Source organism: Paenibacillus ferrarius (assembly GCF_002027705.1).
In the GTDB taxonomy this organism is placed as follows: domain Bacteria; phylum Bacillota; class Bacilli; order Paenibacillales; family NBRC-103111; genus Paenibacillus_E; species Paenibacillus_E ferrarius.
In genome coordinates this window covers 1-57671 of record NZ_MBTG01000032.1, presented here as the reverse complement: position 1 = coordinate 57671, position 57671 = coordinate 1, and the positions used below count along the sequence as shown (strand labels likewise).

General features: G+C 46.2%; 49 protein-coding genes and 6 pseudogenes (1 of these 55 running past the window's edge). 47 read left to right on the top strand and 8 right to left on the bottom strand.

What is annotated here, in order from left to right:
* The 3 genes from BC351_RS28160 to BC351_RS28150 all read left to right on the top strand — a co-directional run.
* A protein-coding gene (locus BC351_RS28160) for a hypothetical protein (protein ID WP_079417266.1) crosses the window boundary here: on the top strand, positions 1-582 show its 3' portion. 3 nt of this gene lie to the left of the window's left edge; the window shows 582 of its 585 coding nt (coding positions 4-585); its start codon lies beyond the left edge, outside the window; the stop codon is at positions 580-582.
* 88 nt (positions 583-670) lie between these two features.
* A complete protein-coding gene (locus BC351_RS28155; RefSeq protein ID WP_079417264.1) occupies positions 671-1027 on the top strand; it encodes a DUF6463 family protein in 357 nt (118 codons plus the stop codon).
* 173 nt (positions 1028-1200) lie between these two features.
* Positions 1201-1446 carry a hypothetical protein gene (locus BC351_RS28150; protein ID WP_079417262.1) on the top strand — a complete coding sequence of 82 codons (246 nt, stop codon included), beginning with the start codon at positions 1201-1203 and terminating at the stop codon, positions 1444-1446.
* 440 nt (positions 1447-1886) lie between these two features.
* Here the strand turns inward: BC351_RS28150 and BC351_RS28145 are convergent, their stop codons facing one another.
* The gene (locus BC351_RS28145; RefSeq protein ID WP_079417260.1) at positions 1887-2597 is read right to left on the bottom strand and encodes a MerR family transcriptional regulator; all 711 of its coding nucleotides are present in this window, start codon (positions 2595-2597) and stop codon (positions 1887-1889) included.
* Positions 2598-2649: 52 nt separating this feature from the next.
* Here BC351_RS28145 and BC351_RS28140 point away from each other — a divergent pair.
* The 5 genes and pseudogenes from BC351_RS28140 to BC351_RS28120 all read left to right on the top strand — a co-directional run.
* Positions 2650-3456, top strand: a pseudogene (locus BC351_RS28140) (alpha/beta fold hydrolase); the annotation flags it as partial.
* A gap of 100 nt (positions 3457-3556) precedes the next feature.
* Positions 3557-3937, top strand: coding sequence for a hypothetical protein (locus BC351_RS28135; protein ID WP_079417258.1), 381 nt, complete (start codon positions 3557-3559; stop codon positions 3935-3937).
* Positions 3938-4184: 247 nt separating this feature from the next.
* Positions 4185-4787 (top strand): hypothetical protein, encoded by a 603-nt coding sequence (locus BC351_RS28130; protein WP_079417256.1) that lies wholly within the window; start codon positions 4185-4187, stop codon positions 4785-4787.
* Between the two features lie 159 nt (positions 4788-4946).
* Entirely contained in the window at positions 4947-5612 is a 666-nt protein-coding gene (locus BC351_RS28125; RefSeq protein ID WP_079417307.1) for a carboxylesterase family protein, read from the top strand.
* 20 nt (positions 5613-5632) lie between these two features.
* Positions 5633-5914 (top strand): annotated as a pseudogene (locus BC351_RS28120) (class I SAM-dependent methyltransferase); the annotation flags it as partial.
* Between the two features lie 321 nt (positions 5915-6235).
* On the opposite strand, the gene BC351_RS28115 reads toward BC351_RS28120, so the two are convergent.
* Complete coding sequence (locus BC351_RS28115) at positions 6236-7300, bottom strand: LLM class flavin-dependent oxidoreductase (protein WP_079417254.1); 1065 nt, start codon at positions 7298-7300, stop codon at positions 6236-6238.
* 253 nt (positions 7301-7553) lie between these two features.
* Here BC351_RS28115 and BC351_RS28110 point away from each other — a divergent pair, with 253 nt between their 5' ends.
* Entirely contained in the window at positions 7554-7763 is a 210-nt protein-coding gene (locus BC351_RS28110) for a hypothetical protein (RefSeq protein WP_208629859.1), read from the top strand.
* A 408-nt stretch (positions 7764-8171) separates the two neighbouring features.
* On the top strand, positions 8172-8531 hold the full coding sequence (locus BC351_RS28105; protein ID WP_079417252.1) for a winged helix-turn-helix transcriptional regulator: 360 nt from the start codon (positions 8172-8174) through the stop codon (positions 8529-8531).
* Positions 8532-8615: 84 nt separating this feature from the next.
* Here the strand turns inward: BC351_RS28105 and BC351_RS28100 are convergent, their stop codons facing one another.
* Entirely contained in the window at positions 8616-9179 is a 564-nt protein-coding gene (locus BC351_RS28100; RefSeq protein ID WP_079417250.1) for an NAD(P)H-dependent oxidoreductase, read from the bottom strand.
* Positions 9180-9438: 259 nt separating this feature from the next.
* On the opposite strand from BC351_RS28100, the gene BC351_RS28095 reads away from it, so the two are divergent.
* The 5 genes and pseudogenes from BC351_RS28095 to BC351_RS28070 all read left to right on the top strand — a co-directional run bounded on the left by BC351_RS28095 (position 9439) and on the right by BC351_RS28070 (position 16002).
* Positions 9439-9882, top strand: a complete 444-nt coding sequence (locus BC351_RS28095; RefSeq protein ID WP_079417248.1) for a DUF5071 domain-containing protein — start codon at positions 9439-9441, stop codon at positions 9880-9882.
* Between the two features lie 908 nt (positions 9883-10790).
* Entirely contained in the window at positions 10791-11060 is a 270-nt protein-coding gene (locus tag BC351_RS28085) for a hypothetical protein (RefSeq protein WP_208629858.1), read from the top strand.
* A gap of 55 nt (positions 11061-11115) precedes the next feature.
* Positions 11116-11853, top strand: a pseudogene (locus BC351_RS28080) (MFS transporter); the annotation flags it as partial.
* A 620-nt stretch (positions 11854-12473) separates the two neighbouring features.
* Positions 12474-14816, top strand: coding sequence for an FAD-dependent oxidoreductase (locus tag BC351_RS28075; protein WP_079417246.1), 2343 nt, complete (start codon positions 12474-12476; stop codon positions 14814-14816).
* Between the two features lie 88 nt (positions 14817-14904).
* Positions 14905-16002, top strand: coding sequence for a M14 family zinc carboxypeptidase (locus BC351_RS28070; RefSeq protein WP_079417244.1), 1098 nt, complete (start codon positions 14905-14907; stop codon positions 16000-16002).
* Positions 16003-16054: 52 nt separating this feature from the next.
* Here BC351_RS28070 and BC351_RS28065 read toward each other — a convergent pair whose 3' ends face one another.
* Both BC351_RS28065 and BC351_RS28060 read right to left on the bottom strand, forming a co-directional pair.
* Positions 16055-17662: a helix-turn-helix domain-containing protein gene (locus BC351_RS28065; RefSeq protein ID WP_158082250.1), complete on the bottom strand. Its 1608-nt coding sequence runs from the start codon at positions 17660-17662 to the stop codon at positions 16055-16057.
* A complete protein-coding gene (locus tag BC351_RS28060) occupies positions 17655-19397 on the bottom strand; it encodes a cache domain-containing sensor histidine kinase (RefSeq protein ID WP_079417240.1) in 1743 nt (580 codons plus the stop codon). Before BC351_RS28060 ends, BC351_RS28065 begins: the two co-directional genes overlap by 8 nt.
* A gap of 270 nt (positions 19398-19667) precedes the next feature.
* Between BC351_RS28060 and BC351_RS28055 the strand changes: the two genes are divergently transcribed.
* The 11 genes and pseudogenes from BC351_RS28055 (at position 19668) to BC351_RS44440 (ending at position 35994) form a co-directional block, all read left to right on the top strand.
* Entirely contained in the window at positions 19668-20630 is a 963-nt protein-coding gene (locus BC351_RS28055; protein WP_244209203.1) for an ABC transporter permease, read from the top strand.
* 22 nt (positions 20631-20652) lie between these two features.
* On the top strand, positions 20653-21543 hold the full coding sequence (locus tag BC351_RS28050) for a carbohydrate ABC transporter permease (RefSeq protein ID WP_079417238.1): 891 nt from the start codon (positions 20653-20655) through the stop codon (positions 21541-21543).
* An 85-nt stretch (positions 21544-21628) separates the two neighbouring features.
* Positions 21629-23272 carry a type 2 periplasmic-binding domain-containing protein gene (locus tag BC351_RS28045; protein WP_079417236.1) on the top strand — a complete coding sequence of 548 codons (1644 nt, stop codon included), beginning with the start codon at positions 21629-21631 and terminating at the stop codon, positions 23270-23272.
* Positions 23273-23407: 135 nt separating this feature from the next.
* Positions 23408-25678: a glycoside hydrolase family 2 TIM barrel-domain containing protein gene (locus BC351_RS28040; RefSeq protein WP_079417234.1), complete on the top strand. Its 2271-nt coding sequence runs from the start codon at positions 23408-23410 to the stop codon at positions 25676-25678.
* A gap of 80 nt (positions 25679-25758) precedes the next feature.
* Positions 25759-26409, top strand: coding sequence for a hypothetical protein (locus tag BC351_RS28035; RefSeq protein ID WP_079417232.1), 651 nt, complete (start codon positions 25759-25761; stop codon positions 26407-26409).
* Between the two features lie 128 nt (positions 26410-26537).
* The gene (locus tag BC351_RS28030; protein ID WP_079417230.1) at positions 26538-26873 is read left to right on the top strand and encodes a hypothetical protein; all 336 of its coding nucleotides are present in this window, start codon (positions 26538-26540) and stop codon (positions 26871-26873) included.
* Between the two features lie 25 nt (positions 26874-26898).
* A complete protein-coding gene (locus BC351_RS43580; RefSeq protein ID WP_079417228.1) occupies positions 26899-31494 on the top strand; it encodes a fibronectin type III domain-containing protein in 4596 nt (1531 codons plus the stop codon).
* A gap of 71 nt (positions 31495-31565) precedes the next feature.
* A complete protein-coding gene (locus BC351_RS28020) occupies positions 31566-32663 on the top strand; it encodes a Gfo/Idh/MocA family protein (RefSeq protein WP_208629857.1) in 1098 nt (365 codons plus the stop codon).
* A gap of 44 nt (positions 32664-32707) precedes the next feature.
* Positions 32708-34609, top strand: coding sequence for a golvesin C-terminal-like domain-containing protein (locus BC351_RS28015; RefSeq protein WP_079417224.1), 1902 nt, complete (start codon positions 32708-32710; stop codon positions 34607-34609).
* Positions 34610-35184: 575 nt separating this feature from the next.
* Positions 35185-35400 (top strand): hypothetical protein, encoded by a 216-nt coding sequence (locus BC351_RS28010; protein ID WP_079417222.1) that lies wholly within the window; start codon positions 35185-35187, stop codon positions 35398-35400.
* 73 nt (positions 35401-35473) lie between these two features.
* A pseudogene (locus BC351_RS44440) lies at positions 35474-35994 on the top strand (nuclease-related domain-containing protein).
* Positions 35995-36755: 761 nt separating this feature from the next.
* Here BC351_RS44440 and BC351_RS27995 read toward each other — a convergent pair.
* Positions 36756-37094: pseudogene (locus tag BC351_RS27995) on the bottom strand (IS110 family transposase); the annotation flags it as partial.
* A gap of 424 nt (positions 37095-37518) precedes the next feature.
* On the opposite strand from BC351_RS27995, the gene BC351_RS27990 reads away from it, so the two are divergent.
* The 17 genes from BC351_RS27990 (at position 37519) to BC351_RS42465 (ending at position 53526) form a co-directional block, all read left to right on the top strand.
* Positions 37519-38433 (top strand): phosphotransferase, encoded by a 915-nt coding sequence (locus BC351_RS27990; protein ID WP_079417303.1) that lies wholly within the window; start codon positions 37519-37521, stop codon positions 38431-38433.
* Positions 38434-38913: 480 nt separating this feature from the next.
* Complete coding sequence (locus BC351_RS43575) at positions 38914-39285, top strand: hypothetical protein (protein ID WP_244209202.1); 372 nt, start codon at positions 38914-38916, stop codon at positions 39283-39285.
* 18 nt (positions 39286-39303) lie between these two features.
* Positions 39304-40650, top strand: a complete 1347-nt coding sequence (locus BC351_RS27985; protein WP_244209201.1) for a sensor histidine kinase — start codon at positions 39304-39306, stop codon at positions 40648-40650.
* Between the two features lie 10 nt (positions 40651-40660).
* Positions 40661-42235 carry a response regulator gene (locus BC351_RS27980; RefSeq protein WP_079417216.1) on the top strand — a complete coding sequence of 525 codons (1575 nt, stop codon included), beginning with the start codon at positions 40661-40663 and terminating at the stop codon, positions 42233-42235.
* A gap of 157 nt (positions 42236-42392) precedes the next feature.
* Positions 42393-43931, top strand: a complete 1539-nt coding sequence (locus BC351_RS27975) for an ABC transporter substrate-binding protein (protein ID WP_079417214.1) — start codon at positions 42393-42395, stop codon at positions 43929-43931.
* A 188-nt stretch (positions 43932-44119) separates the two neighbouring features.
* Entirely contained in the window at positions 44120-45061 is a 942-nt protein-coding gene (locus BC351_RS27970) for an ABC transporter permease (RefSeq protein ID WP_079417212.1), read from the top strand.
* Positions 45062-45075: 14 nt separating this feature from the next.
* On the top strand, positions 45076-45951 hold the full coding sequence (locus BC351_RS27965) for a carbohydrate ABC transporter permease (protein WP_056620337.1): 876 nt from the start codon (positions 45076-45078) through the stop codon (positions 45949-45951).
* Positions 45952-45977: 26 nt separating this feature from the next.
* Complete coding sequence (locus BC351_RS27960) at positions 45978-46625, top strand: SGNH/GDSL hydrolase family protein (RefSeq protein WP_079417210.1); 648 nt, start codon at positions 45978-45980, stop codon at positions 46623-46625.
* Positions 46626-46627: 2 nt separating this feature from the next.
* A complete protein-coding gene (locus BC351_RS27955) occupies positions 46628-47641 on the top strand; it encodes an alpha/beta hydrolase (protein ID WP_079417208.1) in 1014 nt (337 codons plus the stop codon).
* Between the two features lie 91 nt (positions 47642-47732).
* On the top strand, positions 47733-48509 hold the full coding sequence (locus BC351_RS27950) for an MgtC/SapB family protein (protein WP_079417206.1): 777 nt from the start codon (positions 47733-47735) through the stop codon (positions 48507-48509).
* Between the two features lie 58 nt (positions 48510-48567).
* Entirely contained in the window at positions 48568-51045 is a 2478-nt protein-coding gene (locus tag BC351_RS27945; protein ID WP_079417204.1) for a glycoside hydrolase family 2 TIM barrel-domain containing protein, read from the top strand.
* Positions 51046-51064: 19 nt separating this feature from the next.
* Positions 51065-51901 carry a tyrosine-protein phosphatase gene (locus BC351_RS27940; RefSeq protein WP_079417202.1) on the top strand — a complete coding sequence of 279 codons (837 nt, stop codon included), beginning with the start codon at positions 51065-51067 and terminating at the stop codon, positions 51899-51901.
* A 137-nt stretch (positions 51902-52038) separates the two neighbouring features.
* Positions 52039-52170, top strand: a complete 132-nt coding sequence (locus BC351_RS44160) for a hypothetical protein (protein WP_341866029.1) — start codon at positions 52039-52041, stop codon at positions 52168-52170.
* A gap of 11 nt (positions 52171-52181) precedes the next feature.
* The gene (locus tag BC351_RS44155) at positions 52182-52499 is read left to right on the top strand and encodes an alpha/beta hydrolase (RefSeq protein ID WP_341866028.1); all 318 of its coding nucleotides are present in this window, start codon (positions 52182-52184) and stop codon (positions 52497-52499) included.
* A 14-nt stretch (positions 52500-52513) separates the two neighbouring features.
* Positions 52514-52753: an alpha/beta hydrolase family protein gene (locus BC351_RS44150; RefSeq protein ID WP_341866027.1), complete on the top strand. Its 240-nt coding sequence runs from the start codon at positions 52514-52516 to the stop codon at positions 52751-52753.
* Positions 52754-52807: 54 nt separating this feature from the next.
* Entirely contained in the window at positions 52808-52996 is a 189-nt protein-coding gene (locus BC351_RS44145) for an alpha/beta hydrolase (protein WP_341866030.1), read from the top strand.
* Between the two features lie 332 nt (positions 52997-53328).
* Positions 53329-53526, top strand: a complete 198-nt coding sequence (locus BC351_RS42465; protein ID WP_158082249.1) for a hypothetical protein — start codon at positions 53329-53331, stop codon at positions 53524-53526.
* Between the two features lie 374 nt (positions 53527-53900).
* Here the strand turns inward: BC351_RS42465 and BC351_RS27930 are convergent, their stop codons facing one another.
* Positions 53901-54284, bottom strand: a complete 384-nt coding sequence (locus BC351_RS27930; RefSeq protein ID WP_079417200.1) for a DoxX family protein — start codon at positions 54282-54284, stop codon at positions 53901-53903.
* A 134-nt stretch (positions 54285-54418) separates the two neighbouring features.
* The gene (locus BC351_RS27925) at positions 54419-54748 is read right to left on the bottom strand and encodes an ArsR/SmtB family transcription factor (RefSeq protein WP_079417198.1); all 330 of its coding nucleotides are present in this window, start codon (positions 54746-54748) and stop codon (positions 54419-54421) included.
* Between the two features lie 294 nt (positions 54749-55042).
* On the opposite strand from BC351_RS27925, the gene BC351_RS27920 reads away from it, so the two are divergent.
* The 4 genes and pseudogenes from BC351_RS27920 to BC351_RS27905 all read left to right on the top strand — a co-directional run bounded on the left by BC351_RS27920 (position 55043) and on the right by BC351_RS27905 (position 57465).
* A complete protein-coding gene (locus BC351_RS27920) occupies positions 55043-55390 on the top strand; it encodes an ArsR/SmtB family transcription factor (protein ID WP_079417196.1) in 348 nt (115 codons plus the stop codon).
* Positions 55391-55417: 27 nt separating this feature from the next.
* Positions 55418-55762 (top strand): annotated as a pseudogene (locus BC351_RS27915) (SRPBCC domain-containing protein); the annotation flags it as partial.
* A 54-nt stretch (positions 55763-55816) separates the two neighbouring features.
* Entirely contained in the window at positions 55817-56191 is a 375-nt protein-coding gene (locus BC351_RS27910) for a VOC family protein (protein ID WP_079417192.1), read from the top strand.
* A 608-nt stretch (positions 56192-56799) separates the two neighbouring features.
* Positions 56800-57465 (top strand): DUF899 domain-containing protein, encoded by a 666-nt coding sequence (locus BC351_RS27905; protein WP_079417190.1) that lies wholly within the window; start codon positions 56800-56802, stop codon positions 57463-57465.
* Positions 57466-57671: the final 206 nt, after the last annotated feature.

Below are 57671 nucleotides of genomic sequence, written 5' to 3'. Positions count from 1 at the left end.
AAGATGAACATGATGATCGACCGTTACATGCCCGATTACCAGTTTGGAGAGCGCCATGAGATTGTCATACACGCGGAGCAGGAAATCGTATATCGAGCGATTCGTGAGGTGACAGCGACTGAAATTCCGCTATTGCGTCTGTTGTTTGCGATCCGTACGCTTCCATCCTTGCTAATGGGTAAAAGAGGAAAGGTGTTGGCAGATACACTTCCATATGTTGAAGAGATGGAGCGATATGGGTTTCTATTGCTGGAGGAAGAACAGAACCTTGAATTTGTCGTCGGTGTCGTCGGTAAGTTTTGGAGACCTGTCGGTAACTTGCCAATCAAGCTGAAGTCAGTAGTCGACTTTACCAAGTTTATCGATTCGCGATATGCCAGATCTGTTATGAACTTCAGTGTGCAGCACGGAGAACTGAACGGGAACACTGTTCTCCGTACAGAAACGAGGGTTCAAACAATAGGCAGTGCCGCTAAGGTGAAGTTTGCTCTGTACTGGGCGATCATTTATCCTGGCAGTGCTTACATTCGTAGAATGATGCTGAAAGCGATCAAGAAACGGGCAGAAAGCAACCACGGATGATCCCAGATGATGATTCAGTCGTTCGTCCCGATTATTCTTTTGGAATTGCGTAAATAATCAGCAAATCGACAGAGGAGAAATGATTAAGATGAAATTAAAAAAACATAGTGGTGTGATGCTCACTTGGACAGCTGTGATACACACGGTAGTCGGAATTATCGTTTACTGGGAGCAGATCATTGATATCGCGAATGGCGGTTTTATAAACGCGATTGAACCCCAACTGCATGCTAACAGAGCTGCCGCTTTCTGGTTCTTGTTGTTTGGTCTCCTTTTGTTTATGCTTGCCCGCTTGATGAGCTGGCTTATTCAGGTCATGGGAGTGGACTTACCGAAATTCGTTGGTGTCCACCTGTTGGTGCTTAGCTTGATTGGTGTATTATTATTGCCGGTATCCGGCTTTTGGCTCGTCATCCCGCAGGCAGTCATTGTCATGCGCAAGTAAGCGTCAATCTTTATCGCTCCGCATGCTTGTACCAGCATCGCTTCCAGTAAAGATGTGAAAAAATCCCCATACAAAAGTTGGAGAGAAGCGAGGTAGATAGTATAAGGAAACCTATGTCCATCTACATCGGCGAATGAGGAGTAACTACTAAATTAAGAAGGAGGAAATGGATCATGAGCATTCGAACAACCATACAAGACCTAGAAAGCATCGCGCACTGTTTCGAGGATATGAAGAACATCGTAGTGGCAAGATTAGTGCCTGAGGATGTAAGAGCTCATTTTCGTCAAGTGGAAAAAGAAGCGTTATCTGGATTCAGATCTCTGCTTGATGCGGCTATCATCCGGTTGGAAGAAGATAATTCTGAGAAACGTGGGAACGACAGATACAATTTGAAGCAGATCCCTGTTGAAGATTAATTGTATGCTTACGAAGGGGAGGTACAGCTAACGTATAAAACCAACGCCTGTTGATTAACCATTATTTAGGTGATCAAATTTGAAAAGAAGTTGTACTTTTTGTAGAATCCATGTTCTCATACAACGATTTGTCAAGAAGAAGTGTCGGGTGACAAGAACATTATCTCATTAATTACCGCGTAAATCGCGGTTTTTTTATTTTATGGGATCAAGTTCTTGTCACGAGCCAATGACAAGAACTTGATCCCATTCCCGATTTTGACAAGAACTTGATCTCATTCCCGACAGATGGGTTCGGGAGTGAATGAGGTGGATATAGAAATACCTGGAAAGGATACCTATGATTGAAGTAACGGGAGGTTAGTGCAAGAAGGATAACAATTTATAAATATTGTTGAATAGTGTAAAAAAGAAAGAGATAAACAGTTGTTTATCTCTTTTTATATGATTTCTTTTTTTATTAATTCTATATATTTCATCAGTTCTTCGATGCCTTTAAATTGAAGAAAATGTTGTTCATTTAGATTTTCCAAAGCAAGTTGAAGAGAGCGTTCGATTTGACCATAGCTGTGTGTATCTAAATCATGTAAAAGCTTCTTCATATTTTCAATATAAAAAACGGTTTTTCTCAAACTGCTAATGACTAGAATTTTACGTAGTTCAGGCATTGTGAACATCCTATAACCGTTGTTTTTGTTTCTTTCTGAATGAACTAACCCTTCGTGTTCCCAATGCCGTATAGCTGAAGTATTTACGACTGCTATCTCTGCGACCTCTCCAATACTCATAAATTCTTTTAATTTTATTTTTTTAAATTGGTTAAAATCAGTAGTCTGAATCATAATAAGTATTTCTTCCACTCTTTGTTTCTCTACTTGTATATGGAATAGTTGTTCATTTACTAACCAAAGAGCTGTATCAAAAATTTTTTTCTTAATCATTCTCATTACATCATAAACCATGGGGATTTCATACCCTTTTAACAAAGTTCTAATAGCATTAAATGCTTGGAAATGAACCGATGTATAGATGCGGTGATTACTTTTCGTTCTTGGTACCTCTGGGATGAGATTTTGTTCTTCATATCTTCTCAAGGTTGTTGTGCTGATATTAAAAATTTCCGCAATGTGTTTTGGGGTGTATTTATCCATTTTTAATACTCCTGGTTTAAAGTAAAAGCTTCAAGTGCTACAATAACATAATTTTAAAACAATCATGCTGCCTGTAGCTAAAGAATCTGTTTTTGGCCAAGAAGCCGAAAACTTAAAGTTGTGGGGAGTTGATCCTGAGCTAGGAAAACACTTTATTGAGGGACTGTTAGACGAGTTTCAAGTTTTATATTTTGACTATGAAGGACATCGATTCAAAAACCCGAATCCAGAGAATCTTACACCTAATAACATTGTAAATGATTTGATATTAATTGCTGATGAAATGAACGTTAATAAGTTCAGCTATTATGGTTACTCTTGGTTGGCTTTAGTTGGCTTACAATTAGCCATTAGGACAAATCGATTAGAAAGTTTAATTATGGGTGGTTTTCCACCATTGGATGGCCCATATAAAGAAATGATGGTAGTTACCAATAAAACGTACCAACAGGCTTTGGATAATCAAAATTCTCCTGTTTTCGATGAACAAGAAAACATTGAAAGTCCAGAAGAGATCGATTGGGATAACATAAAGGTGAAGATTGACACGAATCAAACCAAACAATTTGTAACAATGTACAAAAATTTAATGGATTTTGATGATCGAAAAATTCAACATCAATTATCTATTCCAAAACTGACGTTTGCAGGTGAGAAAGATACAATTGTTTATGGAGAAAACTTTGGGAGCGTTACAGTTGATATTGTAGGTATCTTACAGAAAAATAAAGAAGAATTAGAACACTGGGGATGGAATGTAGAAATAATAAAGGGAAATGAGATGGATCACACCAAAGCAATGCAACCATTAACAGTTCTGCCATTGTTAAAGGCTTGGTTGATTGAAAAATTAAAATAAACTCATTAAACTATATTTTTCTTATTGAACTAACGGGCAGGATAACGTGGCGGCTACCTTGAATTAATGAAGGAAAAAAACAAAAGTAGGTCGAGATAACATGGACGAAAAACGGATATATAAACCACTTGATGTTCTTTCCAATGATGAAATAAAAGAAATGTTGAATAGAAATCAATTAGACGAGCTTTTGACACTTCCCCTTTCTGTAAGTGAGAACCACACCAATTGGAAGTTTGCTCAAGACATATGTGCTCAGCTCTCAAATCATGAATCTCCTGCCGTTAGAGCAAATGCTGTTTTGGGGTTTGCTTACATAGCTAGAACAAAAGGAAAGTTAGAAAAACATATCGTTAAACCGATTGTTCTTAGAGAACTCCGTGAGAATCATCAATATAACTGGAGAATCCTCGATTCAATTGATGATATCAATATGTTCTTGAAGTGGAAATTGGGAAAAAGTGCAACTGAGGGTAACTAAAGTAACGCAGAACAATAGTTCAATATCATAAGGGATGCCACGTGGCATCCCTTTGCTCAGTTTTCGGGCAGGATAGTTGAATTGCAACAAATTTTATAAAGAAACTTTTTCCAATTTATGTGCGTCTAACTAGTTATGCTGACATATAATATGCCGTAAATGAGGTTAGATCATCAGCGTCGTTTGCACAAATATTTGTAATAAACGTGGATTATGCATCCAATCATACGAGAGGAGGCTAATAAACATGAAAGCTAGAAAGATGCTCTACATCACCTTACTTTTTATAACAGTAACGGTTGCAATTCTATGGTCATCGGGGTTATTCAGCTTATGGTTTGGTGGGATGGCTTTTCTTGCAAACAATACAGTAGAATTTACAGATAAAAATGGTCACCAGATAGATGGAAGGTATTCACTTGAAGTCGATTTGTCAGATTTAGAAAGTAACATTGGAAAAGTGATCTATAATGATGGAGAGCATAGGATTTACATATCATGGCTCAAGGTGACACAGAATGGAGGATTTGATATCGGATTTAGATCAAGTGGACAATATTCTTTATCAGGTGCAACGCTAATCTCTGCTCTCCACCATGAGACGATCAACATTCATTCCTTCACTACATCTTCAACTACAATATTGACAGCCGAATATAATGGAGAAACATACAACGCTCAGCTAACAGGTCAATGTGGTTTAAATTATAAGGATGGAGATTGTTTTTCTTTCACATTCTTTTTGAGTGAATTACCAAATGAAGATAACATTAAAGATGTTGGTATAGTTAATCTTACAATTGCCGACCTATATAAAAATATTTGGATAAAAAATAAGGTGCTGAACTAACGTAACAAGAGCTCAATATTATTAACAAGAATAGACTGTAAAGACTTATTGGCAGTCTGTTCAGTTAAAGGGTAAAATGCAACTGAAGGAATTTCGGCAAATATGGTGAATTCTATCTTTATCCCATATGGGAGATATCGCAAAAGTGAGGGAGATACAATGAGTCAAACCGCAAATAAATTGGAAATAGAAATAACAAAAAAAGTGCGGATAAAATACCTCTTACATTTGCCAGATCGTTATGAAAAAGAATCCTCAATTAAGTGGCCTTTAATCTTATTTCTTCACGGGTCAGGTGAGCGTGGTGATGATCTGGAGTTGGTAAAAGCACATGGAATTCCTATGATAGCAGAACGGGATCCTTATTTTCCATTCATTACGATTTCCCCTCAATGCCCGGAGGATTCTTTTTGGAATGCTGAACAAGACGGATTGATGGCCTTAGTGGATGAGATCGTCGCAAACTACAACGTAGATCCAGATCGGTTATACTTGACGGGGCTAAGCATGGGTGGTTATGGTACGTGGCACTTAGCAGCAGAGTATCCAGGAAGATTCGCGGCTATCGCCCCAATATGTGGTGGAGGTAACCCCAACCGGATAAATGAACTAACAGGAACGCCCACCTGGGCATTCCATGGCGCGAAGGATGATGTAGTTCCTATTGCTGAATCGGAAAAAATGGTAGATGTACTTCGCGCAAATGGTGGGAATGTCACTTTCACAATTTATCCTGAGATGAATCATAACTCCTGGACAGAAACATACGATAATCCGGAATTATATGCCTGGTTTCTAGGTCATTCTTTAACGTTAAGGAAATAAAGTTGTTTCTACGCTCTAACGAGAGACACAAATGTGTTGTTGATGAAAATAATACGCTTGTTTTTAAAAAATGTTATTTCGATGAATCTTGGTATTCGTCATCTCTTGACGAAAGTACGCTAACATTATCGGACCGTACACTATCAACCTATGTGAATGCGTTGGCTAAAGCGGGCTTTTTCATTGAGCAAATGATTGAGCAGTCTGATGATGAAATTATTCAATCACGGGGTAACAGCAAATTTGCAAAAAAAGCAAAGATGCTTCCTGTAACTTTTGTAATCAAAGCAAGAAAACGATAAGAGAACAGTATAAGCATTCGATATCCAAACCATTAAAATCAAGCATAAATGAGGGACGATTGTTGAAGTAACGGATAACAAGAGTTCAATATTAAGATGAAGGCAGCCGGTCAAAGTTGATCGGCTGCCTTTGCAATTAAATCCAGTTTTAGAAAAAAGTGAATCAATATTATGGGGATATCTGGTAATATGGATAAATAATTAACTCAGGGGTTTACACCTTGGTTCGGACCCATTGCTGAGTGATGGACCGCAATGCTTGCCTCCACGTGCTGCGAACGCTTCGTGAATGCCGATAAAAATCGGCATTCACAGCCAAGCTCACCCCTGCGAGGCCCCGCGAGCAAGCTCCTTGTGGACGATCGGCGCGACCTTCGTGCCGAGCAGTTCGATGGTGCGCAGCAATTCGTGGTGCGGCATCGTGCTGACGTCCACGTGCAGGAGGAAGCGCGTTAGGCCCAGGTTCTTGCGAAGCAGCACGATCTTCTCCGCAACATACTCGGGATCGCCGACGTAGAGCGCTCCACGAAGGCTGCGGGCGGCGTCGAACGAATCGCGGGTGTATGGCGGCCAGCCGCGCTCGCGCCCAATAGTGTTCATCTGGGCTGCCGTCGACGGGTAGAACAAGTCGGCAGCCTTCTCGGTCGTATCCGAGATGAAGCCGTGTGAATGCGTCGCGATCTGCAGCTTGCTTACGTCGTGTCCGGCCTTCGCGGCCGCTTCCTTATAGAGGTTGACTAGAGAAGCGAACCTCTCCGGCATGCCGCCGATGATCGCAAAGACGACCGGCAATCCTAGAATGCCGGCGCGAATCGCGGACTCCGGATTTCCGCCGGTTCCAATCCATACGGGCAACGGTTCCTGTACGGATCGCGGATAGACGCCCAGGTTGTCGATGGCGGGGCGGTGGCCGCCGCGCCAGCTTACTTTCTCCGATTCGCGGATCGCGAGCAGAAGCTCCAACTTCTCCTCGAATAGTCTGTCGTAGTGGTTCAAGTCGTATCCAAACAACGGGAAAGATTCGATAAACGAGCCGCGGCCTGCCATAATTTCGGCCCGTCCATTGGACAGGCCGTCCAAGGTGGAGAAAGCTTGGTACACGCGAACCGGATCGTCCGAAGACAACACGGTCACGGCGCTCGAGAGCCGGATTCGTTTTGTCGTGGATGCGGCAGCGGCCAGAATAACGGCTGGTGCCGAGCTCGCGTAATCCGCGCGATGATGTTCGCCGATCGCATAGACGTCCAGACCGACTTGCTCGGCCAGATTAATCTCCTCTACCGCTTGTCGGAGCCGTTCGGCGTGAGTGACGCCGCCGGCTCTCGGAGCAGCCTCGAGGAATGTGCTTAGTCCTATTTCGATTGAAGAAGTCGTAAGATCGGACATAATGATTCGCTCCCTTCTAGATACGCTTATTATACTTTATATTTTAATGTAACTCAATAAAAGTAAGTTAAGACGGTTATCAGCTGGCGTGACGTACATAATATCGGTACCGGAGCCACCCTCTTAACAAAGAATAAGCAGGCTGCCGATGATAAGCTCGGTGGCCTGCTGTGCTAACGGGCAGTTTAGCGAAGTAGATAAGTTGACTATGGTTTGTGTGAGAACTGACCAAAGGGAAACGGGAGGAATCTTGATGAATATTAGAGTTCTGGATGAGCACGATGCAAGGTTCTATCAGGAATTGCGATTAAGTGCCCTGAGAACTAATCCGGAGGCTTTTGGATCGACTTATGAGCGAGAAGTAAAATTTTCATTGGAAATGGTAGTAGAGCGAATTAAACCCACAGAGGGCAAGTTTGTACTTGGAGCTTTTGAAGATAGTGGTTCGTTAGTTGGATCGTAGCTTTTGTAAGGGAAAGCGGTCTGAAAACCGTCCATAAAGGCAATGTTTTCGGGATGTATGTGGCACCCGAAAAGAGAGGATTAGGCTTGGGGAAATTCCCATAATGGGATCGGTTGACTTTTGAGCTATCGGGCAGTTTGACGTAATAGACCGTCACCGCCTTACGAGACACCGAGCGCTTGGGTCACCATTTCTTGTTTCGGCCAACACTCACCCTCCGCATTCGCGTACGGCCAGGACGTAAAGTGTCTGCCATCATTCTGGTCAAAATCCGTTTCTAAAGTTTATTCAAATTTAGTGTAAAGCAAATTTTATAGCCATTTACATCCTTTCAATAAAATTGCATAATGATCTATTATAAAGTATGAATATTTATATCACATACTTACCAAAAGGAGAGTGTTACTTGTGCGCGAAACCTGTGTTCCGACTGGCGTGATACTAAAAGACACTGGCTTTGGGTACACGTTGTCCTTAATAGGCGGTAAATATAAGATGACCATTATGTATTGGCTGTCTGAAAATAAGGTTGTGCGGTTTAATGAGCTGAAGCGATGTATCGGTACCATTTCCTTTAAAACGTTAAGCATCATGTTAAAAGAGCTGGAAGCAGATGGCCTTATCATACGCAAGGAATTTCCACAAGTACCTCCAAAAGTTGAATATTCATTATCTAATCGTGGTCTTTCTCTCATTCCATTGTTAAATATGATGTGCGAGTGGGGAGAGAAAAACAGTTCGCCAGCTCTGGAGGCTGTACAGCAGTAGACATAGCTATTTTTTAAAATCAAAAGAAGTATCTCCTGAACAAGGAAATACTTCTTTTTTATATCAGCTTTAATAAAGCTAACTTTAAAGGTTATCAACAAAATTCAAATAATTTAGTGCGCTTTTTTCCAATTGGCTTACAGAAGGTTCATTTTCTGTACCAGGCACATTTTCACCAGGCTCATTTTCCTTACCATAAAATGCAAAGAACGAACGATAATTTGCATTGCAGTATAGGAAAGTAGATTCAAAAGGAGATAATATATGTTCAAGTGTGTAGCCGTATCTTCCCTCTTCACTATAATCTTCTTTTTTAATACCGGCAGATACTGCTAAAGCAGCTTTGCGATTCTTTAATTTATCGCCTCCATTTGAACCATATGCCCACCCATAAGTTAAAACATCGTCAAGCCATTTTTTAAGGAGAGGGGGACAATTAAACCAATATATAGGGAACTGAAAAACAAGATTGCCATGCGATTCAACCAATTTTTGTTCTTTTTCCACGTCTATATTTCCATCAGGGTATACCTTATGCAATTCGTGAACAGTATACTTTTCCGGATGTTTTTTGAGTTCTTCTACCCATTGCTTATTTATGACGGATGTTTCTATGTTTGGGTGTGTTACGATAACCAGAGTTTTCAAAGATTTGTCCTCCTTGATTCTTATTTATTTCCTTTGTTTGAGTATAAAGATTGCACTGTAAATATGTAAGTACGCACTTTTAGTACAGGTACTGTCATTAAGGTGAGTGTCACGCGAACTTACTATACTAAATGTATTTAACATCGTATTATGATTATTGAACTAACGGAAACGATAGCAGAACGATAGCAACAATCATCATGACGAGGATAAAGGCATGGTCCGAAAGCTGTTCTATGAATTTTAGAGGGGGTGCAGGATGGAGGAACAGGAATTCCAGTATTATTTAGGACTTCTCAAATGGAGTATGCCAGAAAACGCTCAGGAAGAAGCAGTGAATTATTTTTCTAATAAAATTGAAGATAAATATATATCACGCCTTATTCAAGACACCGATAAGGACACGTGGGGCAATTCAATGAAAATCATACGTAGTTTGGGTAAAGATAGGGCTATCATAGCTATTCAATGGCTACTATATTTGCTAAAAGATCTAAACTGGCCAGGAGCAAGTGAGTCGATAGAAGTCATAAAGCAATTTGATACCAATGAACTAATACCTTTTATTGATACAGTATTAGATCAAGCAGACTTAGAAGAAGATAGTATGTGGATTTATGGAATAAAAGAGCTTATCGGCAGACTAGGCATTGAGCAATCCGTATTATCAAATAAAGTAGTATTAAAAAAAGCGAGAGCCTAAAATATAATACAAAAAGAAGCGCTCTAGAAATATGAAGCTTTTAATCATTGAACTAACGAGAAACGTTAGTTCAATGAGAACTATTGATGTTTGTAAGAAGTACTTCAAAACTTAATTGTATTTTAGCTTAATTTTTCAACATAACCACTTCAGAACATTATTTGTATTTTATATTTCACAAAAAAGCCAGCAAACCCTTGAATTCGCTGGCTTCTTGCACTTCAAAACTTTATTGTCACCCAACAAAAAATATCGGGTGACAAATAAGATTTGAAGTAGACAATAAAGTTTTGAAGTGAGAAATAAAGTCTTGAAGTAACAAATAAAGTTTTGAAGTAAACTAGTAAGCGTTCACCCAATCAACAGGGTGAACGCTTATTACATTTTGTGTAATTAATGAGCTAGCTAGTTATTAGTTACGCCTGCGGGAGGGGGGAGGGTTTAAAATAACGGGCAGGTGTAACGTTTAGTAGTCGGCCTACAGCCGTGGAGCAACTCGGACCTCACAGTTTTCTCATTTCATCCTCGTAAGTAAAAAAACCGTTTTACGAACTAATTTGGTAATTGGTTTACTCATTTCATCGAGCATAGTTTTCGAACGATTATAGGATTGGGATCGGGAGATGAGATATGCTTCACATAGTCTGAGGCGTTATTTTCGATCTGGTCAACCGTCGCCAGACTGCTCCATAGAATTTATAATGCGGCAGAAAAGTCATGCCGATTTGATTGGAAAATACTTAAAGGGGGCGAATCTGTTCGCTGATCGTATAGCTAATTAAGCCACGTAATTCCGCCATCCAGCGTTTATTTATACGCGACTGTTCTACATTCGGATGGGCCGAAACAACTAGAATTCTCATTGATCTCGTCCTTTCGCTTCGTCCTCAATGGTTGCGGAAGCCGAGATGGAGCTCACGTTCCGGTTCAAGATGGTTTATTTTCAGTATATTGTCAAAGAAAACCGTCCGGTCTGCCTCGAACTGTACTTGCAGATTCTGGAGAGGAATTTCAAAATTGTTGCAGACTTTGAGTGGTATCTGTTACAGCACAAGCCAGAGCCTGAGAAACAGCGCGTGCAGCTACTGTGGGTGTTCGATCATCGCAAGCGGATGGGAGAGGTCGAGATTCAGTGGATGAAGGAAGAGATAGAGAAAGTCCGGACAGATGAAGTCTAAGGAGGATGACATGGAATGACTATGGACAACGTCTTTTATTCAATTGACGCTAGGGATGCTGTTCTTATTCACAGGATTCTATATCCTGCTGCCCGCGATGCCGTTATTTATTAAGCAAATGGGCGGCAGCAAGTTGCAGGTCGGACTAGCGGCTGGGGTGTTCACACTGACCGCTGTTGTCTTTCGTCCGATTGTCGGGGGGCTGCTTGATCGGTACGGCAGAAGGCCGTTTATGATTTGGGGGCTTGTCTTCTTTGTTATATCGATGTATCTATACGACTGGGTTGCCGGCATAGTAATGCTGCTCGCGCTGCGTGTTCTGCATGGCGCCAGTTGGGCCTTTTCCACGAGTCTATCAGTACATCGGTCACTGATATCATTCCGGACTCGCGCCGGGTGAAGGCATGGGTAGGTTCGGCATGGCGATGACGGTCGAGATGGCGATTGGTCCGCTGCTCGGCTTATGGGTGCTGCAGAATGGTTCATTCCAGACCTTGTTTTTACTCGCAACAGGACTGTCTGCGGTTTCGTTTCTGCTAATTTCCACAACCAAAATCCCGTTTCAACCGAAAGGTGCAACGAAAAGATCGAAATGTTTGAAAAATCGGTACTCCCCGTTACTACAGCGCTCTTCTTTCTGGCCGTTGCCTATGGTGGCATCACGACTTTCCTGCCGTTGTTCGCGGAATCCATCAGGGTCAACGCCGGCACATTCTTCTTGGTATACGCCATTGCGCTTACGGTGGTAAGGCCATTGGCCGGCAAGCTGTCCGACTGGTTCGGCGAAGTTTACCATCGTGCCGGCCAAGCAAAGTGGATAGAAGTGACGTGTTCGAAGTAAGATTATTTACGAATCACTTGAAATCATACCAGCTCCGTCGAGCATATATAAGGTATCGAATTAACGATAGCACAATAAACAGGGAGTAGAATGCCGCGGCAGCTGCTTCCTTGTTTGCATTCAAGTAACGGGAGTTGTATCTGACAATCAAATCGAATTTATCTAAACGGAAAATTGATTCATCTTGTTTCTGTGAATTCAGTAATGATCTTTACGACATGCTTTTAAATCTTTATCGTCTAGATTATGGTTTGCACCATGACACCAGCGCAACTAACGGAAGCTAGAAAAGCATACACCGTCGAATTTATCCACCCTGCGCCGGAGAGAGCTGCAGTTCCATTATGCTCCAGCATCCGCTGAGCGTGTAGGTCCGAAAGTGTATAAGCGAATGTTTACAAATGAGCTTACTGGGCGGATTACTAAATACAAAATGAAGGCATCAAATCTAAAATGGAGATATTTTATTCTAAGAGTACCAACGCTAAAGTGGAGAGGAGGAAAAGAAACCGCTGTCATCTCTCATTTCGGGAGGAGTGGGGATACGGCTTCATAAGGGGAGATTTGAGAACATGACGACTGACTTCAAGGACACAAGTTCAGCGGGGAATCAATCGGCAAGAGCAAGCAGGCAAAAGACAGAGAAGTACGACGTTGTCGTGTGCGGCGGCGGACTTGCCGGCTTCTGCGCGGCCGTTGCCTCGGCTAGACAAGGGGCGAGAACCTGTCTAGTTCAGGACCGTCCCGTCTTCGGAGGGAACAGCTCTTCCGAGGTCCGAGTGACCCCGCATGGTGCGGCTGCCTTTCACGTGTATGCCAAGGAAACCGGGATCATCTCAGAGTTGTTGATTGAGGAGCGCGCGCGCAACCACGAGACGGTGTTCGAGAACGGCTGGACGAACAGCGTGTGGGATATGACGATGTATGACATGGCGCAGCGGACCGAGAATTTAACCTTTTATTTGAATACGACCATTCTGGATGTTCGGATGGCGAATGCTCGCAAGATTGCATCTGTCGTAGGGTATGTGGCGAACGCGGAGCTGGAGCTTGAATTGCTTGCAGATGTTTTCATTGACTGCACAGGTGATGGCATTGTTGCCGATCGTGCAGGCTGCGAATGGCGGATGGGCTCCGAAGGACGCGCGGAATTCGACGAACCGCATGCGCCGCTTGAGGCTAGCGGGGATGTGATGGGGAATTCGATTCATTTTAAGACGAAAGATATGGGCTACCCAGCGCCATTCACGGCGCCCGATTGGGCGGCGAAGCTCGATAATCCGGACTTTTTCTATAAACAGGGACGGAACCCCAACGATGTGCGCGGTGGTTACTGGTGGATCGAGATTGGCGTGCCTTGGCATACAATTTATGAAAATGAGGATATTCGCCATGAGCTGACGCGGTATGTCTTAGGAGTTTGGGATTGGATCAAGAACAAGGATCCGAAGACGAAAGAGCTGGCGGCCAACCATGCGATCGATTGGATCGGTCAGGTGCCGGGCAAACGCGAAAGTCGCAGAATCATGGGGCACTACTTGATGACCGAGCATGATCCTTTGAATAAAACGGTGTTTGAAGACGAAATCGCTTACGGAGGCTGGTTTCTGGATCTGCACACCCCGGGGGGATTGCTTGCGCCGACGAGTGAGCATGCCAGTGCCGAAGGCTATAATGAAACGTCCTCCTATATGGTCAAAAGCTATTGTGGCCCGTATGGCGTTCCACTCCGATCGACGATCGCCAAGGATGTCGATAACTTGCTGATGGCCGGCCGGAACATTTCGGTAACCCATGCGGCACTCGGCACCGTGCGTGTCATGGGGACGACCGCCATTGTCGGGCAAGCGGTTGGAACAGCGGCAGCGGTCGCTTTGCGGAAAGGGCTGGCGCTTGCGGATGTGCCGAGTGAAGCAATCAGGGACGTGCAACAAACGCTGCTTCGCGATGGCTGTTTTCTACTGAATACGACGAACGAGGACGAGCTGGATCTTGCCCGCAGCGCACAAGTGATCGCGAGCAGCCAAGCGGCGTGCTATGGCGGTGAAGTGAGAGCGGATCTGCTGGCGGCGGGTCAGCTTGGACCGCAGGATGATGCGCTGAATCAGCGGAAAGGGCAGTGGATTGCGATCTCGGAGGGCGTGTTGAACCGGGTTTCGGTATGCTTGACGAATCGAAGTGGAAGCCCTCAAACCGTGAAAGCAACCATCCTTCCCGTCGATCATATTTGGGATTACCGCACGGAGGAGCAGCCGTTGCTTGCCACTACGGAATTGCAAGTCATGCCGGGGGATTATCAATGGATTGATTGGGAGGTGCAACTAAGCGAGCGTGACGGTCTGAAGGCTGGCATCTACATTCGCTTGGATCTGCATGCGAATCCACACCTCGTCTGGCATTGTGCAGACGGCATCGTGCCAGGGCAGACGTGTGCCTATGAAATGGGCCAAGGAAAGATGCGCAGGGATTGGAACGGGCCAACCCGCAGCTTCCGGGTTGAGCCTTCTCAGAATGCATACCCTCCGGAGCATGTGATCAATGGGGTCACAAGACCGTATCGCTTTACGAACCTGTGGCGTTCGGATCCGCGCGAGTCGCTTCCGCAGTGGTTGGAGCTAAGCTGGGAGGAGCTTAAACTGATCCGGCAAATCGAGATTTCTTTCCCGGGCAGTCTTTTATGGGAATATCGGGGGTATGCACCGTTTTATCGTGACCCGCAGTGTCCGAAGGATTATCGGATAGAAGCCTTCGTTGGCGGCGCTTGGAAGCAGCTTCTTGAGATAAGGGGGAATTACCAGCGTCATTGCCGCCACGCGCTGGAGCAGCCTGTTCATACCGATAAGCTGCGCGTTGTCATCGATGCAACCAACGGTGACCAATCGGCTGCTATTTATGAGATTCGATGTTATTCCTAGGATAGATAACAACAGAGGGAGATGGATATTATTTCCATAGGTTGGATATGCCAAATACGGACACAAACGGTCTAAAGGAGGGCTGCGCGTGATTTACATTCGTTCGGACTATGCAGGCGGCAATATAAAGGTAGTCTCCCTGGATAAAGTTGTGAGGTTGGAGCAGGACATCCGTGATTCCTCCTATTGGTGGTTTTACTGGAACTTCTGTATTCGCTGTGAAGAAGAAAGGGAAATCGTCTTCGAATTCATGAATGGCGAAGTGATTGGACCATGGGGACCGGCTTATAGCTTAGATGGCATGAACTGGACATGGCTCGGAGAACAAAGTTTAATTAACTCCAAATCATTCGTTTACCGATTCGTTTCGGATCACCCCGAAGTTTATTTCGCATTTTCGCTGCCCTATCAATTGCTGCATTTTGAAAGATTTTATGATAAATTCAAGGATTATTCGATTGTGCGTCGTGATACCCTTTGCCTATCTGAACAAAAGAGAGAAGTGCCTCTCTTACTAATCGGCAACGCGGATGCGCCGCAGCATATTTTCTTTTCCAGTCGTCACCATGCCTGCGAATCGACGGTGAACTACGTATTGGAGGGTTTGTTGGAGCTATTCATAGAGGAACATTCAGTATCTGGGATTCTCGATCAATTTTGCATACATTTCGTACCTTTCGTTGACATAGACGGGGTCGAAAATGGTGATCAAGGTAAAGGAAGGGCGCCACACGACCATAACCGGGATTACATCGATCAACCCGCTTATGCAGCTACACCAGCGATTATGCGATATGTGAGTTTTCTGCAGCCCGAAGTCGGCATTGACTTCCATTGCCCGCACAAATGGGGCGAACGCAATGATCATGTCTTTTTCGTTAAGACAGGTACCGAGGCAGACCGCCGGATCGAGCGACTAGGGCAATTGCTGTATGATCTGACGCAGGGTTTAGACAACAATCGGGAGATCCCGTACGATCCGACCTATGATATAGAGATGGGCGACGATTGGAACCAGCCGTATCCCACTTGCTCATCATTTATGATTCAGAAGAACGTACCCATGGCTGTTTCGATGGAAATCCCCTATTTCGGTCTCGTCAATATGCAGTATACGACGGATTCACTTCGGCGGTTAGGCAGGCGTTTGGCTCAGGCGTTGAAGATCTATATGAGTGAATCATAAAGGGAATAATAACGAAGCAAGCCCCGGTCGATATCGATACCGGGGCTTGCTTTCATTGCATTGTATTGCGAAACTCCTTGGGAGAAATGCCACAGTGGTTTTTAAAAGCCCGCGAGAAATGATAAGGGTTGCTGTAACCGACCTTTTCCGAAATTTCATGGATGCGCAAAGCGGGGTCCTTCAAGAGTTTTTGCGCTTCCTCCATGCGTATCTTGGTCAGGTAAGCGGTAAAGGTCAACCCCATCCGTTCTTTAAACAGCTTGCTGAAATAAGAGTAGTTCATGGATACCCGATTTGCCACTTCTGCAAGTTGAATTTCGCGATAAAAATGTTGCCGAACGTATGACATCGCATCTCCAATGACGGCTCCCTCCAAGCTCGTGCTTTCGGATACAAGCTGCTTGGCCGTATAGACATAACCTTTTAAATACTGACGAAGGTCATGCAGGGTATGGAAGCTGGTGAATGCCTGGGCCTGCTCGTTTTCTTCAAAGATGAGGCGGCTATTGAAATGCCGATGAATTCCCGTCATTAAGAGATCGAAGACGGCCTCCAACTGCTCTAGAGATATTCGCTCAACCAGACTGTCGGGCAGCCAACGATCGATCCAAAGATGGATACGCTCCAATTGAAGTGTTTCAACTGATTGCCGGAGCTCATCAATATCTTTGCGGGCGGGAAGCCACTCATCCTGTCGTTTTGGAGGCTCATTCAGATACAGCACCGTGTCAGGCTCCCGCAAAATTCGGTAAGACATGGCAAGCTGTGCTTGCCTGTATAGCTGCGGCAAATCCTTTAATCCTCCGATCTTACTGACGGAAACGACGGGCTTATCCGAGCTATCCAGGCTCAGCTGTTCAACCGTCTCACGAAGCAGGGCGTTAAACGCGTCCAAGGGGAGCGTTTCAGCCAAGTTGAAAACAGCATAAACCTTCCCTTGCGTATCGTGAAAAGCAAGTGTTTGAAGCTGGGCTGTGTATCCGGATGCACGAATCGACTGATTCAAGCATGCATCGGTGCGTGCTAGCGCTCTTGTGCTGAAGGCCGCTTCACCCATGCTGAATAAACCAACGGCAAAGGAAGGATGGACAAAGAAACATTCGAGCATATGCCACGACTCCAGCATGTCTGGAAGGTCATGCGTGTCAGTCACGAGAGAGGAGGGCTGCAGGAGGCGTTCATCTTTCTCAGCAGCGGCGTTCAGCAGCAAATTCAGTCTAGCAGCGAGCAAGGTTTGCTTATCCTGCTGGGTTCGCTCCAACGCGAGGGCTTGGCGGCTGTCCGCTTCGATGGCGGCGATGGCTGCCTGCACTTGGCCCGCCAGCTCTGCGGAGCTGGCGGGCTTCAGCAGATAGTCAAGCACGCCGTATTTAAAAGCATCCCGAACATAGCTATAATCGTCATGCCCGCTCAGCATGATAAATTTCGTTAGCGGCAGCTGCTGGGAGAGCTGTCGAATCAGCTGAATGCCATCCACTTCTGGCATGCGCATATCGGTGATAATAATATGCGGCTTTATCTCCTCGGCAGCTTTAAGCCCTTGCAGGCCTCCGTAGGCGACATTGATTTTTCCCACAACTGGTAAGCCAGCCCGTTCCAGCTTAGCTTTGACCCCATCACCTATCAATTCCTCGTCATCAATGATTAACACACTATACATGGCTGTCTTCCTCTCTGGCATTGTAAGGAATGGTTAGAATCGTTTCGGCATATTGGCCTGGCACACTGTCGAGTCGAATGGAATAGTCCTCTCCGTAATACAGCTTCAATCTTTCGTTGATATTGCCAAGACCAATGCTCTCCCTGAGAGGGCTGCTGCTTGGGTTATAGGCGGACGTACGAAACCGTTCATTTAGTTCAAGCAGCCGCTGGGGTGCTATGCCAGGGCCGTTGTCATGGATGGACAGCCGAATAGTGTTGTCCGGCTGCAGCGAGATGTCAAGCTCGATGCGCAGGGTTTCTTGCTGCGGGAAACCGTGCTTGATGCTGTTCTCAACGATGGGTTGCAGAATAAAGCGAATGATCTGAAAGGGAAGAAGCGTGTCAGGCACGCGAATGCCTAATTCGATATTGTCGCCATACTTGATCTTCTGCAAGTTCATATACTGTTCCAGGTAGCGGATTTCCGATTCCAGTGTTGTAAAACGGAACTGATTGTCCATGTTGTACCGCATCATTTTCCCAAAATCGGCCATGGCATCCGAAACGTCAAATTGGCCGGCAAGCTCCATCTTGGCGCTAAACATATCCAGGGTGTTGTAGATGAAATGCGGGTTGATCTGGGACTGGAGCGCGATGAACTGGGCATCTTTGTGCATCGTTTCCTGGCGGATCCGATCTTTCATCAGCACGGTGATCTTATTTAACAGTAGGTTAAATTTCTCGGTGATCACCCCGAATTCATCCTGCCGATCGTTCGGAATGGGCTCGAAGCCAGATTCAATGGCATGTGCCATCTGCCCAATGCTCGTTTTCATTTTTCTTAAAGCGAACTTCAGCACTGAATAAAAAGCAAACAATAGTAAAACCATTGACGTGAGGAAGGCGAGATTCGTCACCACCCGAAGAGAGCCGAACGATCTTGGCAGTGTAATCGTCATCAGCATGGATAAGTCGAGTCCCTTTATCGGCTCCGAAATGAATAGCTGGTTATTTTGAATGACGTAGCTTCCAGATGGAGGAGGCTTGAGCGATGGAGCGCGATCAGCTGCACCTGATCCTTCAGGAAAAAGAATGCGGCCTTGGGCGTCCATGAGGACAATATGCCGGTTGCTTTCTGCTATTCGTGCGATAGGATCAAGCAGATCGCTTGGCCGCACATCGACAAGGGTAAAACCGAGATCACGGTCTTCCAGGGAGATTATTTTCTGCATATACCCGAACGTTTCTCCAAGCTCCTGGCTTTGGCGAATCACCCACAGGGACTTTTTCTCAGCATGTTTGAAGGTATCATACCAAGGCTCCTGTATCGCTTTCGTTTCATGGTAAAAGGCCCCGAATCCTTCCGGAATCGTTTCGTTGCTCATATACACCGATATTTTCTCTGTATTGATTTTTTGGAACAGCATGGCGTAATTAATGAGCGGTACGGCATAGCTGAAATAGTCATCTAAGGAATTATTGGCTTGCGAGTAGGGGGCAGCCAGAAATTGCTGCAAGCGATAATTGTACGTGATGCTGTTGCTAACGCTTTCAATGAGTTCGGTTTTGTTCTCAATCGTAGATTTTACTTGCTTCAAGGTCATTTGCGAATTCGCAACCAACTGATCTCTCATGTAGCGTTGCGTTTGGTCGTAGGTATACAAGCCCAGCACGATGAAAGGCAGCAGAATCAGCAGGACAAAGGCGAGAGTCACTTTACTTTTGAGGCTCATGGTGTTCAGATAGCGGCGCAATGGCAGACCTACTTTCCCGAGAGAAGTTGTTTTTTACCCTATTCGACAAGGTGTGTTAGAAACCTCCCTCGCTGCTTGCCCATCCAAAATGAAGGTATTAAAACAAAAATGAAGATATTTTTATAAGCGCTTACAGAACGTATAGTAGACGTATACCTCCGAAGTCGTTGGCAAGAGGCAAGCCGCAGTAAAGCGATTTCGGATCAAAAAAATGCAAACGTTATTTACGCAGATGCCATGTTCAGTGAATAACGAGACAGGGGGCAAGAAGTGGAAAGAGCCGTAACGACAGATCGTCCCTTTCGCGCAGCAGGCAAAGCGGCTACTAGCCGCCATACAAGATGGAAAAGCCAGTTCGCCCTGCAAAGCATGGTATGGCCAGGGGTGCTGTTCCTGCTAATATTTTCCTACATTCCCATGTATGGAATATTGATTGCGTTCAAGGATTATGATCTATTTTTAGGTGTGTCGGGATCGCCTTGGGTTGGTTTGGCCCATTTTCGGGAGTTCTTTACCGATGCTAATTTTATGAACGTGCTGCGCAATACGCTGGCCATGAATATCCTCGTTCTCATTTTTGGATTTCCGGCGCCAATCGTGTTCGCGCTGTTTCTGAACGAACTGACGACAGCGAAGTTCAAACGCTTTGTGCAAACGATTTCTTATTTGCCTCACTTCGTCTCTTGGGTCATCTTCGGCGGTTTAATTATGACCGTGCTGTCACCCTCGAACGGGGTCATCAACATGATCTTGCTGCAGCTGCACCTCATCAATGAACCGCTCAATTTCATGGGCAAGCCGGAGTTATTCTGGTTCATCATGGTCGGGTCGGAGATGCTGAAGGGAATCGGGTGGGGCGCTATCATCTACATTGCGGCCATTGCCGGGGTCGATCAGGAGCTGTACGAAGCGGCCAAAATCGACGGCGCCGGGAGGTTCCAGCGTATGTGGTACATTACAGTGCCCAGCATTATGGGAACGATCGTCATTATGCTTATTTTTGCTGTCAGCTCGATTCTGAATACCGGTATTGAACAGATGCTGGTCATGCAGAATCCGCTGAACCTGAATGTCAGTGAAACGATTGACACTTACGTCTACAAGGTGGGACTGCAGCAAATGCGATATTCTTACTCGACAGCCGTGGGGCTTGCCAAATCACTGGTCGCCTTGATTCTGCTGATCGGCGCCAATCAAGTCACGCGTAAAATATCCGGTAATAGTCTGTTCTAACTTCACTCAGGAGGAGCCACTAATGAAAATCCGCTCAAGAGGAGATCAATGGTTTGTTGCTTTCAATGTCTTCCTCATGCTGGCCGTCGTCGTCCTGACGCTTGCCCCCTTCTGGTTTGCGCTGGTCGGTTCATTGAATCAGGGAGTCGATTATATGAGGGGAGGCGTCTACTTATGGCCACGCGAGTCTACACTCGCCAATTATAGGTCGATTTTTGCCGATAACACGATTTACCATGCCTATTTCATCACGGTGTCTCGCTCGCTGATAGGCACGACTCTTCACGTCGCGTTTACTGCGCTGGTTGCTTATGGCATGTCGCGCAAAGCGTTGGCGGGGCGTAATGTGTATCTGATTATCATGCTGTTTACGATGTTTTTCTACGGCGGTTTGATCCCCACCTATTTGCTTTACAAGCAGCTCGGCTTGTTGAACAATTTCCTTGTTTACATTGTGCCGACGATGTTCAGCGTGTGGGATATGATTATTATCATGTCATTTTTCCGGACGATCCCGGAGTCGATTGTAGAATCCGCGAAAATCGATGGTGCTGGCGAATACCGCATTTTCCTGCAGCTCGTTCTTCCACTGACCAAGCCGGTTTTGGCTGCGATTGCGCTTTTCAACTGTGTGTATCACTGGAATGCCTACACGGATGCGCTGTTCTTTACAACTAAGGATTATCTTGAGCCCGTGCAACTGTTTTTAAAGCGAATCGTGACAGATGCATCAGTCGCGCAGAAGTTCGGTGAGCAAGTAGCGGGGAATATGCCGGAGGAAGCGAAGCAGATCAGCTCCGAAACCTTGAAGCTTGCCATGATGATGGCCGCAACCGCTCCAATCTTAATTGTGTATCCGTTTCTCCAAAGGTTTTTCGTCAAAGGCGTTTTAATTGGTTCTGTGAAAGGTTAGTCTGTGCAGCAGCAAAAGCATGCAAGCGGGGTGCTTTTGCTGTACATTAACACTATATAGGCGTACATGAAGGGGAGGAAAACAAATGCATAACAGAAAGCGTTTTCAAAAGTCAGGAATTGCCTTAATGATGATTGGTTCGTTATTAGCAGGCTGCTCTTCCACAGGTGACAACCAAGGCAAGTCGTCTTCGGCGCCAACATCGTCGGAAACCGCATCCGCTTCACCGAAAGCAGCGACAGAGGACAAGTCGCCGATCAAGATTACCTGGTTTGTCGATCAGGACTACTACAAGAAGAACTGGGATGCGGTCAACGATCTGCTGGATAAAATGATTACAGACGCGACCGGCGTTTCGATTGATTTCACCTCAGGAAGTTCGGATAAGCTAAGCGCTATTATCGCAGCGGGAGACATTCCGGATGTGATCACCGTCGATAAAGGGTCCCCTCAGCGCGGAGTGCTCGAGAAGTCCGGCTTGGTTGCACCGATGGATACCATGATCGCGAAGTATGATCCATCCTTCAAGGTAGCGAAAACCATGCAGGATTGGTTCCGCAACCCGGACGGACACTTCTATGGATACGCGAGCTATTTCTGGGCCAAGGAAACGTTCCAACCTGGCGACTATATCGCCAGCAACCAAGGTTTATATGCGCGTCAAGACATTATGGAGCAACTTGGCATCAAGGCCGACGATTTTAAAACGAAAGATGGCTTGGTCGCAGCGCTTCGCAAGGTGAAGGATTCGGGCGTTAAATATAATGGTTTTACGCTAACGCCTGCATATTTTGACAGTTGGATTATTTACAACTTCTTCGGGGCGCCTCGTGAGGATGCCCAAGGCAATCTCATTGACCGCGAGCGTACGCCGGAATCACTGGAAGCATACAAGTACCTGAATCTTCTGTATCGGGAGGGCTTGATGCCGGAAGACAGCCAGACACTGAACAAGAATCAGATTCAGGAAAAGGTCGCCAATGGTGCGGTGTTCGCTTACACGAACAAGAATATTGACTGGAGCGCCCTGTATCAGAAGGATCCGAAAGCGACGTATGTGCATGTCGGGCCTGTAGTCGGCAGCAAGGGGAGTAAGCCATACGTTGACCCTGTCAATGTAACAGGCTGGACACTGTCCATGGTTAGCTCCAAATCCAAATATCAGGATCGGATTATTAAATTATTCCATTATTTATCCACGGACGAGATGAGTCTGAATGTGAACTATGGTCCGAAAGGCGCAGCTTGGAACTTCGATGAGAATGGCAAAGTGAAACTGTCGGACGAGTTCAATAAGCTGAATGCCGAAGATGCGAACAAAGCCAAGCTGAAATATGGCAATGGCACACTGAACTGGCTGATCAACTGGGTACCGATTCAGAGGACTGCGCCAACAACGAAAACGTTGGATAACACATTGAAGAAACAAGCGACGGACTATTTTGCTCAATATACGTACGATATGCTGCCCTTCGAATCGACGACTCCGTTAGGCGGGACGAAAGAATCGGGAATTAATGCCAAAATTGAAGAAAGCCGTGTGAAGGCAAGAGCCAAAATGTTCCTAGCCAAGTCGGAAGCCGATGTGGAGAAGTTCTATAACGAAGAGATCGAGCTGGAAAAAAACCTCGGTTATCAGGAACTGTATGCTTACCAGAACAATCAGTTTTTGCAAGCCAAGAAAGCGCTCGGCATCCAGTTTGCTTGGCCGACCAATCAGAAGAAATAAGGACTAGCCGTTACATCAGTTTATACAATGGCATATGCAACGTTCGTGAGTGGATCGCTTTCTTCACACGCTTGCATATGCCTTTTTGCGCGATTTAATAAGGGAAAGACTGCTAAAAAGAAAGGGATTAAGCCTATGAGACAGATTTTAAATTTTAACACGGAGTGGTGGTTCTGTCCTCAGGATGAGCCGCAAAGCAAACACAAGAAATATAAAGATGATCATTTTGAGGAGGTGCATATACCGCATACGAATAAGCTTGTTCCCCATCACTATTTTAGCGAAACGGACTATCAATTTGTTTCTTGGTATCGCCGTCACGTTGAGGTTCCAGCGGACTGGACGGGGAAAAGTCTAATTGTGGAGTTCGATGGTGTGATGTCGGTTTCGGAGGTTTATGTCAATGGAGCCTTCGTAGGTGAGCATGAAGGGGGCTATACTTCCTTTTCATTCGAGATAAGCGAATGGGTTGTATGTGGGGAATCCAACGTGATTGCTGTCAGAGTGGATTCGACACGTAGACCAGATATCCCCCCGGAAGGGCGCTTGGTCGATTATATGCTGTTCGGTGGCATCTATCGGAATGTCCGACTTATCGTGACGAACGCTGTGTATATCGAGTGGGCCTCTTATGAGTGGAAAGATGTGACTGCACAAGAAGCTTCAATGGATGGCACATTTCGGATTAACAATCGGGGTGAAGCGAAGACACTTATGCTGCATACCTCATTGCTCTCTCCCCTAGGTAAAGTCATTGAGCAAATCACCACGCCAATCATGGCGGATGCGGGAGAAACCGAAGTGAGTCAGATGACACTGCACGTGAAAAACCCGCATTTGTGGAACATCGACGATCCCTATTTGTATGTAGTGAGGACGTCCTTGTGTGACACGGGGGTGGATAGCTTTGTGAATGATGATCTGAATACCAGGGTGGGTATACGAAGTGCCGAGTTCCGTAAGGATGGGAAATTCTATCTGAATGGATGTCCGCTTAAGCTGCGAGGCTTGAATCGCCATCAGATGTTCCCGTATTTGGGAGGTGCGATGTGTGAGAGAGGGCAGCGTAAGGACGCGGATATGTTAAAAGAGGAGCTGGGATTGAACTTTGTTCGCTCTTCTCACTATCCCGCAGATCCATCTTTCCTCGATCGATGTGATGAGATTGGCTTGCTTGTCTTCGAGGAGCTGCCAGGCTGGCAATACATTGGCGATGCGCAGTGGAAGAACAAAGCGCTGTATCAGTTAGAAGAAATGATCGTGCGTGACCGCAATCACCCTTCCATTTTCTTGTGGGGCGTTCGCATTAATGAGTCTCAGGATGATACTGAGTTCTATTTGCGGACGAATGAACTTGCGCACAAGTTGGATCCATCACGGGCTACCGGTGGCGTGCGCGCTTTACATGACAGCGAGTTTCTGGAGGATGTTTTTACGTACAATGATTTCACACGTAATCGGGAAGGGAAAATCATGCAGCCGAATCATTCCCCATATCTCATTACGGAATATATGGGGCATATGTATCCGACGAAGTCGTATGACAGCGTGGAGCGGCAAATTAAGCATGCCCTTGGTCATGCCCATATTCAGAACGGGCAGTATGGCGTGCCCCATGTTGCGGGAGCAGCTGGCTGGTGCGCGTTCGACTATAACACGCATCAGGATTTCGGCTCAGGTGATCGCGTTTGCTATCATGGCGTCTGTGATATTTTCCGATTGCCGAAGTTTGCGGGACATTTTTACCGCAGTCAGCAGGAGCCTAGCAAGCAGCCTGTCGTATTTATTGCTCGTTATTTGATCCCGTCCTTTAATGAGGACTTTCGGGATGTCGTACCTGTTTTCACGAATTGTGAAGAAGCGGACTTATTTATTAATGGGGTTCAAATTGCTTCGGAGCGCCCTGACTATGTGAATTACCCCAGCTTGCCCCATCCGCCGATTATGTTCACAGGCTGCAGTTGGTGGGAGTGGGGATCGAGTCTGCTAACGAGTCTTAGGGTTGTTGGCAAAATCGGCGGTATCGCAGTAGCCGAGCATGAGCTGTTTCCAATGGGGATTCCAGATCACTTGATCCTGCAGGCGGACGATCTCGAGCTTATCGCAGACGGTGCAGATTGCACCCGAGTCGTAGTTGCTTTGCAAGACAGCAAAGGGCAGACACTGCAGCTTGCTCATCATGCGGTTTCATTCCATATCGAGGGTCCAGGGAAATTGATTGGCGAGAATCCCTTCAGCTTGGAAGCCGGCAGAGGCGCTGTGTATATTCAGGCGACCCGAACGCCAGGGACTATTCGTTGTATAGCAACAGTGAAGGGGGTGATGGCGGCAGAGCTGGTACTTCGAACGAGGGCGCTGCAAGCGCAAATCGTTCCTGTTCCACAGCGAACCAAGCAACTCACATAGAAAGCACAGGCTTGTAAAGCACCAGTCTGTGCCATCGGATTAATGGAGGGATCGACTGTAATCGGAATCAAAGGACCTAAATGATGATGTACAAATCGATCCGTAAACGCTTGCACTCCTTGCTTATTTTTACCATGGTGCTTTCTGTTATTGGCAGCGGCGGTATCCTAGGCCATGCACCGACTGCTCAGGCAGTTGATGTGTGGAAACCCATCGACACAGAGCCGATGATCGTAACCGGCAGTGCCTTGGATTTATCCGGCATGAATGACGCGCCGGCAGGTAAATATGGCTTCATCCAACAAGGCGGTGATGGCGACTACATGTTCGAGCAAGCGCCGCAAAAGAAGGTGAAGCTGTACGGAGCCAATTTAACATGGAATATGTTCTACGACTCACATGAAGGTGCGGATAAAACCGCAGATCGCCTAGCGCGGTTAGGCTTTAACGTGGTGCGGCTTCATACGCTGGACTCAATGGCCGATTGGGCACAGGGCATTTTTGTCCAAAATAGATCCACGACGCCACAATTAAATGCTGAAAGATTGGATAGTTTGGACTATTTGATTGCCAAGCTGAAGGTCCAAAGGCATCTATGTGACGATCGATATTTTCCACCTCTACGATTTCAAAGAGATCCCTGGGCTTGGCAATTATGCGGATGGGACGAAATCCGCGTACTTGCTGCCACTTCTACCGCAAGCGCTCAATATGTGGAAAGCGATTGCTAACACGTGGTTATCCCATGTTAACCCTTATACGGGACTCCCCTTGAAGAATGATCCCGTTCTGATCGGTGTAAGCCCCTGGAATGAATCCTTACTCCTGATAGCGCGACAGCTGCCAATTATCCGAAGGCATGGCGACGGATACCCATTTTGGGGGTTACTATCCGGGTCTGTCACTCAGGCAGCCCTATAATAAACCATTCTTGCTTACCGAGTTTCAGGATACTCAACCTGTCAAAGGACGGGAAGACGTCGGGATCTTTAACGGTGCTATCGGTGCTTACCAAGGCTGGGATATGATGAACCGCTATTCTTTTGGCACGAACCAGGGGGATGCTTATAAAAATATCAAACTGGGCGCTCCGGAGCAGTTCTCCATTGCGGGGGATCCGTTGGCGATCGTGTCCGAGACCCAAGCTTCGCTGCTATTCCGAAATGACGCAGTTCAGGCTGCTAATGGGTTTTGATAAAAGTGTACAGGAGGATTGAAAAATGAGAAAAGGAATGATTACTAAGGCTTCAGTAACGCTGGTTATGGCTTTACTCCTGCAAATAGTGGGGGCTGCAGGTATGGCGGGCCCTACCGCAAATGCAGCTCCCATAGTTGCTGACAGCACATGGAAAGCTATTGATACGACATTGGCGGTAGCACCTGGAAGTGCGCTGGACTTGTCCTACTTGAATCAAACACCAGCTGGAACGAAAGGCTTCGTAAAGATTGATGCGGATGGCGATTATTATTTTACGGATGAGCCCAATAAGAAAGTAAAGTTCTTTGGTACCAATCTTAACGGCAGCTATGGTACGGATCCAACCAAGGCCGAAATGGTTAATATCGCCGACCGGCTTGCTGCTATGGGTTATAATGTGGTGCGATACCATTCCAATGATGATAATGTTGAGTGGGCAGTAGGACTTATGGTGAAACCTACTTCCACTACGGTTACATTAGATCCGGTTAAACTGGATAATTTTGAGTACTTCGTTTCTTTGCTGAAGGATCGAGGCATTTATATCGATCTCGACATTCTGGCTTATGCGGATTACTCTAGTGTACCAAGCTTAAGCGTCTACGGCTCATTCGCTGCCAAATATATGGCAACGCTTTTTCCGGACGGTAAAGCGATTTGGCAATCATTTGCTCAGCAGTGGCTTACTCATGTTAATCCTTACACCGGACTTGCCTTGAAGGATGATCCTATATTGATGGGGCTGTCTCCCATGAATGAAACTATTCTTTATAATGCTAATTTTTCAAACGCAAGTGTAAATGAATGGTTAAAAGCAGACTTTAATACGTTTCTGGCTGGTAAAGCACGTCCGCCTATCACAACATTTCCAAATATATTTTGGAGTGCATCACCTGCGAGTATTCGTGATGATCTTGCCGAATACTTCACAGAAAAAACGTTATCTTCCCATAATGAAATGAAAAATTACCTTAAAGATGTAATTGGAGTAAAGGTACCCATTGGAGGAATTAACTACATTAATGATTCTTTGGCCAACTACTGGCGAACACACACAGATGTTCATGAAACACACTTATATAATGGGCTTGTAGATGGAAGGGGAGCAACATTCTCTTTTACCCCGGCGTCACATCCTCGTTACAGTATGGTATTTGCTCCAGAATCAGCAGCTAATTATGTGCCGCAATCTGGAGGGACTATATTTAAAAATTATATTCCTGGTCTTGCCCTTGGGCAGCTGTACCAGAAGCCTTTTGCATTAACTGAATATAATCAGGAGTTTCCGACGAAAGGCAGAGACGACCTTGGATTGATGGTGGCCGCGACCGGCGCCTTCAATGGCTGGGATATGCTAAACAGGTTTCAATATGTTTCCCGTGTAAAAGAGGCTACTCAACAAAGTGCAACTTTGGGTGGTTTTACTTCATTTGATACCCTAACAGATACCTTGGTAACGATGTCCGAATATCAAAGCACCCTTCTTTTCCGTAAAGGTCACATCACTGCAAGCGAACCTAAATTTGTCATTGTCAGGGACCAGACATCGGTTAAGACGCATGCGGCATCAACGGAGAATGAAGATTTAGAGATTAATCGAATGTATATACCGCATCTGTTCAAGATGGTTACCGTGTACGCAGATAAGCCTGGTGAACCCTATGCCATCTATAAAATCACACCTGAGCTTACACCTGAGCAAATCGCAAGCGGCAATTTACCTGCCCAGAATAAGATATCCATTACGAATAGCATGACTTTAAAGCAGGTTGCGGAGACGTTTATTAATGCTATTGATGATGTCAATCTGAAAAACAACATGCTCTCTAATCTGAATCAAAATAAGCTGGTTTCGGACACGGGTGAGCTTATATTTGATCTTAATTTAAATACTTATCTGATCAATACCCCTTACGCAATTGGAGCTGTAGGCACGTTGAATAACAACTTATTCGAGCTTGGTCCTGTATCCATAAAGGCAAGTGTGGATAAAGGAACCGTATCCGCAGCAACGCTTGATGATAAATCGCTAGACAAAAGCGAGAGAATGCTGGTCATCTATACAACCGATGCAGCGGCGACAGGGGAAGATACGATTCAAGATCTGACGGATGCCAACAAACGGACCTATGTAAGAGGGAAATTGCCGACACTTGCCAAACACGAGACAATGGAATTCCATCTGAAGACGACACTCATCCCAGCAGCGTACAAAGCTTACAAGCTGGCGACAAACGGTGTACGGCTGCAGGAAATTCCCGTGATCGCCACAGGAAAAGACGTATTTGTCCAGCTTGATACGGATAAAGGCTTCGCCTTTGAACTGGTTTACGATCCATTGTACACGAATGATTTTGAGTCAGGTGCGGCGGATTGGACCTCCGTTAAAGGGGACTTTGCGCTTCAAACAGAGAGTAGTGGCAATCATGTGTATCAGTCGACGAAGTCATCGACAGCTGTGGTCGCGCAGACTGTGGGTACAGACTATTTCGTAGAGTCAGATGTGAGGATTGTCAGTCATAAAGATACGGTAGGACTCCTCGCCCGGTATGTGAATCCAGACCAGTATTATAGCTTTACCTATGATGCGCTATTCGGAAAGGCAGTTATTGAGAAACGCAGCAATGGTACATCCGTTGTGCTTCAAACAGCGACCGGTGTGACATTACCGTTGGATGTTATGAACAAGCTGAGGTTTGAAGTGGTAGGCAGTAACCTATATGGCTATATCAATGGTCAATTGGTGGTCACAGCAACAGACAACTCGATTGCAAGCGGCTCCGCTGGGATCCTAACGAAGGATCTTGAACTGCCGGCAGGCTTCCCGTGGGGGACAGCAACACAACAATGGATAGCTGCACTAGGAAACGCGGTGAAAAGTGAAATTAATGCAACCCCTGGCTCTAATGGGGCATTCCTAATTGAATTAACCGAATTCTTGAAGCGGGTTAAAGGCCCAGTCTCCTATGATAATTTCATCATCTCGTATCGAGATATGACGGCGCCTTCCGCACCATCGAATGTGACAGCAACGGCGCTATCTTCTTATGAAATGTCATTGTCTTGGACCCCGTCTACGGATAATGACAGTGTGGCTGGCTACATCGTCTATCGGGATGGGCAAGAAACTGCGACCTTAAATGGCGCAACCACGAGCTATAAGGACACGGGCTTGAGCCTGGCCACGACTTACCATTACACGGTTCAGGCCGTTGACCCTGCGAATAATCGTTCTGCAGTTAGTGTTGAAGCTGTGGCTGTAACGAAGAGCACACTGCTCGAGGATAATTTCGAGTCGGGGAGTGCAAGCATATGGTCCGTTGTATGGGGAACTTTTGGCGTGGTGAATGACGGAGGCACGAAGGCTTACTTGTCCGATAATGCGGGTAAAGGGGCTACAAGGTCCGTAGCTGGACTCTCCTCGTGGACCAACTACCGTGTGGAAGCGAAGGGGAAAATGGATAAGCCGAGCGGCCGAATCGGGCTGGTGGCGAGATTCGTTGATTATAACAACTATTACAGCATGACTTATGAGAATTATACGCAAAAAGTATACATCAGTAAGCTGGTGAACGGTACGACTGTCGACTTAGCGATTTCCAATCCGATAACACCGCTTACCGCTGGAGCGTACCATTCGTTTGGATTCACGGTATCAGGCAATATCCTGCAAGCGTATGTGGATGGGCAGCTGGTGGCTATGACTACGGACAGCTCCTTCTCAGCTGGGAAGGTCGGCGTATATACGCACCTGTTGAAAGCGTATTTTGACGATATTGTTGTGAATCCCCTGCCGAATCCCGACGTCACAGCGCCTACTGCGCCAACCGGCTTGACGGCTGATGCGCTCTCGTCTGCGGAAGTTGCGCTGTCTTGGGCGCAAGCCTCCGATGATACCGGGGTAACCGGCTACACCATTTATCGGGATGGGCAATCTGTGGGCACGGTGACGGGCGCGGTGTATACATTCAAAGACACAGGCTTGAATGTGGCGACGACTTATCACTACACCGTCAAAGCGAAAGATGCGGCGAACAACATCTCCGAAGAAAGCAGTGAAGCCATCGTCACGACGAAAAGCACACTGCTGGAAGATAATTTTGAGTCCGGCAGCGCCAGCGGTTGGTCGGTGGTTTCCGGATGGGGAACGTTCTCCGTTGTATCCGACGTGTATGAGTCCAAAGCTTACCTGTCTAACAATGCGGATAAAGGCGGGGTGAAATCCGTAGCAGGATCCACATCCTGGACCAACTACAGCGTAGAAGCCAAGGGGAAAATGGAGACGGCCAGCGGCAGAATAGGACTGGTGGCGAGGTTTGTTGACTATAACAACTATTACAGTATGTCCTATGATAACTACACCAAGAAAGTATACATCACAAAGCTGAAAAACGGTGTTCAAACCGATCTTGCCATTTCAGCAGCCATCCCGCCTCTTGCCGCAGGAACCTATCATACGCTGCGATTCACGGCGAATGGGAATACGCTGCAGGCATATGTAAATGGTCAGCTTATTCTTACAGCAACAGCCAGCACGTTCTCAGCGGGGAAAATCGGGGTATACACACACCTGTCGAAAGTTTATTTTGACGATGTTGTGGTGAATGCAGCTCCGTAAATAGGAGGTCGCACAAGTAGATGTCTCTACTCGTGCGACCCCAAATACAGAATAACGTCGGAGGGGTACAAGTGAAGAAAGTTAAAGTAGGCATTATTGGCTGCGGAAATATCAGTTCCGTTTATTTTGAGGCAGGGAGCAAATTTAACATCCTGGAGATCGTGGCTTGCGCCGATCTGGATTTGGCACGGGCGCAAGACAAAGCAGAGGAGTTCCATATTCCGAAAGCATGCTCTGTAGAGGAACTGCTGGCAGACCCTGAAATTGAGATCGTCGTGAATCTTACGATACCAAGTGCGCATGCGGAGATTCATATGCGGGCGTTGGAAGCGGGGAAGCACACCTACGGGGAAAAGCCGCTGGCTATTGAACTGGAAGACGCCCAGCGAATTCTCGCCTTTGCGAAGTCCAAAGGCCTTCTGGTAGGTTCTGCCCCGGATACCTTCCTGGGGGGAGGGATTCAAACCTGCCGCAAGCTGATCGATGATGGTTGGATCGGCAAGCCAATCGCCGCGAGCGCTTGCATGATGTCCCGTGGACCTGAAAGCTTCCATCCTAACCCGGATTTCTTGTATCAGAAGGGAGCGGGTCCGATGTTTGATATTGGGCCGTACTACCTTGCGGCTTTTGTGAACTTAATCGGACCTGTCCGCCGAATTGCAGGTGCTGCACAGACTACGTTCCACGAAAGAATGGTGACCTGCGAACCGAATTACGGCAGGAAATTCCCTGTTGAGACGCCAACACACATTAGCGGTACGTTAGAGTTTGAGAATGGTGCGATTGGAACGATTACCACCAGCTTTGATGTCTGGGGAACGCGTTCGCCGAATATCGAAATTCACGGAACGGAAGGCTCGTTAATCGTGCCGGATCCGAATCAGTTCGGCGGTACGGTTTATTTGAAAAGACGCGATTATGCGGAGTTTAAAGAGGTTCCTCTTACTCATGGCTTTACGTCCAATAGTCGTGGTCTCGGTTTGATGGATATGGCCTACGCTATTAGGAATGGTACGGAGCATCGGGCGGACGGCGAATTTGCCTATCATGTCTTAGAACTCATGCACGGATTTTTCATCTCATCGGAGGAAGGCAAGTACTACGAGACCAAGAGTACGTGTAAAAAGCCGGAGCCTTTCCTGCTCGACATGCAGAAAAACGGGTTTTAAAGCAGTGTGATCTTCTACTTCTCTTCCAATATGAAGGAGTGGTTATGATGAAAAGAGTTTCATTTGTGTTTTCAGTGGTTTTGGCCATGGCTTTTTTACTGATTGCATCTGGAATCATCCATCAGACAGAAGTTAATGCGGCTGCAACCACCTATTATGTATCCACCACAGGAAATAATAATAATCCCGGAACACTGAGTCAGCCCTTTGCTACGATTCAAAAAGGGGTCAACGCGGCTGGCGCTGCCGGCCCCGGTTCTACCGTCATTGTGAGAGGTGGAACATATAATGTTACCGCACCGATCAATATCTCGACTTCAGGGGCAAGCGGCAGTCCGATCACGATTAAAGCGTACACGGAAGAGATTCCTATTATCTCCGGTCAGAACACCTATCCCAGCAACGCGCCACAAGACAATACGTATACGGGACCGACGGTCACCAACGACGGCGTGACCTATTTAAGCGGACAGCATTTCACACTATCCTGGAATTCTTTGATGATGATCACGGCCAATTATATTACCATTGACGGACTCGAAATCGCCTATTCCTATGGCGGGGGCATTCATGCAGGCAGCTCGGGCACAACCAGATATCATCACATTATCATTCAAAATTGCAATATTCATGAGAACCGTGATGAGGCTGTGCAGCTAGAGAATGTTGATTATTTTACCTTAGACGGCAATACAGTGTGGGAAAATGCGAATTTTGCGCGCTTCAGTCGATTATCCAGTGAATTGAACTGGCCGTTGATTATCATGATCAGGAACAGCGCGTATGGCACGATCAAAAACAGCACCATCTACCACAACTGGGGTGAGGGCGTTGGATTCTGGTATGACAGTCATGATGTCGTGTTAGAGGATAGCTCCATCTATGATAACTATGCGCTGGAAGTTTACATCGACAAGGCGCACGACGTCACCATACAGAGGAACATGATCTACAACACGGGGAATCCGATTTATTTCAGGGGCAGCAGTCCCAGCATGGGGATTGCCATCGCAGATGAGGATTTTCAAAATCATGTGCCCGGGTATAGCAGGAAAATTATCAATAATTTTCTGAAAGGCAACAGTAAAAATTTCGAGTATTGGAACTCTGGAATTACAGGCACTCGCTTGAATAATGAACTCATAGCCGGCAATACCTTTCTTGATTCGACGAATACGAATATCTCCATTGTCGGCGGTGCGAACCATACCAATACGCGAATTGAAAATAACATTTTCAAATCGAGCCAGGGAACGCTGCAGAATGTCGATCAGAATTCGCAATTGCTTTTCTCCAATAACTGCTGGAGCGGCGTCGTTACGGGAGTTGCCTCGAATGTGAATGATGTTATCGGAGATCCGATGCTTGCAGGCGGAACGTTCGGTCGGGACTATTTTAAGCTGAGGAACAGTTCGCCTTGTATAGGTAAGGGCAAGAATAATTTAGCGGACGTGTCGGATGATTTTTTTAAGACCCTGAGGAGCAATCCGCCAAGCATGGGCGGACATGAGTACCAGGCGCCTGCGCCAACGGTCATCATCGTCGATAACAGCGATCCGACAGGCGTCACGCAGATGGGGGCAGCAACATGGGCGGTCAGTTCTTACAGCGGCCAAAGGTATGGTGCGGACTATCTGCATGACGGCGATACTGGGAAGGGTTCGAAGAGCGTCAAGTATGCACCTAACCTCTTAACTGCAGGTTCTTATGATGTGTACCTATGGTGGAACGCGGATACGAATCGAGCAAGTAATGTACCGGTCACGGTCAACCATGCGTGGGGGGCAACCCAAACTACGGTCAACCAGCTGGCGGGTGGAGGCATTTGGAATTGGATTGGAAGTTATCCCTTCTCTGCAGGGACGTCGGGTAGTGTGATTATCGGCAATACGGGGACAACCGGATATGTAGTTGCGGATGCGGTAAAATTTGTTCCAAGGGAATAAATGATAGATAGGCTGCCAGCTGTCATCGAGGATGACGTAGAGCAGCCTATTTCTTTGTATTAAGCATTCACGGCGATACTTCTTGGACGGTTCCCTTTGGAGTCGTACCTGGGATGATAAGCCGTTGACTCGGGGGTTGTTATACTACGACGGGGAACGTTAGCAACAAGTCGACTGATTATATTTAATTAGTCAGAAGTACTTCAAAACTAATTTGTAAATGAGACAATTTAGCCAAAAATCCACTTCAAAACTTTATTTGTCATTTTGTTTTCATCAACAAAGCCAGCAAACCCTTGAGTTTGCTGGCTTTCTGCACTTCAAAACTAATTTGTCATCTAACAAAAAAAATTATATTTAGGAGCTGAAAATATATGCTTAATAGAGAGAGAGGTAATAAGGTCTTGAAATAGACAATATAGTTTTGAAGTAATTAGGCGTTCACTATATTGGGTGAATTCCTGTTGAAAAGCAGTGCAGCTATATACCTTCAAGCAGGTTAAAAACTGTTTGAAGGATATTTTTTAATTGTTTATCTTATTCTATCGCTAAATATTATTTGGGGGTTGATGACCTTGGCAGTTATTAAAGAAAAAGAAAATAGTCTAGTGACTGAGTATGATAATGCTAGAGTAAAACTAAGAGGTTTACTATTAAAACCAAGGCTAATTATTGGAGCTGGTTTGTTAAGTGGAATTATAGCCATGGTGGTACATTTATTAATTGGAAATCAAGATCCATTTTTGTTGTTTATCATACCATTGGTTATTTTTTTGTATGGCATACATTAGTACTATGAAGTATTGAGAAATTATGGACACCTCGTTCACAAATCGAGTGACATTATGTTAAGTGGTATAGAAGGTGAACTTCGCTCACTGGATACTCTTAGAAGTTTACCGAACATATACGGTAATTCCAGACGTACTCTTCAAAAATTCTACGGGGAATAATTCCCAAATTGACTTCATCGTAATAGGAGAAACCGGAATATGGGTTGTAGAGAATAAAACCTAAATGGAACTATAAGAGGGAATTCTGAAGATAAGGAATGGATCCAAGAAAAGATAGGCAGGGGTGGAACTATATACTCTAAGAATTTTTATAGTCCTCTTAAACAAGTTTCTACGCACGTTTTTAAACTAAAACAGTATTTTAAGGAAAATGGAATTAATCGTGTGCCTTGGATTGAAGGAGTAGTGTTTTTTTTAAACAATGATACAGTCGTAGATGTTGATAATATAAAGGGTAAGTCCAAGTCCATTATCAATGGTCACCAATCTTTAATTAAGTACTTTGAAAAAATTGACCATAATACATCAGATACGAAGAATTTAGAGGATATGTCAATAATTCAAGATTTGATATGGAAAATATCATCATAAACAGAATATATAATTTCGAACTTTGTACATACAAGGGACCTCGGAATCGTTGATAGTTCGTTCCCAAAACCGGTGATCTGAGCCACCAACAGTACATTATACTCCGGTCGGCAGGCAAGAAGTTCATATGCCCTTTTCAAGCGGTACTCCATCATATAATCGTTGAAGGTCACGCAAGTTACGCGGCAAGCTGAAGAACCGTAGCATGAATTGGTTTTGGAAGAGGACGATGCAAACAAGGGTGTTCCTGAAATAGAATGATCAGTGTATCAAGACACTCTTTAGGGAGTGTTTTTTGTTAGAAGGAAATAAAGTTAGACTAGAAAGAGAGACTGACGGCTGACATCAGTGGCCGTTCGCCAACGCGAAGCCGGTAGTCACTTGATCCTTTGAGCTTCTTTATGTCACCGTTCGTAGGTAGTCCCCGAATTGCTGCCACTATACGTTGCTGGACTTGATCCGGTTGTTTACGGATAAATTTTTCAGCTTGATGACTTGCTACATTCCGATAATAAGTCACTCCAACTTCGCCGTAGAGTTCATCGATTTGCTGCTCGTAGTTTGTTTCACCTTCGTGATGTCTTTACGATCATCGACAAACCAATTGAGAGAGGTTTTGGACAGCCTCTAATTTCCATCGGTTGAGGACATTCGTATGAATACCTTCCTTAGATGCAAGTTGCGATACTGTTTTTACATCTTTCAGAATTTCCAGTTGCGAAATAAAATGGAGGCACATTTGTGTCATTAGACACGACAAAGCGGACAGGGGAGTAGTAGCCGTTTTTCACCATGTCGGCAATAACTAAAGCATCTTTTTTGTCGCTTTTAGAGCGTGTATTGTCGCGGTTTTCTTTATTCTTTTTAACTAGGTGAGGATTAACAAGTACGGCTTCAATGGCTTTGTATTTGAGCCACCCGGCAAGGCTTAACCAGTAATGGCCAGTCGGTTCCCTACCAACGATAACTTGAGATAATTTAAATGAAGTTAACAAGTCGCGAATCCAACGGTCGAGGGACTTGAAACCATCATCGTCATTACTAAACACTAAAGGATTACCGAGAGCGACACCTCGAAAGTTAACCGCTCTGGCAACATGGGCCTTCGTTAACGGCGGTAAAAAAGGACCTATTCAAAAGACATCAAGTTCTTGTCAAACCCGGCAACAACGTACAACAAAAGCTGTCGGGTGACAAGAACATTGTCTCATTAATTAACGCGTAAATCGTGGTTTTTTTATTTTATGGGATCAAGTTCTTGTCACGAGCCAATGACAAGAACTTGATCCCATTCCCGATTTTGACAAGAACTTGATCTCATTCCCGACAGATGGGTTCGGGAGTGAATGAGGTGGAAATAGAAATACCTGGAAAGGATACTTATGATTGAACTAACGGGCAGGATAGAGGAACAGACGGTAAGGTTGTTCTCGAACAGAAGAACAAATTAATGATATGATGTTGTAAATGGAACAGGCTAGTCGAGCCTATTTTCTATTTTCGTGAGGGAGTCGATAAATGGGTATGGGAAGTACGAATCAATGGGATGCGGAATGGGAAGTATCAGAAGAATTGGCTCATAAATTAATAAGCAGTCAGTTTCCGCAGTTAGCTTCACAAAGCGTACAAAAACTAGGATACGGCTGGGATAACACTGTTTTTCTTGTCGGGGCCGAATATGTATTTCGCTTTCCAAGAAGAGAAGTTGCAATTAATCGTTTAAGGATGGAAGGAAAGATACTACCTAAGCTTAAAGATTATTGTTCCATTGCATATTCGTTACCGCTATTTTTTGGGGGAGGGGATTATAATTATCCTGCACCTTTCCTAGGCTACCCCTATTTATCAGGAGAGTTTCCAATCGGATTAACTGACAAGCAACGTGCGTTATCAGCAACAACGCTCGCGCAATTTTTAAAAAGCTTACATGCATTCCCTGTGCAAATTGCCCAAGAAAATGGAGTTCAACATGACCATAGAAATTTGATTGATATTGCAATGCGTAAAGAAAAGTTGCATAAATTCATTTCCGACCTTGCCCTTCATTTTAGTGAAGAAGAGTATCGTGAATTATCGAACTATTTGGAACAGCTTGGAACTGAAAAAGTGAAACCAAAAAACGTATTCCTCCATGGAGACCTTCATTTTAAAAATATGCTGGTAGACGAGAATGGAATAGTTTCAGGGATTATCGACTGGGGAGATATCAATATCGGACATCCTGCTTGCGACTTGAATGTCGCGTATAGCTTTTTGCCTCCGGATGCGCGTTCAGACTTTTTCAAAGAATATGGGGATGTCGATGAAGAAACGAAAATATTAGCTCGATTGATAGCCATATACATTCCCATTTTGATCATGATGCAGGCAATTGATTATAAAGATGAAAAGTTGGTTGCTGAAGCAAAAGCGATCATAAAACGTGCTCTCGCTGATTAAGAAATGTCATTCCGCTAACTGGGAACTATAGTTGAACGAAAAAAAGGAGCAGTTTACCGCGGCAGCTGTGACATCTTGCGGCTGCCTTGTTTGAACAATAAAACGTCATCTCATGTCATTGGTCCGTGCCTGGATGGAACGGGCGTTTTCTTTGTTTCTAAACCCTTCTTGGGAGGAGTTGGGTTTAGAAATCCTGTTTGAGATGAATGGGAGAGGTCTGATGATCGGAAACTCAAAAAGTATAAGACGGAATCTTGAAAGCAGGCAACCCATCTATACATTTATTATGAAGGGTAAGATTACCACAAATGACTATAGGCGCTATAAACTGACAAGAAACGAATAGATTGCAAGACACAAGGAGCACTTTTGGCAATCAGGTATCATTGTCAAGACGATCAGAGGAAACGAGCCGTAAAAGTCATGCCGTCCATGTGGTAAAATAATTATCATTAAAGGGACGAAGGGAACATGGACAACATGAGAAAACCACCTATTACAATATTCAATTCGCTCCGATTTAAGCTGATCACGGGACTCATGCTTATTATGCTGCCGCTTGTTCTCTTCCTGATTTATACAAACTTCTATTCGATCCAGGTTGTTCGCAACCAGGTCACGCAATCTAACAGCAACATGATCAGCCTCTATATGGGGTTGGTCGACAAGTCGTTAGCCGACATTGACAGCTATTTGCTGAAGTATGCCTCGGAGGAAACAGGGCTGCACGTTCTCGACCGGTCTCCTGAGATCGATATCGATTTGTATAAAATGGAACGCATTTGGCAATTTAAACAACTGGTGAATAATGTGACTTACTACAGTGGACTCGACTATTTTTTCATATATTAGCCCATTAACAACGATTTGGTGTTTGCTCCCAAGCAGCCAGGATCGGCTGACTCCGACAATCAGCCTATAAAGGATGCCATCGTCTCGCTTATTGATGACGGGCAATCGGCAGAGAGTTTTCAGACCGGGAGATGGTCCGTATTTCGCGTTTTTAAAAAGGATTATTTGTTATATATCATAAAGGTTGGTGGTTTATATATCGGGGCTGGCGTAAATACGCAGGATGTGACGGGGCCGCTCAATCTTTTGGATCTCGGCGCCGATGGGAGAGCGCTGCTGGTCGATGGCAACCACAAGCCGTTAAAGGACGAATCATTTTTTAGAGAACAGGGAATCGATCTTTCCTATACGTCTAAGTCGTACCGTTTAAGCGGTTTCGATAAAGGGTATCTGGTGATCGGTGAGCATTCCGGCAAAGGGGATTTCGGACTGGTCGCTGTGGTCCCCGATCAAAGCATTCTCCAGAAGCTGCCTTATTTGCAGAGGATCATTTTACTAATTGCGGCAGGGACCGTCTTGATCTTACTGCTTGCCTTCTATTTCATGAGGAGAGTCGTACTCCGTCCGATTAACCGAATCGTACTGGCCATGCGCAGGATCAAAGAGGGTCACTTGGAGATGCGAATAGCGAAGAAACCGACCTCTAACGAATTCGAACTGATGAACGAGATGTTCAACAGCATGGTGACCGACATTCAGAAGCTGAAAATCGATGTCTATGAGGAGCAATTGATCAGTCAGAAAGCGGAGCTGAAGCATTTGCAGCTGCAAATCAACCCGCACTTCTTTTTGAACAGTCTGAATGTCGTTTATTATTTGGCCCAGGAGAGGAAATACGGGTTGATTCAAGAGCTTTCCCTCTCATTAATCAGATATTTCCGCTTCATTTTTCGCAGCCCTACGGATCAAGTTCTAGTTCGGGACGAGCTGGGTCATACGAAAAATTATTTGAACATCCAGAAGATCCGGTTTCCGGGAAGCTTGACTTACGCCATTACCGTCCCGGATGACCTGCTCGATTGTTGTATTCCACCTCTGATCATTCAAAGCTTTGCCGAAAACACGATCAAGCATGCGGTCAACACGGACGAGCCTACCCATATCGAGATTTCAATCGAACGGGATAGCCGGAATGATGGGGAACGGCTTCATATCCGCATTTGCGATACGGGCTTGGGTTATGAGGACGAGGTGCTCGAGAAGCTTAGACAAGAGATCAAGCTGACGACTGAAGAAGGTGAGCATATCGGGATTTGGAATGCCCGGCAAAGACTGCGGCTGTTGTACGGGGGGCAGGCGATCATCGGGTTTTCAAACGATAACGGCGCCATTGTCGATATTTTTTTGCCGATCATGAAAGGATAGGGGCGAGAGTATGTATCGGTTATTGATCGTGGACGACGAAGAATTTACCGCGAACGGCATTAAGGCAAGCGTGAACTGGTCAAAATTCGGCATCATTCACGTATCTGTAGCGAACAATGCACGTCAAGCGAAGGAAAAGTTTAGTCAACATCCGTTCGATATGATGATATGCGATATCGAGATGCCGCAAGGAAGCGGACTCGAACTCTATGAGTGGGTACGGGAAAAGCATCCTTGGACGGAGTGCGTCTTTCTGACTTGCCATGCCGACTTTCAATACGCAAAAAAAGCGATCCATCTAGGAAGTTTCGAGTATTTGCTCAAGCCTGCGCCACCCGAAGAGCTGGAGCAAGTCATGACGGAGATGATCAAGAAAATAAGCAAAGACCGGAAATCATCATCGATCGTCATCGAGCGGTTCTGGCAGGATGTGCTTCAGCAGGTCATTCCATCCACGCCGGACAAAATCATGGAGGCTATCGGAAAGCACAATATACCGTATACGAGCAAGATGAAGTTTTTACCCATTTTGATCGGTATCCAACACTGGAAAAAAGAACTGAGCGCTCGCGATGCCCAAATTATGGAGTACGCACTAACGAACGCCTTGGAGGAATTGGTCATCCATCAAGCTGCCGCGGCTCACATCGTTCGCGTCAAGGCCAATCAGTTATTGGCGGTGTTTTCTACGGAACATGCGATAGAGGCGAACGGAGAGAAGTTCCGCAAAGAGCTCATAAAACGTTGCGGTTTGTTCATCGAGACGTGTAACCGATATTTTTATTGCCATTTGTCCTGCTATATCGGTCAACCGTCGGAGATACACGGCGTGCGCGATATGGTTGAAAATTTGGTAGCGCTTCGAAAGACTCAAGTGAACGCCGTCGACCGGGTCGTGCATATCGACGAGAAAATGGCAAATGAAACGCCTTTTCCCATGCCTCCGATGAGATTATGGTCCGAGCTGATCAAGCAGGGGGACAAGCAGAAGCTGATGGCTGAGTCACAAGATTTTCTGGAGTCGCTTAAGCGGATCGAAGGGCTGAACTCGAAAAGCCTGCAGCAGTTTTATTTAAGCTTCCTGCAGATGGTTCTGCATACGCTTCAGCAGAAAGGGTTGTATACGGACGATACTTTAGCGGATCATTTCGCGCCGGAACGTATTTCGTCTGCCGCCGAGAGCGTCAAGAATCTACAAGACTGGGTAACGGACGTCCTTGAATTTGCAATGACTTACATCGAAGTGCTAGGTTCGAACGAGACAGTGGTGGAAAAGATCATACGGTATATATCGGCGAATATCGATCAGGAGATGTCCAGACAGTACATTGCCGACTACATTGGGCTCAGTCCCGACCACATTGTCAAGCTTTTCAAAAAGGAAACAGGTCTCTCGATATCGGAGTATATTCTGAAAGAAAGGATAGATCTTGCGAAAGAACTACTGGCCAAATCGGAAACTTCGATAAGCAACGTCGCTTTGGCGGTAGGCTTCGCTAATTTCTCTTATTTCTCCACCCTCTTCAAGAAGGAAGTCTTGATGACGCCTCAAGAATATCGGAAAAGATTCTCTTCCAGCATGTAAACGAAATATGTACATCAAGGACGCCAACTGGCGTTTTTCTCTTTATGTGGACGGAATCTCGAAACCGCGAGAACGGATTCTTGAAAGCGGGTAAACGGGAACTTCAATAAAATAATAATAGCAAGCGGCAAGACCAATCAAAATAGGGGGTTCATACATGAAGAAAAGAATGAAGAGCGCTTCAATGCTTCTGATTTCCGTGCTGGCAACGTCTACTCTGGTCACGGCCTGCAGCTCGGGCTCGAGCAACCAACCGAATGCGAGCGGAGCTCCTAAGCTGTCGGACAGCGCGAAACCGGACCTGAAGCCCATTGAACTGACGATGGTATTTCCGGTTGCCAGCGAGCAGAAAGACTTGAAAGCCGTACAAGAAAAAATCAACAAGATTACGCAGGAAAAAATCAATGCGACCGTGAAGCTCGTTCAGATCACGAAAGGCGCCTGGGCGCAGCAAACCACACTTATGCTGTCCGGCAACGAGAAAATGGACCTCATCGTAAGCGGCCGAGGCACGTATGAGCAGCAAACGGCCAAGGGCAACTATCTTGCGCTTGACGACTACATTGCCAAATACGGTCAAGGCGCCCAAAAAGCGCTGGACGATCTGGATCCGGCTATCCTAAAAGCGGCTAGGATCAACGGGAAAACATACGGGATAACGAGTATCCGGGACCTGGCGAACGACTTCGGCATCTCGATGCGCAAGGATCTTGTGGACAAGTACAAAATCGATACGAAAGCGATCAGATCGCTGGACGATCTTGACGCCGTATTCAAGGTGATCAAGGAGAATGAGCCTGATGTGATTCCGGTGACCAAGTTTGCCAACTCGATTCTCGGCAGCCCTTTCTCCCTTGGCATGATGGATCCTTTGGGAGATGGCTTCGGTGTGCTGCCGGCGCACGATAACGGGATGAAGGTGGTTAATTGGCAGGAAACTTCGGAATATGCCAAGCTGCTGGATACGACAAGAAGATGGTATTTGGCCGGATATGTTGCTAAAGATGCGGCAACCAATAATGAAATTTGGCAAAATTTGATGAAGGCAGGAAAGGTCTTCTCGACGTTCCACCATATGAGTCCATTTAGCGAAGCGGCAAATTCCTTAAGTGTAGGAAAAGATTTGATCGAGGTGCGCCTGTTGCCGGCTGTCGCGACCACTACCAACATCACCGGGTATATGTGGAGCATTCCCAGAAACGCGCAGAACCCGGAAAGGTCTATGATGCTGCTTAATTTGATGTATACAGACAAAGATTTTATCAATTTGCTCGACTGGGGAATCGAAGGGCAGCATTACGTAAAAAAATCGGATAATGTCATCGATTTCCCGCAGGGCGTCAACGCTTCGAACAGCGGATATTACCCTTACGAAAACTGGCTATTCGGAAATATGTTCCTCTCCTATGTGTTCAACGGGGAAGATCCGGACCGTAACAAGAAGCTGGCGGAATTCATTAAGAACTCGAAAAAATCGAAAGCGCTCGGCTTCGCTTACAATCCGGAGTTTGTTAAGACGGAAATCGCGGCTCTTACGAATGTGGCGAACCAGTACGCTCTCGCTTTGGAGACCGGCACGGTGGATCCCGCTAAGATATTGCCCGAGTATATCAAGCAAATGAAAGCGGCGGGCGTCGACAAGGTCGTTGCCGAGAAGCAAAAGCAGCTTGACGCTTGGGCAGCGGCCAATAAATAATCCGACGGATCCTCCTGTAAAAGACGGAATGTCTCAAGCGGGGGGATTCTTTACGCCATCACGGATGCAGTCAAGCCAATGTCGGAAACTCAAAAATATGATGTCGGGATCATGGAAGTAGGGGCGGACAGATTGCTATAAGATGAATACATGCACAAAACAATGACAGCAAAAGGTGGTTGTAACGTATGAAGGCAAGTAAAATGTCGGTGTTGCGGCTTGAGATGAGGAAGGCAAAAAGATACCGGATGCTCGTGCTCATGACGCTGCCGGGGCTACTCTACTTTCTCATCAACAATTATTTGCCGATGTTCGGCATCGTCATCGCGTTCAAAAACGTCAATTTCGCGAGGGGCATATGGGGGAGCGAGTGGGTCGGCTTTAAGAACTTTGAGTATTTGTTTAAGACGAAGGATGCATACATCATCACCCGCAATACGCTATTGTACAATCTCTCTTTCATTTTCTTGAATACGGCAATCGCGATTTCGCTTGCGATCCTGCTGACTGAAATCCGTAAGCGAATTTTATCGAGAGCGTACCAAACGATGATCCTACTTCCGTACTTGATCTCCATGGTGATCGTCGGTTACCTCGTGCTCGGTTTCCTGGACGTCGAAAAAGGCTTCATGAACAAGACTCTGCTCCCCTTGTTCGGCTTAGAGCCTATCTCTTGGTATAGCGAAACGAAATACTGGCCGTGGATCCTGACGATCGTACACGCCTGGAAAGGCGTAGGACAACTTTGCATCATCTACTTGGCTGCGATTATCGGCATCGATCAAGAGTACTATGAGGCGGCCAAAATAGACGGCGCGAACCGGTGGCAGCAAATCCGTACGATAACGATTCCGCTCATTGCGCCGGTTATTACGATTATGACGCTGCTTGCGATCGGGCGCATTTTCTATTCCGACTTCGGCTTGTTCTTCCAAGTGCCGCTTAACACGGGCGCCTTAATGCCGGTCACGAACACGATCGATACGTATGTGTACCGCGCGCTGATCAATATGGGCGATATCGGGATGTCGTCGGCCGCAGGCTTGTATCAAGCGCTCGTCGGATTTGTTCTGGTACTGGCTTCCAATGCGGTCGTGAGAAAATTCAACAAAGACAATGCACTGTTCTAGAAAGGGGCGCTCCCATGCTATCATCCGGTAAACTTTATCAATGGACGATCAACATCGTCATGCTGGCATTTACATGTTTCTGCATCATGCCATTCTGGTTGCTGCTCTCCGCTTCTCTTACGGACGACATGGAAATCATTCGCCATGGATATGCTTTCTTCCCGAGAGTCGTTAGTTTTTCGGCATACGAATATTTATGGACGAACTCAGCTAATATACTGCGCGCTTATGGAATTACGATTCTCGTGACGGTAGTCGGAACGGCTGCAGGATTGACGCTAACGGCGTTGCTTGCCTATCCGCTGTCACGGACCGAGATGCCATTTCGCAAGATACTGTCCTTCTACGTATTTTTCACGATGCTGTTTAACGGAGGCCTTGTGCCGACCTACCTGTTATACACCAATTTCTTCAATTTGAAAAATACGATATTGGCTCTGATCATTCCGAGCCTGTTGATGAACGGTTTTTTCGTCATCCTGATGCGAACGTTCTTTGCAAGCTCGATTCCGAAGCCGATCATCGAATCGGCCTATATCGACGGGGCGAAGGAATGGAAAATTTTCGCGACAATCGTATTGCCGTTATCGACGCCGGTATTGGCTACGGTCGGGATGTTTTATACGATTATGTACTGGAACGATTGGTTTAACGGACTAATTTACATTACCGACAGCCGATACTTCAGCCTTCAAAACATGCTCAACCGGATTTTACTCGATGCGCAATTTTTGCAGTCATCGACGGAGATTGTCGCGACAAGTCATCTTCCGCTCACATCCATGCGCATGGCCATAGCCGCGATCGGGGTCGTTCCGCTGCTGGTCGCATACCCATTCTTTCAGAAGTATTTCGTAAAAGGCCTGACGGTTGGCGCCGTCAAAGGTTGAAGCTATTATTTTGGAGGTGGTTAAAGATGACCGGCACGAGAACGATCTTATGCTTCGGAGATTCAAATACATGGGGAGCCGATCCGCAGAATCGAGGAGTTCGGTATCCGGCGGATGTTCGGTGGACGGGTGTACTGCGTAAGGAACTGGGAGACGGCTACGAGATTGTCGAGGAAGGCTTGCCCGGGAGGACGACAGTGTGGACGGATCCGATCGATGGAATCATGAGCGGAAAAGAGTACTTGACGTCTTGCCTGCAGTCTCACAGGCCGCTTGATCTTGTCGTGATCATGCTCGGAACGAATGATTTGAAAGAGCGATTTTCCGTCTCGGCGCTGGATATCGCGATGAGCACCCTGTCGCTTGCCGGACTCGTAAAAACGACTTTTTCAAGGCCGGGGATTACGATAGTCCCTCAGGTTCTGATTCTAGTTCCGCCGCCAATCAAGGAAACTGGATTATTTGCAGGTATGTTCAAGGGCGGGGAAGAGAAGTCCAAACAATTGGGCGAGGCATTCACAATGCTTAGTCCGTATACCGACGCTTCTATCATGGATGCTTCGACCGTGATCGTTTCCAGTGATGCAGACGGCATTCATTTCGAAGCGGAACAACATCGGAAGCTCGGAAGTGCCGTTGCGGAAAAAATAAAAAGTATGTTGGTGGAGTTATAACAATGAACATTCCTTTGTGGCACGACCAACCCGCATTACAGGGATTCAACGAAGGTTGTCCCAGCTTAACACCGTACTTGCTGGAAGGGGAAGGACCGTTTCCTGCCGTCATCGTTTGTCCTGGCGGAGGCTATACGCATCGGGCTGGTCATGAAGGCGAGCCTGTCGCCAAGTGGTTGAACGCGATCGGCATTTCGGCTTTTGTCCTTCATTATAGGGTTTCTCCGGCACAATATCCGAGCCAGCTTCATGATGCTCAGCGGGCCATACGAATGATCAGGCACAGAGGGACGGAATGGAATATTGATCCCGAACGAATCGGTATGCTGGGATTTTCAGCCGGAGGCCATCTTGCTTCGATGGCAGGTACGCATTTTGACAACGGCAATCCGCAAGCCAATGATCCAATCGAGCGATACAGCAGCCGTCCCGATGCGCTCGTGCTCTGTTATCCTCTCATTACGATGGGCGAATTTACGAATGTATCGTGCAAGTCGGTATTGATGGGGGAGCGGCAGAACGACCGTGCTCTGATCGAGCTGTTATCAAGTGAAAAGCAAGTAACGGAGGAAACACCGCCGACTTTTATGTGGATCACGGCAGACGATCCGGTCGTTCAGGCTGAGAATTGTTTAATGTTCGCGACAGCGCTCAGGAAGGCTAGGGTTTCTTTCGAAATGCATCTTTTTGAAAGTGGCCCTCATGGACTCGGACTGGCCAGTGGCGATCGGGAAGCGCAAGCATGGACAAAGCTGTGCGAGGCATGGTTGAAATCCAGGGATTTCCTTCTTGTAGAACGAGTGGTTGACGAGTATACAAAAGTAGGCCAGTTGCTGGCCGATGATTGCAGCAGTGCCGTATTGGAGCGGTATCTTCCGGATCTTTTGGCATCGCCGAAGATCGACTATATCAAAGCGTTTTCGTTGAAGTCGCTGTTCAATTTTTCCGATCCGATGTTTACGGACGAGAAAATGGCAGCCATCTTAAAAGACTTGAAATCGGGCGCAGAAAAATAACAACGAAGTGCATAGGCATGCAACGCGTAATTTCTTTTTTAAGGGCAGGGTACTCTGCAAAATATATGTTTGTAATAAGGAGGGGACGATATTGACCGGTGCTGCTGCTAATGTTTGGCAACTTGGTCATTGGGATTTGTTCGTACGCATGGTCCTCGCCACAGTTTTGGGCGGATTGGTCGGCATCGAGCGGGAGTGGAACAACCATGCGGCAGGGTTCCGCACCCATATTCTCGTCTGTCTCGGCTCGACCACCATTATGCTGCTTTCGATTTACGGATTCTCCGACTTTGTTGCCGAATCCAACGTCCGGGTCGACCCTGCCCGTCTAGCCGCTCAGGTGATCAGCGGGATCGGCTTTTTGGGTGCGGGCGCGATTCTGCGCAACGGGTCTGTCATCAAAGGGCTCACGACCGCGGCTTCGGTTTGGGTTGTGGCGGCAATCGGCCTTTGCGTCGGAGCTGGGTTTTTGTTTGTCGCATTTCTGTGTACGTTTTTCGTCATTATCAGTTTATACGTGCTGAACAAGTGGGAGAAACATTTGATGCGCCACCGCAAAAATCATGAGGTCAAGTGTACGTTTATCGATATACCAGGCGTTCTTGGGAAGGTTGCTTCCAAATTGGGCGAACAAGGGATCCAAATCGCCAACGTCAAAATGATGCCGGATGAATACGCGCCGCCTGAGGCTAGGGGGATGCCTACGATGCAACTCTGCTTCACGGTCAAAAATCATCAAGAAGAAAATATCGTCCAAGCGCTGGAAGAAATTACGGCGCTGGACATGGTGCTGCGGACGGAATCCAGTTATTTGCCTGCTTTGAAACCGGCAATTCCGGTTACCGGAAAAAATTCGACGAATCTATGAATCGGGAAGACGATACTCTATCGAAAATAAGATTTAGACGCAAAAGGAGCCGTTGTTTATGAGAACCAGAGAAAATTTTGATCGAAACTGGATGTTTCACGTCGGTGAGGTAGGGAAAATTGTCAAGACGGTAAAAAAAGCCGGCATGATCGCCGGCCTGACGAATGCGTTAGGGGAGGAAAGGCATGAGCCTTTTGCCCTCGGCGAAGCTGGACGTGTTACTCAGAACGTTATTCGTGAAAAAACGGGGGATCCGAATTTCGAAATTTCCCAAATATACGGCGCAGATACGCCCAAGGATAAGATTACAGGCTGGGTGGGTGTTAATCTGCCACATGATTGGAGGTTAGAACAGCCGTACAACCCGGAAAGCGGGGGCGCGTTTCAAGGTTATCTGCCCAATGGAGTGGGTTATTACCGTAAAGTATTTCAAATTCCACAAGAGGATGAAGGCAAGAAGATCATCATTGAGTTTGACGGTGTAATGCGGAACAGCTCAATTTGGGTGAACGGATGCTTCGTCGGCGACCATCTCAGCGGTTATACCAGCTTTCATTATGACATCACGGACTTGCTGAAATATGGGGATGAGGAAGGGGATAATGTCATCCTGGTTCGAACGGATACGACAGGCGGAGACGAAGGCTGGTGGTACGAAGGCGGAGGCATCTACCGCCATGTCTGGTTAACCAAACATGATTACCTGCATGTGGACCGCTGGGGAACCTTCGTCAGAACCGAGCGAATGGATAATGAAAGGGCCGCGATTACGGTAGAAACGACGGTAAGCAACGAATATCCGCAGCCGATGAAGTATAGCATTCGAACAAGCATTCTGAATCTGGATGGGGAACTCGTCGCCGTCAAGGAATCCGGCTGCGAAACGTCGGGAATCGACAAGCAAACGGTTCTTCAATCGGTTCAAGTGGCGAATCCGCTGCTCTGGTCGCTGGACATGCCGCATCTGTATGAAGCTATAACTGAACTGATTCACGATAGGCAAATTGTCGACACGTATCGGACCGTTTTCGGCATCCGTACGGTGGAATACCGACGGGACGGATTATACCTGAATGGTAAGTACGTACAAGTGAAAGGTACTTGCAATCACCAGGATTTCGCTGGCGTGGGCATCGCGCTGCCGGACAGTGTGCATGAATATAAAATCAAACGCCTGCTGGAAATGGGCTGTAACGCTTACCGCTGCGCCCATCATTCGCCGGCACCGGAGCTGCTCGATGCATGCGACAGACTAGGGATGCTGGTTATGAACGAGAACCGGATCTCGGAGAGTACAGAGATCAAGCTCGATGATCTGAAATCCATGCTATACCGTGACCGCAACCATCCAAGCATCTTTATGTGGAGTCTCGGCAATGAAGAGAAGATCAGCGGCAGCTATCAAGCCAATCGGATGCTGAAGCGACTTCATGATTTGACGAAGCGAATCGATCCCACCCGTCCTGTTACGGCGGCCAATCTAAGTCAGGAAGGTATGGACGTTGAGGTCAACGGCGCGAATTATGCGGAGTCCATAAAAGGAAGACAGACGATCGGCGAATGGTTCCAATCCCTTCCTGAAGCCAAAGTGTTGAATACGGAAAATGTCTCCTTCTTCTCGGCAAGAGGCGTCTACGAGGATGATCGGGAAGGCGGGCGCTGCTCTAGCTACGGCTCGAAATATACGATGTTCGGCAAGGAGATGGATGTCGGGAATCTGGGCGGAGCGGGCGGTACGTCGACGCCTGAACGAAGCTGGCGTTATTTCTTAAATAACCGTTTTTCGGGCGGCTTGTTCGTATGGACGGGTTTCGATTATCGCGGGGAGACGACGCCGTTCCAGTGGCCGTCCGTGTTATCGCATTTCGGCATCCTGGATTATTGCGGATTTGCCAAGGACTCTTACTATTTCTATCAATCGGTCTGGAAAGACGAGCCGATCGTTCATCTCATGCCGCATTGGGACTGGCCGGACCGGCTTGGACAGCAGGTGGAGGTCCGCGTGTATACCAATTGCAGTGAAGTGGAGCTAATACTGAACGGCCAAAGCTTGGGTAAGAAGATAGCGGATGCTGAATTAGGCGAGCACACGTTATCGTGGCACGTAGCCTATGAACCCGGTCTTCTCGAAGCCATCGCTTATCGGGATGGTGTGATGGTAGCAGAGCGGAAAGAGACCACAACGGAAGCATACTCTGTTCATTTGGAGGCTAATCGGTCGGAACTCCTTGCTGACGGTCAGGACGTGTCCATGGTCACGGTTTCGGTGCGAGATGAATCGGGAAGGGTAGTGCCGGTTGCGGGCAACCTGATCCGATTCCATGTAGCAGGTGAAGGCAAGCTGCTTGGTTTGGGGAACGGAGACCCAGGTTGTCACGAATCGGATAAAGGAGATACGAGATGCGTGTTCAATGGATACGCTCTAGCCTTGATTCAGTCGTTGGAAAAAGCAGGGGAGATACGCATTGTAGCGTATTCGGAAGGGCTGGTGCCGGCGGTATTGACTCTTCAGGCACGGAAAAAGTTTGCAAATTGAACACTATGAGGTGATACTTATGTCAACAACACGTGATGGGGCGTATCCGGGGCAGAGAATAATCGTTCTCGAAGGAACACATAATTTCCGCGATATGGGAGGCTATCAAACTGCCGATGGAAGGAAAGTCAAATATGGTATTTTCTTCCGTTCCGATGAATTGACCGGTTTGACGGAGCAAGATTTAGCGGCTGTTCAAGCCTTGAATATCAAAACGATTTTCGATTACCGCAATGACTATGAAGCGCAAAAGAAACCGGATCCGGTTTTTGCCGGTGCAAAAAATATTCGCATTGCTGCTATTCAAGCAGATCAAGCATCTCGAATCAACATGTCGGGAGATGCTGGGAACGCCGATCGAAACCAACGTGATATCGCCGATATGATCAAAAGCGGCTATTTCAAACAATTTCGCGCAGATACGATGATGATGGAAGTTTATACAAAGCTCCCGCTCGGCAATCCGTCATATAAACGGCTAATAGAATTGATCCAGCATTCGGACAACCTTGGGCTTCTGCATCATTGCACAGCGGGCAAGGACCGTACGGGAGTCGGTGCCGCCTTGATCTTACTGGCGCTCGGCGTCCCGGAACAAACGGTGATGGAAGACTATCTGCTCACCAACGAAACGATGAAAGCATTCAATGAGAAAATGTTGAACCAGATTGCCGAACATGTGAATGAAGCAGAATTAAAAAATATAGAACACATATTTGGGGTCAAAGAACAATTCATGGAAGCCGTTTTAGGATCGATCAAGAAGACGTATGGCAATGTTGACACTTATTTTTCTGAAGAATTCGGCTTGACCGATCAAAGACGGGAAGCCTTGCAAAGCATGTTTTTGGAGTAGGGGGCAAGCGTGGTAAAACGCATCCACTGGATGATCTCAAAGCTTTTCCCGTCATTAGTAAAACAGGTAAAGTGCTATTCGTGTGATAGAACTACGAAACAACAGAACTACCGCACGTTGCATGGGGGGGGAAGCAATTGAAGAAAAGAACGAAGAAATGGCTCGCCGCCGCGGGAATCGTCGTCGCCTTGCTGGTGAGCGCCGATGTCGGGGGGGCTTTTACTTTTATCATCTGGCGGTTGAACGGACGCCGAAAGTTTTCTTGTTGAGCAGCCCCGATTTGGGAGCGAGGCCTGCCGCAGCCGGCTTTAACGTGGACGGCAAGGCGTGGATCGACTCGCATCCATACGAAGAGATGGAGCTGACATCAGACGACGGATTGAAGCTTCGCGGCTACTACTGGCATGCGCCTGCGCCGACGAAGAAAACGGTCATCATCGCCCATGGATACGCCGGAAAAGCCAAAGATATGGGCATTTATGCCGCCTTTTACCATGATAAGCTCGGCTATAACGTGCTCATGCCGGACGACCGCGGACACGGCGAGAGCGAAGGCGATTATACCGGGTTGGATGGCTGGACCGCAAAGATTACGTGAAGTGGATCGATCTGATGATCGGAAAAGTTGGTGCCGATGCCGAAATCGTCCAGCATGGCGTGTCGATGGGTGGCGCCACAGTGCTGATGACGAGCGGAGAACGGCTGCCCGCAAATGTCAAGGTGGTCGTTGCCGACTGTGGTTACACGTCGGTCAAAGACGAATTAAGCTACCAGATCAACCGCCTGTACCATCTGCCGAGCTTCCCGCTCGTGCAGAGCACGAGCCTGCTGACGAAAATGCGTGCCGGTTAGGGCTTCGCGGAAGCGTCGGCGCTTGAGCAGGTACGGCGAACGAAGCTCCCCGTACTGTTCATTCACGGAGATGCCGACACGTTCGTGCCGTTCGAGATGGTCGGCGAGCTGTACGATGCCGCCGGCGGCAAGAAGGAGCTGTTCGTCGTCCCCAAGGCCCGCCACGCCAAAGCGTACCAAACGGATCCGACCGGATACGAAAACCGCGTCACCTCATTTATCGCGAAGTATATTCGGACGTAGCCTGCGCATCGCAAACCAATAGGCCACTTGGCGTCATTGACGCCAGGTGGCCTTTCTTTCCGTTTACCCGCGAATAACCGATACGATATTTTCCACTTGATTCACCATATAAACAGAGCCGGTGCGCTCATTGGAGGGTAATCTGGGGGTCAGTAAGGAATATGAAGTATTTTCTTTGAGCAGCTATCACTTACAAGAGAAACGATTCGTACTAAAAAGTTGTATTTCCTGATCGGTCGTAAGTTTCTCGAACCAACTTACGAATAATCCAAAACCTTACCGATTGTTCTCAAACGCAATTGGCTTCCCGAACTCGACTCCACGGTAGTTTTGTGCCAGAGTTAAAAGGTGATGATTCATCATTATTGAGCGGTTTTTTGGATGAAAGAGTTTTTTTAACTGATGATATGGTTGAAGCCGCAATTAATTATATAGAAGGTCTATCACAGAATGCACAAAATAGATATATACCAAATCACGTTGCTCGCATCAAACAAACGAGCATTGTAGAATACAATGGTGAGTATTAAAATATCGATGACATAGCCACACACAAATTGTGTTTCTGAGGAACGGGATTAAACTAACGAGAAACGTTAGTTCAAAACAACCAGGGAGCAGAATGCCGCGGCAACTGCTCCCTGTTATCATTCAAGTAACGGGCAGGATACTTCCAATAAGGTTTTCGAAAAAAAGCATTGCTCAAACAAAGCCGATAATATTTCGCCGAATATTGTCTGGCGAAATGGCGACAGGATAGTATTACCTTCTTCGCCAAAGAACATTTGGAAAATACCAATTGGTCAAACGGGGGAGAATGAATTGTATGGTTTTGGATATATTCATTTCTCTTGGAATATTTATTGGCATTTAATGCTTAAAGTGTGTGTTCTGCTTTCTTCACTTAATTTGTTTGATTCAACAAGCCAGATTTCAATCTTCTATGATAATAAATATAGGATCCTGCGATCATAATATAACCAAGTAGAAAACTAATTCCAGCCGTTAAGCCGTCTACAACGATGGTTGAATACATGGCGCCTGTCAAATCAAAGAGCAATCCGGCATATGCCCACTCCTTGATTCGTGGAAAGCCGGGAATAAGGATCGCTATGACCCCTAATATCTTGGCGATTCCAAGAAAGGGAAGAAGGTAATCGGGATAACCTAAGTGTTCGAAAAGTTTAACCGCATCAGTTGCTTTTATAGTATCAGTAATCGCACCTACACCCATAAATAACACAAGTAGCACAGTAAAAATCCAGTAAGGAATTATAATTTTTTTCATTGAATTTCAACCTCCATAAGTTTACATCAATTGGTTTTACAAAAACGATCAAGTATCGATTTAGATTCTCGATCACGCCGTACTCCTTAACCATTTTTCCCAGTATCTCTTGACTACACATTCTTGCAGGATTACTACCTAACGCTCTTCACTTCCTTCCCTTGTAATTCCTGCGATATAACCCTGATCGTGTCGAACCTCTCCTCCCATAGATGGAGATAAGTCTCAACCCAGCTGTCAATTTCGATAAAAGCTTGGGGGAGAAGTTTGTAGATTCGACGGTTAGTGACTGCTTTCATTTCAACAAGTCCAGCATCGCAAAACACGCGAAGATGCTTCGATGCCAGCGGCTGATTGAAGCCAAGATGATCAGCTACTTCCCCTACAGAAAGTGCGCCTTGGCGCAGCAGTTCCACAATACGGAGCCGATTGGGCTCAGCAATAGCACTCCAGATCGAATTCATGCGTCGAATATACCTTTTTAGGTATATACCTGTCAATGAATATTTAAATCATTTTTTGCTCCCATCGTTTCTCACATATGATGATCAGGCTGATAACGCCCCCTCGTTCGTTAAAGCGTTATGATGCTTTGAATATTGAAATCAGATACAAAGATTTTAGGATGAGTTTATTTCGAATATTCCTTGACGAGTATATTCCTTTTGGCGTATATTTAAGCCGCAGGATGAAATTTATCTTGAACAAAGGACATGATTAAACATAAAGACACAAAATAAAGAGGTGAGTCACATGTCATGATAAAGTCCGGAATGGACATGACGATGCTGAGTGCTTTAGCTGAAACAAACCGTATAAATATCGTTCATCTTTTGCGCGAAGGTCCTCTTACCGTAGGTGAAATCGCCGATCGGCTGGGGCTGTATCAAGCAAAAGCGTCGAAGCATTTAAAAGTGCTTAGCGATTGCGGGATTGTGGAAGTACGAGTCGATATGAATCGTCGGATTTACAGGCTTCGGTCTGAGTCCTTCCAAGTGATGGAAAATTGGGTGCAGTCCTTCCGGCACATTATGGAAGATCGCTTTGATAACTTGGACAATTACTTGCGTGAACTGCAGAACAAGAACAAAGATAGAGAGTCATAAAGTCATTTGAGAAGGAGGGGAATGTCAATGTCTAACAGCGCAATGGTTTCGAATGTAGAGAACGATCGATTCCTGTTGCTGGAGCGAGTATTTGATGCGCCACGAGATCTCGTCTTCCAGATGTTCAAGGAAGCTGAGCATCTCAAGCGTTGGTGGGGACCGAAAGGCTGGGAAATCCCGGTTTGTACCATCGATTTCCGTCCGGGTGGTGTTTGGCACTACTGCATGAAGTGCGTTGATCAGAATCAAGGTCAATTTTACGGCATCTATAGGGAAATCGTAGAGTCGGAAAAGATCATCTATAACGATTACTTTTCGGATGCCGAAGGCAATATCAACGAGAATATGCCAGCGCCACTAATCACAATTGAAAGAAAGCTTTAGGCTTGACCCCAAAATTATTCAAATATAAGGAGTGTTTAAATTATGTTAAACAAAATTGGTCAAATTATGCTGTATGTGAACAACCAAGACGCATCGAGAGATTTTTGGACTGAAAAGCTAGGTTTCGAGGTCATCGCGGATGAAACCAATGGACCGATGAGATGGATTGAAGTCGCTCCTAAGGGTGCAGCAACTAGTATTGTTCTTCATAGTAAGGAGCTCATTGCGAAAATGAACCCTGAAATGAATCTCGGAACACCATCCATCATGTATTACACAGACAATTTCGATGCGTTGTACAGTGATCTCAAGAACAAAAGTATCAAGGTTGGAGACATTATGGAACTTCCATCCGGCAGAATTTTTAACTTTGCAGATGATGAAGAAAATTATTTTGCTGTTTCGGAAAAGAAATAAGATAATTTCATAAGTTACTAAAGCAGCTGATCAGAAATAATTCAGCTGCTTTTTGCCTTGCTTACTAGACAAAACTGGTGGTGTTATTCAGCTAACGGGAAAGTACGACAAGTTCTGCCATAAGCACCATACAGTGCGAAAAGCAGGAGATTACGGCAGTGATCTCAACTTTACAACCGAGGATGGGAATGACGGAACCATGTATCCTGAAACCATCCCGCCAACACTCCTGCGCGTGTCATGTTTAACAGAGCATGAGGTGTGAAGTACAGGTAGATTCGGCAGAACGAAGGCTAGAGCCATTTTGAGAAAAAAAAAGGTGCGCCAACGGATATGTCGCGCGGCTGAGAAACTGGATATGGTGAGAATGCTCGCATAGAAGCGAACTGACGAACTTCCGAATGTACAGGTCTAAAGTTAGAGCATATGGAAACATATGTACCATCAAACAATGGGGTGAGTGGCGTAGAGTAAAACTTTTTTAAGATCGGCAGCCTGTTCACGGGCAGATTTTCATAATATTAAATGCGCAATTCACAATAAATCACAAATATTTCAAAATGTTATAATTTAAAGGGATACTTAGAATAATTTCAAGGAGGAGCCAAATGACATCGAACCAAACAGCACTTCCACAAATCGTTTCAGAACAAGAGTGGCTGGCTGCTCGAGAAGATCTGCTAGTCAAAGAGAAAGAACTCACTCGCGCTTTGGATGCACTGGCTGCAGAACGTCGCATGTTGCCGATGGTAAGGATCGATAAAGATTACGTATTTGAGGGCCCGAACGGTACAGCGAATCTTATTGATCTATTCGACGGCCGACGGCAGTTAATCGTCTACCACTTCATGATGGCTCCGGGATCGGACCAACGTTGCAGAGGTTGCTCGTCATTTGTAGACAATATTGGCCATCTTGCTCATCTGCATGCTCGTGATACGACCCTTGTTCTAGTCTCCCCTGCACCATTATTACAGATCGAGCCCTACAAGAGGCGCATGCGTTGGACTGTACCCTGGTTCTCTTCGAATGGCAACAACTTTAACATGGACTGTGGTGCAGGTAGTGGATTCGGCCTGAGTGTCTTTCTCCGTGATGGCGAACAAGTTTATCGCACCTATTACACGACGGCTCGTGGTGTTGACAGGCTCAGAGCTGACTTCAATTTCCTTGATCTGACACCATACGGGCGCCAGGAAGACTGGGAGGATTCACCTGAGGGTTGGCCGCAAACACCGCCTTATACGTGGTGGCGGCTGCACGATGAATACTAAGTGTGACCCGAGGAAGGAACAAACTTGATGAATTGCTGGATTTTCGAGCGATAGCTATCATCACTTTTTCGGAAGCATTCCCTGAACAGCAGGAGAAGGAAGTCAGCTGAGGCTGGCTGCCTTTTAACGGATACTTTAGTTTAATCAGTGAATCATCAAGGCAACCGGTCAGACGATCGGTTGCCTTTTCTCAACTAACGGGCAGT

Coding starts and splice junctions, on each gene's coding strand:
- BC351_RS28155 (WP_079417264.1), top strand. CDS start 671: ATGAAATTAAAAAAACATAGTGGTGTGATGCTCACTTGGACAGCTGTG.
- BC351_RS28150 (WP_079417262.1), top strand. CDS start 1,201: ATGAGCATTCGAACAACCATACAAGACCTAGAAAGCATCGCGCACTGT.
- BC351_RS28145 (WP_079417260.1), bottom strand. CDS start 2,597: ATGGATAAATACACCCCAAAACACATTGCGGAAATTTTTAATATCAGC.
- BC351_RS28135 (WP_079417258.1), top strand. CDS start 3,557: ATGGACGAAAAACGGATATATAAACCACTTGATGTTCTTTCCAATGAT.
- BC351_RS28130 (WP_079417256.1), top strand. CDS start 4,185: ATGAAAGCTAGAAAGATGCTCTACATCACCTTACTTTTTATAACAGTA.
- BC351_RS28125 (WP_079417307.1), top strand. CDS start 4,947: ATGAGTCAAACCGCAAATAAATTGGAAATAGAAATAACAAAAAAAGTG.
- BC351_RS28115 (WP_079417254.1), bottom strand. CDS start 7,300: ATGTCCGATCTTACGACTTCTTCAATCGAAATAGGACTAAGCACATTC.
- BC351_RS28110 (WP_208629859.1), top strand. CDS start 7,554: ATGAATATTAGAGTTCTGGATGAGCACGATGCAAGGTTCTATCAGGAA.
- BC351_RS28095 (WP_079417248.1), top strand. CDS start 9,439: ATGGAGGAACAGGAATTCCAGTATTATTTAGGACTTCTCAAATGGAGT.
- BC351_RS28085 (WP_208629858.1), top strand. CDS start 10,791: ATGGAGCTCACGTTCCGGTTCAAGATGGTTTATTTTCAGTATATTGTC.
- BC351_RS28075 (WP_079417246.1), top strand. CDS start 12,474: ATGACGACTGACTTCAAGGACACAAGTTCAGCGGGGAATCAATCGGCA.
- BC351_RS28065 (WP_158082250.1), bottom strand. CDS start 17,662: ATGTATAGTGTGTTAATCATTGATGACGAGGAATTGATAGGTGATGGG.
- BC351_RS28050 (WP_079417238.1), top strand. CDS start 20,653: ATGAAAATCCGCTCAAGAGGAGATCAATGGTTTGTTGCTTTCAATGTC.
- BC351_RS28045 (WP_079417236.1), top strand. CDS start 21,629: ATGCATAACAGAAAGCGTTTTCAAAAGTCAGGAATTGCCTTAATGATG.
- BC351_RS28040 (WP_079417234.1), top strand. CDS start 23,408: ATGAGACAGATTTTAAATTTTAACACGGAGTGGTGGTTCTGTCCTCAG.
- BC351_RS28035 (WP_079417232.1), top strand. CDS start 25,759: ATGATGATGTACAAATCGATCCGTAAACGCTTGCACTCCTTGCTTATT.
- BC351_RS28030 (WP_079417230.1), top strand. CDS start 26,538: ATGGCGACGGATACCCATTTTGGGGGTTACTATCCGGGTCTGTCACTC.
- BC351_RS43580 (WP_079417228.1), top strand. CDS start 26,899: ATGAGAAAAGGAATGATTACTAAGGCTTCAGTAACGCTGGTTATGGCT.
- BC351_RS28015 (WP_079417224.1), top strand. CDS start 32,708: ATGATGAAAAGAGTTTCATTTGTGTTTTCAGTGGTTTTGGCCATGGCT.
- BC351_RS27990 (WP_079417303.1), top strand. CDS start 37,519: ATGGGAAGTACGAATCAATGGGATGCGGAATGGGAAGTATCAGAAGAA.
- BC351_RS43575 (WP_244209202.1), top strand. CDS start 38,914: ATGAGAAAACCACCTATTACAATATTCAATTCGCTCCGATTTAAGCTG.
- BC351_RS27980 (WP_079417216.1), top strand. CDS start 40,661: ATGTATCGGTTATTGATCGTGGACGACGAAGAATTTACCGCGAACGGC.
- BC351_RS27975 (WP_079417214.1), top strand. CDS start 42,393: ATGAAGAAAAGAATGAAGAGCGCTTCAATGCTTCTGATTTCCGTGCTG.
- BC351_RS27970 (WP_079417212.1), top strand. CDS start 44,120: ATGAAGGCAAGTAAAATGTCGGTGTTGCGGCTTGAGATGAGGAAGGCA.
- BC351_RS27965 (WP_056620337.1), top strand. CDS start 45,076: ATGCTATCATCCGGTAAACTTTATCAATGGACGATCAACATCGTCATG.
- BC351_RS27960 (WP_079417210.1), top strand. CDS start 45,978: ATGACCGGCACGAGAACGATCTTATGCTTCGGAGATTCAAATACATGG.
- BC351_RS27955 (WP_079417208.1), top strand. CDS start 46,628: ATGAACATTCCTTTGTGGCACGACCAACCCGCATTACAGGGATTCAAC.
- BC351_RS27945 (WP_079417204.1), top strand. CDS start 48,568: ATGAGAACCAGAGAAAATTTTGATCGAAACTGGATGTTTCACGTCGGT.
- BC351_RS27940 (WP_079417202.1), top strand. CDS start 51,065: ATGTCAACAACACGTGATGGGGCGTATCCGGGGCAGAGAATAATCGTT.
- BC351_RS44150 (WP_341866027.1), top strand. CDS start 52,514: ATGATCGGAAAAGTTGGTGCCGATGCCGAAATCGTCCAGCATGGCGTG.
- BC351_RS27930 (WP_079417200.1), bottom strand. CDS start 54,284: ATGAAAAAAATTATAATTCCTTACTGGATTTTTACTGTGCTACTTGTG.
- BC351_RS27925 (WP_079417198.1), bottom strand. CDS start 54,748: ATGAATTCGATCTGGAGTGCTATTGCTGAGCCCAATCGGCTCCGTATT.
- BC351_RS27920 (WP_079417196.1), top strand. CDS start 55,043: ATGATAAAGTCCGGAATGGACATGACGATGCTGAGTGCTTTAGCTGAA.
- BC351_RS27910 (WP_079417192.1), top strand. CDS start 55,817: ATGTTAAACAAAATTGGTCAAATTATGCTGTATGTGAACAACCAAGAC.
- BC351_RS27905 (WP_079417190.1), top strand. CDS start 56,800: ATGACATCGAACCAAACAGCACTTCCACAAATCGTTTCAGAACAAGAG.